We start from the raw sequence: 57228 nt of genomic DNA on the forward strand, positions 1-57228 counted from the left end.
GCGATCGAGGCGGGAGGGCACGCGCTGCAGCTCTCCATCACCGACCTTGGTTGGGGCTCGGTCATCGGCAACTCGATGGACAACGGCGTCACCTACCAGCCCTACGGCTCCGACTTCCAGCTGTTGTGCGGCCTCGAGGTCGTCCTGCCGACCGGGGAACTCGTGCGCACCGGTATGGGTGCCATCCCGGACAACAAGGCGTGGCACCTCTATCGCCGCGGCCTCGGGCCCTCCTTTGGCGAGATGTTCGCGCAGAGCAACTACGGCATCGTCGTGAGGGCTGGCGTCTGGCTCCAGCCCAAGCCCGAGGCATACGCGCCCCTCCTGCTGACGGTGCCGAACGAGGAGGACCTCGAGGTGCTCATCGACAGCCTCCGGCAGCTGCTTCTTGAGCGCACGGTCACCGGCGTTCCGGCGATCATGTCGACGTTCACGACGCTCACCACGATCTTCGAGGCTCCGGCTCCACCGCCGGAGCTCATCGACGATGAAGGCGTGCGGGCGCTCGCCGAGCAGTACGGGATCGGTGCCTGGTCGGTCCGCACCGCGCTGTGGGGACGCAGGGCTGTCGTCGATGCGAACCTCGCGCGCATCCGCGAGGTGTGGGAGGCCATCCCGGGCGCGAAGGTCATCAGCCATCGGATCTTCGCCCCAGAGGAGTACGGCGAGATCGACCGGGAGACCGACAAGGTGCAAGCCGGCATCCCGACGATGAAGCTCATCGAGTCCGGCCAGTGGCCGGCAAACCTCGGGCACGCCGCCTTCGCCCCGATCGTTCCCCTCTCCGGCTCCGAGGTGCGGTACGTCATGGAGCAGCTCAAGCAGCGCTTCCGCGAGAACGGACTGAACTTCATCGGGGGCCTGTTCGCGCTCAACCAGCGCACGGCGTGCGTCGTCGCCGGCCTGACCTTCGACCTCAATGAGAAGGAGGGGGCCGAGAAGGCGTACGCCCTCGCCAAGCAACTCGTCCGGGAGGTCGGCGAGCTCGGCTACGGCGAGTTCCGGGCGCACGTTGACTTCATGGACGACGCGCAGAGCATCTACAACTGGAACGATGGCGCCTATCGCCGGCTCGCAGAGACGATCAAGGATGCGGTTGACCCGAACGGGATCCTCTCGCCCGGTCGCCACGGTATCTGGCCCGCGAAGCACCGCGAAGAGTAGGCATCGGCGGGGAGGCAGGCACCTCTTCCCTGCACGAAAACGGGGTGTGCGGTCCGACCGCACACCCCGTTTCGTCTGTCGTCAGATCATCGACGTCGCAGCACGCAGGGATACGGCGTCGCGAAGCAGGCGGGCGACGCCGTATTCCTCGATGTAGCCATAGCCGCCGTGCGACTGGAGGGCGTCGGCGGCGACCTCGATGGCGCGGCCCAGGTTCTGCGCGAGGGCGCCCGTGGCGCGGTCGAGGGATTCGCCGTCGTCGCACACCGCCGCCGAGAGCGAGAGGACCGCGCGACGGCGCTGCTGGTCGAGCGAGCGGCGCACGGTTGGCAGGGCCGTCAGCGGCCCACCGAACTGCACGCGCGAGGATGCGTAGTCTGCAGCGAGCGCTGCGGCGTCGAGCGCGACCCCGGCCGCGATTGCGGCGCCGGCGAGCCGAAGCCGTGCTCGGACGCCGCTCACGGCCACGTCGGAGATGCGAGTGACCGTGCCGTCGATCACGGCAGACGAGGTGCGCGCGCCAGCGAAGCCGGTTCGCCGGTGCGCCTCGCGCGCACGGATGGCCGAAGGCTCGAGCAGCCATGCTGTGTCGTCGCCGTCGAGGATCACGAGTGCGGGCTCGGCTCCGCCGGCGTCGATACGGGCGATGGTGCCGGATGCCCGGCCGCCGTCGATCGTGAGCTGAACGCCGACCGAGCCGAGGTCGACGACCGCGACGGCCTGCTTCCCAGCGACGATGTGGGGCAGCAACTCGCCCCGGACCCGGGCACCCGCGAGCACTTCGGCGGCGGCGTGCGCCTGAGCACAGGCCCAGGCGAGTGCCGCGAATCGGCCGCCGAGGGCCGCCAGTGCCGCCACCCGGAGATCGATGGCAGCGTCGTCGCCGCCCACGGTCTCAGGCATCCCCATTGACCACACGCCAAGCTCGACGATGCCTGCGCGGGCGGTCTCGGCGGCCGCATCGTCGTCAGTGTCGAGTGGCGCGAGCGGTTCGCGCCACTCGAGCACCATGTCGCTGACGGCGCGTTGGTCCTCGCTCAGGTTCACGCCGGCCCAGGTCATTGCCAGAACTGGTCCGGGTCGGGAGCGCGACGCTCATTGAAGGCGGTGCTGACCTCGTGGGCCTCACGCGTCTGCAGGTAAAGCGTCAGGTACTGGTCGTGCGCGAGACGCGCCTGGCCCGAGACGCCGTTGTGGCGTGCCGAGAACGCGGACTTGAGCGCGCCGATCGCAATGGGGCTGCGTGAGGCGATCTCGGTGCCGACCTCGACGGCGCGCGCGACCGCCTCGCCCGCCGGGACGACCTCGTTGACGAGCCCCAGGCCGAGCGCCTGCTCTGCCGTGTACTTGCGGTTGATGTACCAGAGTTCCTTCGCGCGCTTGCGGCCGATCGAGTCCTCGAGGTACCAGGTGCCGTAGCCGGCATCGAAGCTACCGACCATCGGGCCGACCTGGCGGAACACCGCGTTCTCCGACGCAATCGTGAGGTCGCACACGTTCGCCAGCACGTTTCCTCCGCCGACCGCGAAGCCGTTCACGGCTGCGATGACGGGCTTCGGCACCGTGTCGATCGCCTGGTAGACGTCGACGATGGGAATCACCTGGGACGGGTCGACGGATGTGGTTTCGTCGTGCTCGCCGCCGATGCAGAAGAACTTGTCACCGCTGCCCGTCAGCACCGCGGCGCGCAGGGAAGGGTCGAGCCGCAGCATCCGAATTGCGTCGACGAGTTCCAGACACGTCTGCACACGGAGCTTGTTGCCCGCCTCCGGCCGGTTGATGGTGATGGTCAGGACCGCGCCCTCGCGATCGACGATGATGTCTTCGAATGTGCTCACTTGGATACCCCCGCTCGGAAACCGTGCCCGGACTTGTTGCCGAGGCGGCCGGCGGCCACCATCGTCTGCAGCAGCGGCGGTGGCGCGAAGGCCGGGTCGAGCGTCGCGTCGTAGGCGCTGCGGGTGGCGTGCTCGTGCACATCGAGCCCGATGAGGTCGAGCAATTCGAAGGGGCCCAGCTTGTAGCCGAGGCCGAGCCGGATGGCGACATCGATGTCCTCGGCAGACGCGAGCTCGTCGTCGAACTCCTGGATCACGTCGTTGAGGTACGGCATGAGGAGCTTGTTCACGAGGAACCCGGGACGGTCCTTCACAGGCACCGCGTCCTTGCCGATCTCACCGACAAACGCGATGAGGCGCTCGTTCACCTCGGAGGAGGTCGCGAGGCCGCGCACAACCTCGACGACCTTCATGAGCTGGGCGGGGTTGAAGAAGTGCAGCCCAGCGAACCGCTCGGGGTGCGAGGCGGAGGTCGCGAGATCCGACACCGAGAGGGCGGAGGTGTTGGTGGCGAGCACGGTCGTCGCCGAGACGACGGCCGCCACCTCGGCGAACAGCGCGGCCTTCACCTCGCGTCGTTCGGTGACCGCCTCGATGACGAGGTCGACATCCGCCAGGTCTGCGATCGAGGTCGTGCCGCGGATGCGACCCAAGACCTCATCACGCTGCTCCGGCGTGGTCTTGCCCCGCTCGATGCCGGCGGCGAGGAAGCGCTCGATCCCGGCGCGTCCGGCGTCGAGTCGCGACTGTTCGCTCTCCAGCACGAGGACGTCCCGCCCCGACTGGGCGACCACCTGGGCGATGCCGCCGCCCATCGTGCCGAAGCCGAGCACCGCGACCTTCTCAAACATTGTCATTGCTGCTCCCGTTCTCACGCGCCGAAGAGGGCGGTGTCGTCGTAGGTGTAGAAGCCGCGGCCCGTCTTGCGACCGAGATCGCCAGCCGCGATCATCCGCTCGACCATCGGGGGCGGGGCGAAGCGGGGGTCGCGCAGCTGCTCGTACAGGCGCATTGCGACCTGCCAGTGCACGTCCATGCCGACGATGTCGAGCAGGCGGAACGGGCCCATCGGGTGGCCGAGGGCACCGGTGACGGCGGCATCGATCGACTCGACCGTGCCGAGACCCGATTCGAGCGCGCGGATGCAGCTGTTCTCCCACGGGATGAGGAAGCGGTTGAGGATGAACCCCGGGCGGTCCTTCGTGACGACCGAGGTCTTGCCGATGGTGCGGAGGAAGTCGAGGGTGGCGTCGTGCGCCCACGACGCCGTGTGGCGACCGTCGGCCAGTTCGACGAGCTTCATCAGCGGGGCGGGGTTGCAGTAGTGCGTGCCGACGACCCGCTCCGGCAGCCGCGAACCCGCCGCGATCGCGGTCACGGAGAGCGTCGAGGTGTTCGTGTGCAGAAGCGTGCGGTCGGAGACGATGTCATCAAGCTGGGCGAAGAGGTCCTTCTTCACCTGAAGGTCCTCGAACACCGCCTCGACGACGACGTCCGCACTCGCGAGTTCACCCAGGTCGGTCACGCCGACGAGCGACGACTTCACGGCCTCGGCCTGATCCGCTGTGCGCTTGCCGAGGCGCACGCTCTTGTCGACGAATCCGTGCACAAAGTCGATGCCGCGCTGCACGCGGTCCTCGGTGAGGTCATACAGGATGGTTCGCTGGCCGGCACCGGCCATGACGGCGGCGATGCCCGAGCCCATCGTGCCTGCGCCGATCACGGCGACGGTGCGGGGTGTGTCAGTCAAGAAACGCTCCTTTGCGTGGGGATGAGATCGCCGAGCGCGCGCGAGGTGTCGCGCGCGATGAGTAGGCGTTGCACTTCGTTCGTGCCGTCGTAGACCTGGGTCACCTTCGCGTCACGGAGGCTGCGCTCGACACCCACCCCGGCGAGGTCGCCGTAGGGACCGAGGAGCGCCGTCGCGGCGACGGCGGTTCGCCAGCCGAGGTCGGTACAGGCCTGCTTCATGATCCCGATGTGCGCCGTGGAGGGGTTCTCGGCATGGTCGACCTCGCGGGCGGTCGCGAGCAGGAGCAGTCGTCCCTGCAGGATCTCACCGCGCAGCTCCGCGAGCTGGAAGGAAAGCTCGTCGGGCAGGCGCCTGCCGTGAATCTCCCGCAGCGCCAACAGCGTGCGCACGTATGCGTTGCGTGCAAGGCCCACGCCCTGCGCCGCCGCGCTGATGCGCGACTTGATGACGGATGACATGACGATGCGCCATCCGGAGCCCTCCTCGCCGAGGCGATTGCCGGTGGGGACCTCGACATCGCGCAGGAAGAGTTCGGCGGTCGAGGAGCCGTGCATGCCCATCTTGTGGAATGGGATGCCGCCCTCGACTCCCGGCAGGTCGCCGTCGATGACCACCGCGGTGACGCCGTCCCGCCCGAGGCCCGGGTCCACGGTCACGAAGCACACGATGGTGTCGGCCCGGTCGCCCGTCGTGATGAAGGTCTTCGACCCCCGCACGGTGTACGCGCTGCCATCGGCGTTGCGCGTTGCACGTGTGCGGATGCTCGACACATCGCTGCCCGCATCCGGCTCGGTGATCGCCATCGCCCCGTAGGCCGAACCGTTCAGCAGTGACGGGATGCTGCGCTCGGCGAGCTCCCGGCTGCCGGCGAGCAGGATCGGGTATGCGGCGTGCGTCTGGGTCATGTAGACGAGGCTTGTGGCGGCGCATCCGGCCGTGATCTCCTCCATTGCGGCCGCGTAGGCCACATGGCTGTCGCCGGAGCCGCCGAGGTCCTCCGGGAACACCAGCCCGGCCAGGCCTGCCCCCGCCAGCGCATGGTAGCTGTCATGCGCGAACGCGTGCGTGCGATCCAGTTCGGTGGCACGCGGAGCGACCTCGCGGGCGACGACCTCGCGGGTGCGGTCACGGATGTCGCGCTCGCGCCCGGTGAGAAGCGCATCGCTGACCGACTCGTCGACGAGAGCGTGCGCACTCAGGTAGGCATCGGCATCCGCATCGATGTCCAGCATGCCCGGCAGCACGGATGCGGTCATCGGGACACCTGATCGAAGTCCGGGCTGCGCTTCTCGAGGAATGCGGCGATGCCCTCTGCGGCTTCGGCGCTGCCGGTGGCGATCGCGCCGAGATTCGCCTCCAGTGCGAGGCCGTGCGCGTCGGCGGTAGCCGTGCGCATGGCGCTCAGGATGGCGGACTGGGCCCGCGGGCCCTTGCTTGCGATCGTCTCCGCGACACCAAGCGCCGTGGGGAGGAGCTCCTCGGGGGCGACGGGTGGCAGCGGGGTGAGGCCGAGTTCGTAGGCGCGCTCAGCCAGGATGCGATCGCCGGTGAGCATCGCGTAGGCGGCGGACGCGCGTCCGATCGCACGGGGGAGGCGCTGCGTGCCGCCGTAGCCCGGGATCAGGCCGAGCCCGGATTCGGGCAGGCCGAGTGACGCGTTGGTGGCGAGCACGGGAAACGTCGACGCGAGCACGAGTTCGAAGCCGCCGCCAAGCGCCAAGCCATTCACCGCCGCGATGACCGGGATCGGGCAGGACTCGACCGTGTTCATCACGCGCTGCCCGGCGCTCAGTCGTTCCTGGGCAGTGACGGCGTCGAGCCCCGCGAACTCGTCGAGGTCCGCCCCCGCGCTGAAGGCGCGGGGGCCCGAGCCCGTCAGGACGACGGCGCGCATGCCGTCGCCGACCGCCTCCGTCGTGAGCTCGGAGAGCCGTGCGAGCACGGAGCTGTTGAGCGCGTTGTAGACGTTCGGGCGGTTGATTGTCAGCACCCTGACTGCGCCTCGCGTCTCAGCAAGGACGACCTCTTCATTGGCCATCTGTGGCATTTCCTCTCGAGTCGACGGGCGGCGCGCCCACGGTGCCGGCCTCGGTGAGCGAGCCGATCTCATCGGGGCTCAGGCCCAGCTCGGCGAGCACGTCGACCGAGTCTGCGCCGAGCTGCGGGAAGCGCTCATTGCGCGGTTGGGGGATGGAACGGAGACGGAACGGACTGCGCACCCCATTGAGCCCGGGCGTCCCGGGTACTGGCAGCACGCTGTCGCGGGCGACGACCTGCGGGTCGGCCACCACTTCACCGAGCGACTGCACGAGGGATGTTGGCACGCCGGCGCCAGCGAGCAGCGACGTCCATTCCAGCGCTGGGCGGGTCACGAGCACGGTTGCAATCTGTTCCGTGATGCGTGCCCGATCACGGCGTCGCCCGTCGTTGGTCGCGAGCGCGGGATCCGCTGCGAGTTGATCGAGCCCGATGGCGGTGCAGAACCGTCGCCACATTGCATCGTTGCCGATTGCGACGACGATCTCCCGGTCGGCCGTGGGAAAGGTCTGGTAGACCGCGAGCACCGAGTCCGTGCCACCGCTGGGCGCAGGCTCCGGGTCGCCGGCGAGGAACGACGCGATGCGGGGCGCCATGAGCGCGAGATCGGAGTCGAGCAGCGATACGTCAATGATCTCGCCGACGCCCTCCGCCCGCTGGCGAACGACCGCGGCGCTGATGGCGAGGGCTGCGCACATCCCCGTGACGATGTCAGACAGGGCCGTCGACACCCGCTGGGGCGAGCCACCTTTCGCGCCCGTGACCGACATGAGTCCGGAGCGCGCCTGCGCGGCGAGATCATACCCGGGCTGGTCGCGCGCTGGTCCGTCGATTCCGAATCCCGACATCGCGCAGTAGATCAGGTGTGGGTGGCGATCGAGCACGGCCTCAGGGACGAGACCCAGACGCTCGAGCTTGGACGGCAGCACGTTCTGGATGAAGACGTCGGCCGACGCGAGCAGCCGATCCAGCACGTCGCGGCCAGCGGGGGAAGCCACGTCGAGGGCGATCGAGCGCTTATTCCGGTTAGCGGATGCGAACCATGCGGATTCCCCATCGACGAACGGCGGTCCCCAGGTGCGGGCGTCGTCGCCCGTGCGGGGGCGCTCCACCTTGACGACATCCGCGCCGAGGTCGGCGAGGTACATCGCGGCGGTCGGGCCCGCATACGACGTCGACATGTCGATCACGCGCAGCCCGGCGAGCGGGCCTGGGTGGCCGCCCCGAGGCGTGCCAGCCGGAGGGGTCGAGGTCATCTTCCGCTACTCCCGGTCACTCGGGGTCGGGCGGGATGACGGAGCCGTCTCCGAAGACCTCGATCGCCACCCGGTAAGCGGCATTCGCGTTCGGCACGCCGGCGTAGATTGCCGACTGCAGGATGATCTCGCGGATCTCTTCGACGCTGAGGCCGTTGCGGTATGCGGCGACGAGATGCATCTTCAGCTCGGCGTGGTGCCCACCCGTGATAAGTGACGACAGCACCACGACCGAGCGGGTACGACGGTCGAGCTGCGGCCGCGACCAGACCTCGCCCCACGCGACGCGGGTGATGAAGTCCTGAAAGTCCTCGGTGAGCCAGGTCGTCTTCTCGATCGCGCGGTCGACGTGACCGTCTGAGAGCACGCTGCGCCGCACGGCGAAGCCCTGGGCGCGCCGCTCATCGTCGCTGAGGTGAGGCTCGTTGGGGCCGTGGGAGTCGGGACTCGTCATCTGCTTCTCCAGTCAGTTGAGGCGTTCGAGGATGACCGCCATGCCCTGGCCGCCGCCGACGCAGAGCGTGGCAAGACCGAGGGTCTGGTCGCGGGTGCGCAGGCCGTTGAGCATGGTCGACAGCAGGCGGATGCCGGTCGCACCGTAGGGGTGGCCGAGCGCGATTGAGCCGCCGAAGGGGTTGAGCTGCGTGTCGATATCGATGCCGAGCTGCGCCGCAGAGGGCAGCACCTGGGCGGCGAAGGCCTCATTGATCTCGACGATGTCCATGTCGCCGATCGTCATGCCGGCACGCTGGAGCGCGCGGCGGGACGACTCCACGGGGCCGAGCCCCATGATCTCCGGCGACAGCCCGCTCACGGCGGTTGAGACGATCCGCGCGAGCGGGGTCAGCCCACGCTCCCGCGCGAAGTCCGCCGAGACGACCACGGCGGCCGAGGCGCCGTCGTTGAACGGGCTGCAGTTGCCCGCGGTCACGGTGCCCTTCGGGCTGAATGCGGGGGCCAGCGCGGCGAGTCCTTCGGCGGTCGTGCCGGGACGGATGCAGTCGTCGGCGTCGAACACCGTTCCATCCGGGCGGGTAATCGGGATGATCTCCCGGTCGAAGAAACCACTGCGCGCCGACTCTGCTGCGAGGGTTTGGGAACGGAGGGCGTAGGCATCCTGCATTTCCCGCGTCGTGCCGGTGAGGCGCGCGACATGTTCTGCGGTCAGCCCCATGCCGAATCCGAGGGTCATCGAACCGTCGGGGGCCAAGCCCTCATCACGGGGATCGGACCAGGTGCGACCCTCGGCGATGAGTGCCGCGGTGCGGTCAGTGCCGCCCAGACGCTCGCCAGGCTGGGGGTCGAGGGAGGGAAAACGGGTGGTGGACTCGACCCCACCGATGAGGAAGGCGTCGCCCTCGCCGGCGGCGATCGCGTGGAAGGCCATCCGTGTGGCCTGGAGGGATGACGCGCAGAAGCGGGTGACCGTCGCCCCCGGCAGGTGGTCCATGCCGAGCGAGACGGCGATCACCCGGGCGAGGTTGAAGCCCTGCTCACCGCTGGGCTCGGAGCATCCGAGGATAAAGTCCTCGAGGTCGCCGTGGTCAATGCCCGGGACGCGCTCAAGCACACCCGATACGACCTGCCCCGCGAGTTCATCCGCCCGCACATCGACGAGTCCGCCCTTGCGGGCGCGCGCAATCGGGGAACGCCCGATCGCGACGATGACAGCTTCGGTCATGTCAGTTCCTCCTGGGTCGCGATCAGCGAGTGGTCGGGGCGAAGCCGTACTGGAGCATCTCGGGAATCTGGCCGTCCCACTGGTTGATCCAGCTCAGGTCCTCGGGGTCCCAGTACTTCACGCCGCGCTCGGGGTCGTAGATCTGCTCCATGTCGGCGTAGACCTCGACAATCCCGCCCGCAGGCTCGAGGTAGTAGGCGGCGATATTGTGGCCAGCGCCGTGACGTACGGGGCCCCACACGAGGCGCGATCCAGCACGGATGAGGCGGTCGCCGAGGCGGCCAAGATCGGCGATGCTCTGCACCTGCCAGGCGTGGTGGTGCAGGGCCACATCATCGCGCTTCATGATCGCGATGCCGTGGTGGTCGGCGTTGCAGCGCAGGAAGAACGCGATGTCTTCACCGATCTGGTCTGACACCTTGAGGTCGAACACGTCGATCAGGAAGTCGCGGTAGGTGATCGAGTCGCGCACCTTGAGGTTGATGTGCCCGAAGCGGTCGACATTCGTGAAGCCGACGCGAATGTCGTAGCGGTCGGCCTCCTGGTAGACGTTCCAGGTGTAGCCCTCGTGGTCGACGAACGCGAAGCCAGCCTCGGCATGGGTTTCGAACGGGTTCTCGGTGATGACCTTGAAACCGCGCCGTGCAACCTTCTCCCGGACGGCTGCGAGCTCCTCACCGTTTGGAACCAGGACCCCCATGTGGTCGGTGCCGTTCTCATCCGACTGGGTGTAGACGATTTCGTGGTGCGTCTCCTGGGCGGCGAGATACGCCTTGGTGCTCGTGGCCTCCGTTACCCGCAGGCCGAGAAAATTCTCCGCGTACTCGATGGACGCCTTGAGGTCCGTCGTTCGCAGCGACACATACCCGAGCTCTGAAACCGTTCCCTTAGCAACCATGGAAGGCCCACCTCCTTGTAGGACTATTCGAATGAAGTCTAATGTCCGACAATCTAGCAGAGTGCTTCTGGTGACGCGACATTCGTCTCACGGCGGCTGTCAGTCGCGGCGTTCGGCGCCGAGTCGTGCGAACAGGTCCAACGCATCGGGGTCATCGACGGCATCCCGGCTCACGACCTCCTCAGGGCGGGCGCCCTGCAGGATCCGCTTGATCGGCACCTCGAGCTTCTTGCCGGTGCGCGTGTGAGGGATGGCAGGCACCGCGATGATCTCGTCGGGCACATGGCGAGGCGAGGTTGCGGTGCGAATCGCAGATGCGAGTTGCGCGCGCCGGGCGTCGTCGAGCTCGACTCCGTGCGACAGCACGACGAAGAGCGGCATCCAATACCCGCCGTCGGGCTGCTCGACGCCAACGATCAGCGACTCGACGATCCCGGGCTGGCGCTCGACCACGTCGTAGATGTCTCCGCTGCCAAGGCGCACGCCGTAGCGGTTCAGCGTGGCATCCGACCTGCCGTGGATCACCACCGAACCCCGATCGGTGATGGTGGCCCAGTCGCCGTGCCGCCACACGCCGGGAAACCGGTCGAAGTAGGCGTTGTGGTACTTCGCGCCGTCGGGATCGTTCCAGAGGTGCAGCGGCATGCTCGGCATCGGCTTGGTCACGACGAGCTCGCCAACCTCGCCCGTGACCGGGTTGCCGTCTGGATCCCACGTCGCCACAGCCATCCCCAGCGCGCGTGCCGGAAGCTCGCCGGGCCAGATCGGTTTGTTCGCCGCTCCGCTCGCCAGCGCGGAGCAGATGTCCGTGCCACCCGACATCGAGACGAGCGGCACCTCGGAGCCGAGTTGCGAGGCCAGCCAGGCGAACGCGCTCGGCGGCACCGGCGACCCGGTGGCCCCCACCATGCGCAGGTGCGGGACCGGGGGGATGGTGTAGCCGGCGCGCTCACTCGCCTGCAGATACCCGGGGCTCGTGCCGAGGATCGTCACGTCGTGCTCGGCCGCGATGTCCCACAGGCGGCCGGCCTCGGGGAAGGTCGGGTTTCCGTCGTACGTCACGATCGATGCGCCCAGCAGCAGCGCGTTGGCGACGAAGTTCCACATCATCCAGTTGGGCGAGGTGTACCAGAACATGCGGTCGTCTGCTGTCATGTCCATCTGGAGCCCGAGGTTCTTCTGCGCGTCGAGCGTGATGCCACCGTGACCATGCACGATGCCCTTGGGGATGCCGGTGGTGCCTGATGAGAACAGCACCCACAGCGGGTGATCGAAGGGCACCTGCAGGGGCGCGAGCGGCGCGGCATCCATCGGGGTGAGCGCCTCCGACCAGGTCGTTGTGGAGCGGCCGTAGTCGAGCCGCTCCAGGCCGGCGTGCTCGATGTGCACGACCTCCTGCACGCTGGGCAGCAGGCGAGCGAGTTCCACGGCCTGATCGCGGCGGTCGAACGAGCGACCGTTGAACGAGTATCCGTCGCAGGCGACGAGCAGCACCGGCTCGAGCTGTGCCAGGCGCTTCGCCGCAGCATCCGCCGCGTAGTCGGGCGCGCAGCACGACCAGACCGCCCCGAGGGAGGCCGCCGCGAGAAAGGCGATGATTCCGGCGGAGCAGTGGGGGATGTAGCCCGCCACCCGGTCACCCGCGGAGACCCCGAGTCGGCGGAAGGTCGCGGCGACCGCGGCGACCCGGCGCTCGAGTTCGCCCCAGGAGACGTGCTCGGTGCGCCCGTCCTCGACGATCTCGATGATCGCGATTCGCTCGGGATCACGGTCGCGGAAGACGTTGTCGACGTAGTTGAGCTCGGCGCCGGCGAACCACCGCGCTCCCGGCATCCGCACCGAGTCGAGGATGGTGTGCGCCGGCATTGACGCGCGCACCTCGAAGAAGTCCCAGACCTCGGCCCAGAATTCTGGAAGGTTGTCGACCGACCACTGCCACAGCGCGTCGTAGTCCGGCAGGCGCACCTCGTGTCGCTCCTCAACCTGTCGCGTGAAGGCGGCAATCCGGCTGCGCGCTGCGGTCGACGCGTCCGGTGTCCATGCGGGCACAGGTCGGGAATCGGGTTCAGTCATGGAGGCTCTCCGCTTCTTTGCTCTTCGGGCGCCGATGCCCGCGTGCCGGTGGCTTGACATTCGGTGTCTCAAATGTCGAAACTAGCGCAATAGGAAAATATCCGACCATAGCCCACGTGTCAGCGCTGACATGTGACCAAAAGGAGGCGCGGATGCGCAACACCACCGCGGACGGTTCACTCAACGGAAAGGTCGCCCTCGTCACCGGCGCCGGTCGGGGACTCGGACTTGCCATCACTCGCGCCCTGCTGGACGCCGGGGCCGACGTCGTCGTAGCTGGCCGTAACGGGGCCGCTCTCGATGCCGTCGTCAAGGAAGCGAGCTCACGAGCACAGCGCGCGTTCGCCCAGGTCGTAGATGTCGCCTCAGAGGAATCGGTCGACGCTCTCGTCTCCGCGGCGCTCGCCGAGTTCGGTCGCATCGACATCCTCGTGAACAACGCGGGAGTGCTCAGCACCGTGCCGTTCCTCGAGCAGGACGCGGGGGACTGGGATCGGATCATCTCCACCAACCTCGGCGGCACCTTCCTGGTGACGCGTGCAGTCGGCCGCCACATGGTCGAGCAGGGCGGCGGCAAGGTGATCAACATGGCCTCCAACTTCGCGCTCAATGGCGTGCCGCATCACGCCGCATACTCGGCGTCGAAGGCCGGCGTCATCGCCCTCACGAAGTCGCTCGCGGTCGAATGGGCGCGGTACGGCATCCAGGTCAACGCCCTCGCGCCCGGGTACTTCACGAGCGACATCAACGCGGAACTCCGCGCGGATGACGAAACTCTCGCCAAGGTCCTGAAGACCGTGCCGTCTCGCCGGATGGGCGACCCCGACATCGAGCTGGCACCCTGGGTGCTCGCCCTGGCCGGCCCGCAGTCCGGATACATGACCGGCGAGGTCATCGTCCTCGACGGTGGCATGACCGCCCAGTGATCCGCGAACCCAACAGGAGCCCGAACATGCCCGAAGACAGCGTTGCAATGCTGGCGGCCGACCCCGCTACCGAGCTACCGCTCAAGACCGCCCTTGACAGTGCCGAACGGCTCCGCCCCGAGCTGGTGCGCGACCAGGCCGACGTCGAGGTGCGCACGACCTACTCGCCGGAGCGTCACCGGCAGTTCCAGGAGGCCGGTTTCTACCGGCTTCTCATCCCGCGCATGTACGGCGGCTACGCCTACGACATGCCCAGCTTCCTGAAGGTCATGGGCTCGGTCGCCCGCGGCTGCATGTCGACGGGATGGTGCCTCACGCTTGGCGCCAGTCACGCGCTGCTCGTGAGCTCGCTGTGGGGCAAGGAGGCGCAGGACGAGATCTTCGCCGACGGCCACGTCGTCATCCCCTCCACCGCACGACCGGGCGGCCCGGCCACGCGCAACGGGGACGGCACCTGGACCCTCAACACGACGCATCCGTATTCCTCGGGCAGCCCGTATTCGACCCACTACCTCGGGCAGGCGTTCGAGTACGACGAGCAGGGCAAGCCCAAGCAGCAGATGTTCTTCATCGCGCCGCGCGACCGCTACGAGATCCTCGATGACTGGGGGCGCACGCTCGGGCTGAAGGGCAGCGGCTCGAACACGATCGTGTTCAAGGATGCGGTCATTCCCGAGCGCTATGTGCTCGAGCAGACCATGCAGGTCGACCTGCGCACCGCCAACACCTCACCGGGATTCGAGCTGCACGGCAACCCGATGCACCTGGCCCCAGGCCAAGGCTTCTTCGGGCTGGACCTCGCGACGGTCTTTCTCGGCGGAGCCTTCGGCGCGCTCGATGAGTACGAGCGGCTACTGCACGACCGCAAGACCGCGGGAGACGCGGGTCGCCCGCCCGCAGCGCGGCTCTACGACCAGGACTACCAGCGCTGGTACGGCCTGGCGACCGTGAAGCTCAACGCTGCGCAGGGCATCGTGAACGACGCTGCCGAGCGCTGGATGGAGATCTGCCACCGCGCCGCGGCCGGCGGGGAGCCATTCACCACGGCCGAGGACATGATGATCAACATGATGTGCCGCGAAGCAACGCGCCTTGCCTGGGACACGGTCCAGGAGACGATCTACCGCACCGCAGGCTCCAGTGCTGCCGTGAATGGTGAACGGCTCGAGCGGTCCTACCGCGACCTCTCCCAAGCCTGGGGCCACGTCACCATGGTCATCGAAGACACCATGGCGCGTGCGTGGACCAAGCTGCACCTCGGCGTCTCATGAGCCGAGCCGACTGAGGCTGCACATACGAAAGCGGGGTCCCGGAGCAATCCAGGACCCCGCTTTCGTGCTGGGATCAGAGCGCCGCGGGCTCTCCGATGAACTCGACCGGAGTGGGCTCCGCCACGATCCGGTTCTCGATGGCACCGATGCCGTCGATCTCGACGCGCACCAGGTCGCCGGCCGCGAGGTAGCGGTTCTCCATGACACCGACGCCACCCGGCGTGCCGGTCGCGATGAGGTCGCCCGGCTCGAGCGTCATGGCACCTGACAGGTGAGCGATCAGGCGCTCGACGGTGAAGATCAGGTTCTTCGTGTTCGATGACTGACGGGTCTCGCCATTGACAATCGTGCGGATCGGCAGGTTATGCGGGTCGAGCTCGTCGGGCGTGACGATCCACGGTCCAACCACACCGTGACCGTCGAACGACTTGCCGAGCACCCACTGGCCGCCCATCATCTGGTAATCGCGCACGCTGTAGTCGTTGATGCACACGTAGCCAGCGATCACGAGCGGCGCGTTCGCCTCTGAGACGTGGCGCGCACGGCGACCGATCACGACGCCGAGCTCGCATTCGAAGTCGAGGCGGTCTGACACCGCCGGCACCTGCACATCGGCGTAGGGTGCGGCGATCGTGTTGTTCCACTTCGAGAACACGGTCGGGTCCTTCGGCAGCTCCTCGCCGATCTCCTTCACGTGCTCGAGGTAGTTGCGGCCGACCGCGATGAACTTCTGCGGGTTCTGCACGGGCGACTCGAGTTCGCTGAGGTTGAGCGGGCGACGCCCCTTACCACTGGCGATCGCGCGGGCCACTGCCTCGGCCCCGGCCTCGCCGGAGATCAGGATGGCGACGGCGTCGTTCGGCAGTTCGGGCGCCGCAACGCTCAGGTCGACGACCTCGTCGTCCACGACCGCGGCGGCGACGATGCCGGCGTCGGTGCGCAGGGATGCAAGCTTCATGGAGCTACTCCGTTTCCTAGTGTTGGATTAATCCGACATTAGTCTACGGAACGTGAAAGATAAAAAACCAGACAATTAGCGTCTGGAAGCCTCAGCTGGTGGGAGCGCTGGTCGTCTCGTCGATCGTGAGCAGCGAGGTCATCGTTGCCTCTGCGGCATCGGCATCACCGGCGGCGATCGCCTCAACCAGCACGCTCGTGAGCGCTCGCGCCTTCTCGGCCTCTCCCGCGCGCAGCTCCTGCAGGTAGACGCCGATCGCGACCCGACTGACAGCCGATACGAAGGAGCCGAGGAGGCGGTTGCCGGTGGCCTCACCGATGAGGTTGTAGATCGAGGGGCCGATGTCGAACAGCTCGGGGTCTCCATCGCCGCGCTCGGGGTCATCGACCAGCTCGTTCTGGCGCGTGATCAGGGCGCGCATCTCCGCGGCCTGCTCGTCGGTGCGGTTCTCTGCCGCAAGGCGTGCCGCCGGGATCTCGAGTGTGCGACGCACTGCGGTGACCTCGTCGATCGTCAGGGCACCGATCTTGAGAATGGTCTCCAGCGAGCCCGTGATGACGTTGCGCAGCGACTCGTGGTCGATGTTCTGCACGAAGCTGCCGCCGCCCACGCCCGGGGTCTTCGTCACCAGGCCATCCGCGGCGAGGGATTGCAGCGCCTCCCTAACCGTGGAGCGCGCGACCTGGAACTCCTGGGCAAGTGTCGCCTCGCTCGGCAGGCGGTCGCCCCGCTTGAACACTCCCGTCACGATCGCGTCGCGAAGCTGCTTCTCGACTTGCTCGCGCGGACGACGGACCGGGTCTGGTGTGAACATGGGGTCGATCATAGCCATCAGGGTCCCTGTTCGTCCGTTGAATAATGAGTTGACCGCCAAAAAGGCCGATCTGTCAATTATCGGACTATTAGCAGGCACACCGCTACACTGACACGCATGCGCGCGTTAATACTCGATGGCGAGTGGAAGCCCCGTCACGGGTACCGACTCACAGCGGAGGAGACAGAGGGGCGCTGGGCGCGTGAGGCCCGCCAGGTCTGGCGCGAGCCGAAATGGGAGCTGCGGGATGTCGCGGCGCCCGAGCCTCGAGGTGCGCAGGATGTCCTGATCCGCGTACGGGCCGCCGGCATTGCGGTCTCCACCCTGCGGATGACGTCGACCGACGACGAGGGCTATGTGCTCCTCCCATACCGCATGGCATTGCCGGTGATCCCCGGACACGAGTTTGCCGGTGAGGTGGTCGAGGTGGGCGCCGCAGTGACGGGATTCTCCATCGGAGACCCTGTCGCGGTGGAGTCGCTGCGCCCGTGCGGGCGTTGTGCCGCGTGCGTGGCGGGGCATCCGAACTCCTGCCAGGTCGGTGGCTTCGCCGGATTCACGCAGGATGGCGGCCTCGCCGAGTACGCCGTGGTGCCCGCCGCCCGCCTGCGCTCGCTCGTCGACCTGGCCGCGTCCGGCGGGTATGCCGATGTCCATCACCTGGGTGTGCTGTCCGAACCCGCCGCGATCGCCTACGTCGGAATGTTTCAGACCGACCGCCACCTGCGGCCGGGCATGCGCGTCGCCGTCTTCGGGGCGGGCCCCATCGGTCAGGCCGCCGTCGCGCTCGCGCGCTGCGCGGGAGCCGCGGTCGTCTGTGCCTTCGACCCGAGTCCCGTGCGGCGTGACCTGGCGGTGGCGCTCGGCGCGGATGTCGTGGCGCCAGGGGCAGCGGATGGTGAGCGGTCCGAGGAGGTGATCGCTGAGGCGACGCGCGGGCGGGGTGCGGATCTCATCGTCGACGCCACGGGCGATGCATCCGCTGTACTGCCCAGCATCCAGGCGTCGCTCGCTGTTGGCGGCCACACGCTGCAGCTCGGGGTCGGCGGCCCGGCTGCGCAGCTTTCGACCATGAGCACGATGGTGCGCGGTGCCGTGCACTCCTTCAGCATGGGTCATCTCGGCGGCTTCGAGCCCGTCATCGAACTGCAGGCGCGCGGCAGGCTCGACCTGCGCCCCATGATCAGACGCACGTGGGCTCTGGATGACGCGCTCGACGCGCTCGCCGACCCAGAGACGCGACAGGGCGGCAAGAGCCTCATCGTCATGCCCGACCGCAGGGCAGAGTAAGCGTTTCTACGCGAACATCGGGCGCGTCCAGACATCGGTCGCGTTCCAGGTGTCCCCGTCGACAGCGCGCAGTTCGGATTCGATGGCGGCGGCGGCCGCGCGCAGCCCGTCGATCCACTTCGTCACCTGAGCGCCCGTGACGCCCTGTGGCAGCTGTGACAAGCGCAGCAGCATGACGATCTCCCCGTCGGGGTTGAGCACCGGCACCATGACGCCGCCCATGTTGTAACTACGATCTGGCGCGAAGCCCGTGGTGTCGAAGAAGTGCATGAGCCGAGCCATCTGCTCGAGCAGCGTGCGCTCGCGCGCGGGCGTGAGATCGCCTGCCGTGTACTGCGCCATCAGCGTGATCAACTGCTCGCGGTCGTGGCTATCCTCCGCCCCGATCTGGGACGCCGCGTAGCCCTGCTCGCGGAGCGTCTGCAGGCGGCGGCGGTAGCTCTCGATCACCTCGGGGTCCTTCGACGACGTGGTGAGCCAGCGCTCGATGGCCGGCTCGGGCGCCCAGGCGACGTACGCCTCTCCGAGCGGTGGCTTCATCGGCAGCCGCTCACCGAGGCGCTCGGTCATCTGCGCCGAGCCACCGTAGGCGGTCGCCGCGGTCGTCAGTTCCTGCTCGTTGACCGCGACGAGCACTGCGGCCTCGCACTGCTGCTCGCGTGCAAGCTTCTCGATCTGCGGCCGTGCGATCGCGGCGAGGTGGATGCCCGCAATGAGATCCTTGTCGCCGCTCGCGGTCATCCCGTGCGGCGAGAAGCCGCCGTAGCCGCCCTGGAAGAACAGCAGCGGGGTGACCTGGCGGTTCGCTTGGAGCGCGTCCACGGCGCACAGTTGGATGAAGTGATCGCCGGCGTCGTCGAGGCGCTCAGGGCGGCAGTGGATGTACGCAACCGCGCCCTCGAGTTGTGGTGCGCCGGTCGGTGAGGGCGTCCAAGCGACGTGGTCGAACTTATCCGGCCCGCCCGCCGCCATCAGGCGGCAGAGGTCGACCTGGTCGTGAGCGAGCACGTTGATGCAGAACGAGGATGCGCGACGCAGCTGCGAAAATGTGCTGGATGTCGATGTCGGCAGGAAGGCGACCAGCGGCGGGTCGAGCGACACCGACGTGAAGGTGCCGACCACCATTCCGAGGGGGGAGCCATCAACAATCCCGGTGACGACCGTGACGCCGGTGGGATAGTTCCCCATGACCTCGCGGAACTTGAGAGGGTCGATCGTTGACATGCCGAACTCCTTCGTTCGTGACCGAGTAAACAGAACGCCATACTGTCAGACAATTAGCGGAGAATGCAATGGCCGTGCCGCGAAGTGGGGTCTCATTCGCGTAACCCCAAGAACTATAGGCTTGACGGGGCGAAGAGCCGCCGCCTACTGTCTCAATTACTCAGACAATGCTGTCTGAAGCAAACATTCAGACAATAGCGCCCATGCAGGGCCAGAGGGGTACGCAATGATGCGCACGAGGAGAATCCGGCGGTCACTTACCGTCGCAGCCGCCGCCACCCTGATTCTCGGGCTCGCCGCCTGCAGCGGCGGCGACCCAAATTCGAGCGCACCCAATGGGGCCGGCGAGTCGGATGGCGTGCTCACCATCGCGCTTTACGGCGACGCGCTCGACCTCGACACTGCCAACTGCGTTCCAGCGGTCTTCTGCAACGTCGCATACGACACACTCGTGCGGCTTTCACCCGAGGATGGCTCGATCGAGCCCGGCCTCGCGGAATCGTGGGAATGGGTCGATGAGACCCACACGGCGCTGCGGCTGACATTGCGCGACGACGCGAAATTCAACGATGGCTCGCCGCTCACAGGCGACGCAGCTGCTGCCTCATTCATGTCGTACCTCACGGCGCCCGGGCCGTTCGCTGCGCTCAGTTACCCGATCGCAGCCGCGGAGTCTGCAGGCGACAATCAGGTCGACATCATCTTTGCCGAGCCGGTCACCGAACGGTACGCGCTCTACTCGCTCACCGGTCAGAGCGGCATCGGATACATCGTCAGCCCGGCGGCGGCTGCAGACCGCAAGCTCATGGTCGACAAGACGGACGGCATCGGACCATACAAGCTCGACCCAGCGCAGACCCAGAAGGGCGTGCGCTACGTCTACGTGCCGAACCCGGAGTACTACAGCCAGGAGGCCATCGCCTACGAGCGGGTCGTGCTGCAGCCCATGCTCGACCCGGCGGCACGATTGAACGCCGTACGCGCCGGGCAGATCGACTGGGCGTCGAACATCGCGCCAGCCGACCAGGTGACGGCGGAAGATGCCGGTCTCACGATTTCGAAGGGTGTCCACGGCGCGTTCGCTGCGCTCGCCCTTCAGGCGCGCGACTCCGGTCCGCTCGCGGATGTGCGCGTGCGGCAGGCGCTCGCGTACGCAACACCGCGCGAGGAGATCACCACGGCGTTCTACGGTCCGCATGCAACGGCGACCAGCTCCATGGTGCCGCAGGGTGCCGAGGGATATGCGGAAGGCGACGTGGATGCGTACGCGACCGACATCAAGAAGGCGAAGGCGCTGCTTGCTGACGCCGGATATGCCGATGGGCTCAGCATCACCGTCTTCGACCCCGCGTTCTTCGACCCCGGAAACGTCGTTGGCCAGGCGCTCGCGAATGCCTACGCGGAGATCGGCGTCACCGTCGAACTCGTGCCTTTCGAAGGCAATCCGGGCGAGGTGGCAATGCAGCAGGGCCAGTATGACGCCATGGTCATCACCAATGGTGGCAACGGTATCTCTGCGGCCATCTACACGATGTTCCGCCCTGGCGGTGGCCTCGTGAACCCGAAGCAGCTCCCGCTGGACGATGAGTTGAGTTCGCTCATGAAAGCTGCCGCCGCGGCGGATTCGGCCGAGCAGGAAGAGCTGGCAGTGCGGGTCACCGAGCGACTCAACGAGCTGGTGTACGCGGTGCCGATCGCGCAGATCCCAACCGTGCAGGCGATCGTTCCCGGCGTGGAGAACGTTCCCGCCGAGTTCTGGTCGATTACGTCAAACCCGTTCAGCCCGGTCCCCGACCAGGCGTGGCGGGGATGAGCGTCTGACCGAGACGTGACGTCGGCGGGTGCATCCGATTGAAGCGCCGCCGACGTCACGGGTGGTGGGGAGAGGTTCGAATGGATTTGAGTGCGCAGGTCGTGCTAATCGCCGGTGCGGCGACGCCCGTAGGACGATCGGTCGCGGAGTCGCTTGCCGACGAGGGCGCACAGCTAGTGCTCACGGATGTCGTCGATGTCCACCTCGCCGAGGTGGTCGACAGCATCGCCCTCCGCACGGGCAGGCGCCCCGAGCAGTGTCTACTCCGCGTGACGGATCCTGAAGCGTGGTGCATCGCCATCGATGATGCTGAGACCCGGTTCGGACGCCTCGACATCATCGTGAATGCGGCTGAGTGGGACCCGGGGGTGTCGTGGCGGGAGGCTGCTCCGGAGCACTGGTCGCGTGCGGTTGACATCAATCTCATGGGAGTTGTCAACGGGTTCGCCGCCGCGCTGCCCGCGCTTCGCAGGTCCGAGGGAAGCCTCGTTATTGTGGCGCGGGACGCCGCGCTCACAGGGGTGATGGGCGCGTCGGCGAGGTCCGCCGCGCTGGCCTTCGCCCGTTCCGTCCGCCGCGACGTTGCGCCCGAGGTGACCATCGTGACGACGGTCGTTCGGGGCGATTCTGCTCGCCTCGCGGGGAGCGGCATCGTCGCTGGTCTGCGCGCTAGCGATGAGGAGATCACGGTCGGCATCGCATAATGTAATCTGTCCTACAGTTGAACCGGGACGAAAAGGTCCCACAGACTACGGCACCGACATCGAAGTCGGGGAGTGGAGCAATGGTGCTCGAAGTTGAGTCGCAGCGTCGACGACCGCGCGGTCGGGCGGGGGCGGCGCCGTGCTGAAGATCATCGGCTATCGGCTGGGTCTCGCGGTCGTGCTCTTGTTCGTCGTTTCCGTCCTTACATTCGGGTTGACCGCGATCGCGCCGGGGGACCCCGTCGCCACGATCCTCGGCAGTGGCGCGACCCCCGAGGCGGTGGCTGCCATGCGCGCCAGCCTGGGGCTCGATGACCCGATCGCGACGCAGTACTGGCGATGGCTGCAGGGCGCCATCGTCGGCGACTTCGGCGAGTCGATGGTCACCGCGCAGCCCGTTGCGGATGCGATCGGCGACCGCCTGCCCACCACCCTCTCCCTCGTGCTGCTGGCGACCGCCGTCGCCGCGGTGGCCGGTATCACACTCGGCATGACGAGCGCGATTCGTGGCGGCATCCTCGGGCGCGTCACCGACGTGCTCGCCGTCGCCGGCTACGTCATCCCCAACTTCTGGCTCGGTCTGATCCTCGTGCTCGTCTTCGCGGTCCAGCTCGGCGTGCTCCCCGCGACCGGCTACGTGGGACTCACGCAGGATCCGGCCGGATGGCTACGATCCCTCATCCTGCCCGTCATCGCGGTGTCGCTCATGGGAGTCACCGCGATCGCCAAGCAGACCCGCGATGCCATGCGTCAGGTCATGGGGGCGGAGTTCGTCACGGTGCTGCGCGCCGACGGCTTCTCTGAGCGGCGGATCATCTTCTCCCACGCCCTGCGCAATGCGGCGATCCCGATTGTGACGGGCACGGGTGTCCTCTTCATCGGCATGTTCGGTGCCACCGTGCTCGTCGAGTCTGTCTTCGTCCTCCCGGGGATCGGGACCCTCGCCGTCTCTGCGGCTCGAAGCGGTGACATCACGACGCTCCAGGGCGTCGCCGTCGTCTTCTGCATCGTGGTGATCGTGGCGAACGTTCTTGTCGATCTGATCTATGGCTGGCTCAACCCGAAGGTGCGTGCGCATTGACTCTTACCTCGACAATGGCGGTGCCTGCACCGCCGCCGCGCACGTGGGCCAACGTCGTCCGGGCGTTCCTCCGGAACAAGCTCGCCACCTCGGCTCTGACACTGCTCGTCGCCATCGTCGCCGCCTGCCTGGCAGCGCCCCTCATTTTTCCCGAGGGGCCGAATGCGGGATCGCTCGTTGACTCATTGACCGGCCCGAGCGCCGCTCACTGGCTCGGCACCGATCAGCTGGGACGAGACCTGCTCGCCCGGGCCCTTTACGGTGGCCAGGCAACGCTTTTCAACGCGCTGCTCGTCACGCTCGTCGCGCTGCTCGTTGCGGTGCCGCTCGGAATGGCAGCCGGGTACGCCGGACGCGTGGTGGACCGCGCGATCATGTTCGTCACCGACATCGGTCTGGCGATCCCAGCCATGGTCGTGATGCTCGTCGTGATGTCGCTCTTCAAGGGTTACGTCTGGGTGGCCATGCTCGTGCTGGGCTTCCTGCTGGCGCCACCCATTGTGCGCAACATCCGTGGTCCGGCCATGGCGGTGCGCAACGAGCTCTTCATCGATGCGGCTCGACTCGCGGGCCTCTCCGCCGCGCGGATCGTGGTCAAGCATGTACTTCCACGGATTATCGGGCCGGTGCTCGTGCAGACCGCGCTGGCTGCCGCCATCGCGCTGCAGTTCGCTGTCGGCCTGTCGTTCCTCGGGTTCGGCGCCGAGCCGCCGAATCCCGACTGGGGCAAGATCATCGCTGAAGGTTCCCAGGTGCTCAACAAGAGCCCGTGGCCGGTGCTGGTCGGCGGTCTGTCGCTGGGGCTCACGACCCTCTCCCTGGTGCTGATCGGCGACGGCGTGCGGGATGTGGCCGTGGACATGTGGGCCGGCGCTCCCGTCCGCAAGCGACGTGCGCGCCGACGTGCGCGTCGACGTGCGCGGGCGAACCGCGAGGCGCGCGAGGCGGTCGAGCTCGTTTCGCAGGATGCCGCCCCGAGCGCATCCTCCTTCGCTGCGGCATCTGCGTCGACGACCGCGGAGACCCTGTTGGAGGTGCGCGGCCTGTCTGTCTCGTTCGAGGTCGAGGGCGCGCCACGTCGCGTCGTCAGTGACGTGGACCTCGATATCGCGCCGGGAGAGACGCTTGCGATCGTCGGTGAGTCTGGTTGCGGCAAGACGTCGGTGGCGCGTGCGATCGCACGGCTGCTGCCGCAGGGTGGAGAGATCGCCGCGGGTACGGTGCGGTTCGGAGATCTGGATGTTGCGGGGCTGCGCGGCAAACGACTCTACGACTATCGCCGGAGTGCTGTGAGCTACATTGCGCAGGACCCGATGACCGCTCTCGATCCGACGCTGCGCGTCGGTGTGCTGCTGCGCCGCATCGTTCAGGCGAGCGACGGTGGGTCGCGCAAGCAGGCCGACCGCCGTGTGCGGGAGTTGCTCGAGCAGGTGCAGTTGCCCGACCCGGAGTCGGTTGCGCACCGTTATCCGCATGAGCTCTCGGGTGGGATGGCGCAGCGCATTGGCATCGCTCGGGCCATCGCCACGCGGCCTCAGTTGCTGATTGCTGACGAGCCGACGACGGCACTTGACGTCACGGTGCAGTCGGAGATCCTCGCGCTGCTGCGTTCAATCCAGGATGTCTACGGCATGGCGATCCTGCTCGTCAGCCACGACTGGGGTGTGGTCACCGAGATGTGCGATCGCGCCGTGGTGATGTACGCGGGGGAGGTCGTCGAGCGTGGCGAGATCGCCGAAGTCGTCAACCGGGCGGCGCATCCCTACACCGCCGCGCTGCTCGCGTGCCGCCCGTCCCAGATTGTGGATGATGCGGCGTTGCTGCCGACCATCCGCGGCACGGTCGCCGCCCCGGGCAGCTGGCCCATCGGATGTCGTTTCGCGGCGCGCTGCGACTTCCGCACTGAGGCCTGCGTTGCGCAGCCGATCGCGATCGCACCGGGCACCCTGGGCCATGCGGCGCGCTGTATACATCCGACCGCTGACCTTCGTATGGGTCTGAAGGAAGAAGAGGTGTCGGCATATGTCGGCTGAGGCGCTGCTTGAGGTGAAGGATCTGACGGTCGAGTACCGACGCGGGGGGAAGCGTGTTCTCGGCGTTTCGAACGTGACGTTCTCGGTCGCACCGGGCCAGGCCGTGGGGCTCGTCGGCGAGTCAGGCTCGGGCAAGACGACGATCGGCCGGGCAATCCTTGGCCTCGTGCCGCTCAGCGGCGGCACGATCACATTCGACGGGGTCGACGTCACGAGCGAGGCGCATCGCCGACGGCGAAGCGAGCCCGGGCAGGTGCGCGCTATCTTCCAAGATCCGTACAGCTCGCTGAATCCGTCGCTGCCGGTGGGTGTCAGCGTCGCCGAGGAGGTGAAAGGGGGCCGCAGGGTGCGTGCGGAGACCTTCGCCCGCATCGCGGATCTCTTCGAACGGGTCGGTCTGCCCTACGCCATCGCCGCGAGCTACCCGGCCAAGCTCTCAGGCGGCCAGCGGCAGCGCATAGCAATCGCGCGTGCCCTGATGAGCGAGCCGCGGCTGATTGTCTGTGACGAGCCGGTCAGCGCCCTCGACGTCTCCGTGCAGGCGCAGGTGTTGAACGTGCTGAGGGGAATGCGCGCCGAGCGCAACCTGAGTACCTGCTTCATCGGCCATGATCTCGATGTCGTTCGGTATATGTCCGACTGGATCATCGTGCTCTATCGGGGGCAGATCCTTGAGGACGGGCCGGCGAAGACCGTGGCGCAGACGCCGCGGCATCCGTACACGCAGGCGCTGGTTGCCTCCGCCCCGAAAGCCGCTGTCACAGGCGCTCGCCAGCAGCAAGCCACGCGTACGCGCGACCCGAGGCCCGAGCCCAGGGCAGGCGAGGGCTGCCCGTTTGCGCCGCGCTGCCCGATTGTTTCGGCGCAGTGCTGGACCGAGCAGCCGCCCGTCTACGTCGAGGCGGATGGTGGGCGAATCGCGTGCCACAACTATGTCCCTGAGGCGGCTAGGGCCGGTGCGATCGGTCTGACTGCCGCGCCTAAACTGGCGAGTTGACAAATGTCAGTCATTTCACCTAGCCTCGGTTCATGGCGCGAGGCGCCGAATCGTGAATGAGCGGAAGCAGCCGGTGCGCGAAGATGCGTCCTCCGGCGCCGCGAGACCCAGAGAAGGGCGCATGCAAATGAGCATTGCCGAAACGACGCGCACCGCCCCGGTGGAGCCGGCATCGTATGGAGCCGGGGACCCGGAGTTCGATGCGACGACGGACCGATTCATCGAGCGAGCCAAGGTGCTCATCCCGACCCTCCGCGCGCGAGCGCAGGAAGCGGAGGCGCTGCGCTACCAGCCCCCGCAGACCATCAAGGACGCCGAGTTCCTGATGGACATGCTCACGCCCAAGGTGTGGGGCGGACACGGCCTGGGTTCACGCGCCCTCGCCGAGGTCTCCCGAGTGCTGGCACACGGCGACACGTCGGCCGCATGGGCCCTCGGATTCCTGATCGAGCACAGCTGGATGGCCGCGCACCTGCCGCTCAAGGCGCAGGAGGAGATCTTCAAGGACACGACGTTCGTGCTCGCGTCGGCGCCCCTGACCCCCGCGGGCAAGGCCGAGAAGGTCGACGGAGGATTTCGTCTGACCGGCACGTTCAAGTACGCGTCGGGCCTCTGGAACTCGACGCACACCTTCGCGTCGTCGATGGTCACGCTCGACGGCGTGATGACGGCGATGACCTTCTTCGTTCCGCTCGACCAGCCCGGCGTCACGGTCAACGACGACTGGTTCATGTCGGGGATGGCCGCCACGGGCAGCGCGAGTGTAAGCATGGACGAAGTGTTCGTGCCGGAGCACTTCGGCATCCCGCTCGAGGAGATGCTCTCGATCGAGAAGCACCCGGGCACCGTGCACGCGGAGAAGTTCCTGCGGTACCCCCCGTACGCCAGCCTCGGGATGATGATCACGGGCATCGCGCTCGGCTCGGCCGAGGCCGTCGTCGACATCGTCAAGCAGCGCCTTGGCACCACCCGCGCGTTCGGTGGGGCCACGCGTCAGGATCTGCCGCAGTCGCGCATGCGCTTCGCGACAGCGTGGGAGAAGCTGCGGATGGCGCAGCTCCTGTACTACAAGATCCTCGACGACTCGATCGAGAAGTGTGATGCGCTCGAGGCGTGGACCCAGCAGGAGATCGGGCAGATCGAGCTCGACCAGACCACGATCGTGCACGCGGCGCAGGAGATCATCGGCCTCCTCTGCGACGGCATGGGCTCGAGCCCGTACCAGACGAAGGACCCCCTGCAGCGCTACCGTCGCGACATCGACGTCATCGCGAATCACGCCTTCATGGACTGGGACCTCGTCGGTGAGCGGTCCATCCGCTACGTGCTTGGTCTCGGCTCCCGCTCGACCGATATGTTCCGCAACCAGATCACTTCGCAGGGTGGCGTGTCGAAAGACCGCCTCGGCGAGGGAAACGTCAAGGAGAAGACCACCATGAAGGCAGCTGTACTGAAGGAGGTGGCCGGTGTCCCGGTCATCGACGAGTTCGCGGCACCGAACCCGGAGCCCGGTGAGCAGATCGTCGACGTCGTCGTCGCCGCGCTCAACCCGATCGACCTTCGCCTGGCAGCTGGCGGCCCGTTCGGCCCGCCCATCGTGCCGTCGGTCGTCGGCTCGGAGGGTGTCGGGCGTCTCGCCGACGGCACCCGCGTCTACTTCAGCGATGTCAAGGCCCCATACGGTGCTCTCGCCGAGCAGGCACTGCTCGGCGACCGCTCGCGCTACTACCCGATCCCCGAGGGCCTCGACGACGGTCTCGCGGCGGCGCTCGGAACGTCGGGCGTCACCGCCCTGACCGCCCTGCAGTGGCGTGCCCAGCTTCGCGCGGGCGATGAGGTCCTCGTGCTCGGCGCAACGGGTGCCGTGGGTCAGATCGGCGCACAGGCCGCCAAGCTGCTCGGCGCGAGCCGCGTCGTCGGCGCGGGCCGCAGCGTCGAGACCCTCGAGAAGCTCAAGGCCGACGGCAAGATCGACGACTACGTCGTGCTGACCGGCGAGGAAGGCGACGCCGAGGCGATCAAGTCGGCCGCGCACGTTGGCTATGACGTCGTGCTCGACACGGTCATGGGCCCGGCATTCGCCGCGGCGCTGCCCGCCACCAAGATCGGCGCCCGCTACGTCGTGGTCGGCATGTCCGGTGGACAGCCCGCGACGACGATCGCCTACCCGTTCCTGACCGGCCGCAGTGTCTTCGGTCACCTCAAGCCGATCGTCCCGCTCGACGAGTGGGAGGCTGCCTACCAGCAGCTCGTTGGCTGGGCCAACGCCGGCCAGCTGACTCTCGAGGTCGAGCGCGTGCCCCTGAGCAGCCTCGGCGACGTGTGGCCCAACATCGCCAAGGGCCAGCACCGGAAGCTCGTCGTCGAAATCTGACGCACGATCGACACGGGAGGGGGCGCCGGCACAGTGCCCCCTCTCGCGTCTCCGGTTTCGTGAGTGGAACATGACCCACCACACTCAAAGCACGGCGCCCCCGGGAGTCGCGACGATGACCGGCGGAGGCGCCACCTACCAACGAAGGAGTGCCCCATGAACGCTGTAAGGACAGACCAATGACGGTATTTGACGATGGGATCGCGGCGACCGAGCTCGGAAAGCACGGCATGGTCGAGACGGATGTGCTCGTGGTGGGCTCCGGCCCGAGCGGCGCGGCGATGTCGCTCGCGCTGTCGACGTACGGCATCCCGAACATCAACGTCACCAAGTACCGGTGGACGGCGAACACTCCCCGTGCCCACATCACCAACCAGCGTGCCATGGAGTTCTTCCGCGACATGGGCGTGCTCGCCGATGTTGAGCGCGAGGCGACCCCGCACGAGCTGGTCGGCGACACGGTCTTCTGCTCGGCCATCGCCGGCGAGGAGTTCGGCCGCATCCGGGCTTGGGGCACGAGCCCTCGTCGCCACGCCGACTACGAGTCCGCGTCGCCGGTGCTCAACTCCGACATGCCGCAGCACCTCCTCGAGCCGATCCTGGTCAAGCACGCCGCTGCGCGTGGCTCGCAGGTGCGCTTCTCGGCCGAGTACGTGCGGCACGAGCAGGACGCCACGGGCGTCACCACGACCGTGCTCGACCGCACCACGGGTCTCGAGTACACGGTGCGCTCGAAGTATCTCTATGGGGCAGACGGTGCCCGCTCGAAGGTCGCCGCAGACATTGGCCTCGACTTCGAGGGCCAGATGGACATCGCAGGCTCGATGAACATCACCTTCAAGGCAGACCTGGAGCACCTCGTCGGCCACCGCCCCTCAGTGCTCTACTGGGTGGTCAAGCCAGGCGCGAACGTTGGCGGCATCGGTGCGGGTCTTGTGCGCATGGTTCGTCCGTGGAACGAGTGGCTGATCGTCTGGGGTTATGACATCAACCAGCCGGCGCCCTCGATCGACTTCGAGGCTGCGAAGGAGATCGTGTTTGACCTGCTGGGCACGCGCGAGATCGACGTCGAGATCACCGGCACGAGCCTCTGGGGCAACAACGAGATGTACGCCACGACGGTGTCGAACGGGCGCGTGTTCTGTGGCGGCGACGCGATCCACCGCCACCCACCGTCGAACGGCCTCGGCTCGAACACCTCCATCCAGGACTCCTACAACCTCGCCTGGAAGCTCGCGGCGGTGCTGAGGGGCTACGCCGGCGCGAACCTACTCGAGAGCTACCAGGCTGAGCGCGCGCCGGTCGCGAAGCAGATCGTGACGCGCGCGAACCAGTCGTCGCGCGAGTTCGGCGGGTTCTTCGACGCGCTGGGCGTGACGAGCGCCGAGGACCAGCAGGGGATGCTCGACGCCATCGCCGAGCGCACGTTGGACACGGATGCCGGACGCGCCCGTCGAGCTGCCCTGATTGGGGCGATGGAGCTGAAGAACTACGAGTTCAACGCGCACGGCGTCGAGCTTGGGCAGTTCTACGAGTCGAATGCGGTCGTCTCGGACGGTAGCCCAAAGCCGTCGACCGAGGGCCTGGACCCGGAGCTGTACTACACGCCCGGCACTGCCCCCGGCGCCCCACTGCCGCACGCGTGGGTGGGTGACAGCACACAGCGGCTGTCGACCCTCGACCTGGCGCCTTCCACCCAGTTCACGGTCTTCACCGGCATCGCGGGTGACCCGTGGGCCGAGGCGGCCGAGCGCATCGCGGCGCGCACCGGCATCCCTGTCAAGGCCGTCGTGATCGGCCCCGGCCGCCAGGTCACCGACCTGTACTACGACTGGGCGAAGCTGCGCGGCGTCGAGGAGGACGGAGTTCTGCTCGTGCGCCCCGACAAGATCGTCGCGTTCCGCTCGATCTCGAGGGTGGATGATCCTGAGGCGGCCCTTGAGGCGGCGCTCAATGCTGTGCTCAGCCGGGAGAACGCACACTGATGAGTATCGCCTTTGACCACACCACGCTCGGGCAGCGGGTGCTGTTCGGCACCGGGCGTGCGCGCGAGAACGCCGTGGCCGCGATCGAGGGCCTCGGCGCCAGCCGCGTGCTGCTCATCGCCGACGCGTTCGCGATGGAGGTCTCTGACGAGATCGCCGCCGCTGCTCCCGTTGTCGCGCGCATCCATGACATCGTCCAGCATGTTCCCGTCGAGAACGCGCGGGCCGCGGTGGCGCTGGCTGAGGAGGAGCGGATCGACGCGATCGTCACGATCGGAGGTGGATCGTCCACCGGCCTGGCAAAGGTGGTCGCACGCGATACCGGGCTGCCGATCATCGCGATTCCGTCGACCTTTGCTGGATCCGAGGCAACGAACGTCTGGGGGCAGACCGAGGGATCGCGCAAGACCACCGGCGTCGACGACCGCGTGCTTCCAAGAGTCATCGTGTACGACGCCGCCCTGTCCGCGTCCCTGCCGGCCCATCTCGCCACCGCGAGCGGACTGAACGCGGTGGCGCACGCCGTCGATGGGTTCTGGGCGCCACGGGCAGACCCGATCAACGCCGCTCTCGGCACCGAGGGCATCCGTGCACTGTTCCCTGGACTGCGAGCGCTTCACGCCGACCCGGACGACATCAATGCGCGCGAGCAGACCCTCTACGGTGCCTACCTCGCGGCGGTCGCGTTCGCGTCGGCTGGCAGCGGCATGCATCACAAGATCTGCCATGTGCTCGGCGGCGCATACGCACTGTCACATGCCGAGATGCACGCAATCGTGCTCGCCTATGTGACCGCGTTCAATGCCCCGGCCGCTCCGGATGCTGCGGACCGCGTCTCTTCCGCTCTCGGGGGAGCATCCGCGGCGGCCGGCCTGTATGACCTGCGGGCCTCGCTCGGTGTCGTCGGCTCACTCGCCGAACTCGGGCTGAAGGAGGAGGACATCCCCGAGGCCGCGCGCCTTGCGGCTGAGGCGATCCCGGCATCCAATCCCCGCAAGGTTGAGTTGTCCGACGTCGAGGGAATCATCCGCGCGGCGTGGGCTGGCGAGCCCGTGGAGGGGTGACGCGCCCCGGCCCCTAACCAGGACTGAAGGCCCCGAATCCCAGTGAGTCATTGGGAGTCGGGGCCTTTGTCGTTCATCCGTTGCTCGCCTGCGGGAGGGCCCGTTCAGGTGTTCTTCGACGGCAGCGAGTGAGGGATCGTAAACACCAACGGGCAGGCCCGACCGTGAGGTCGACCTGCCCGTCGGTGTGCGCCGGATGCGTCAGAGGGTGCGGAGGATGTCCTCCACGCGCTCCTTGGCGTCTCCGAAGAGCATCTGCGCGTTCTCGCGGAAGAACAGCGGGTTCTGTACGCCCGCGTAGCCGGAGGCCATCGACCGCTTGAACACGACGACGTTACGCGCCTCCCATGCCCGCAGCACCGGCATGCCCGCGATGGGCGAGCTGGGGTCCTCTGCAGCGGCGGGGTTGACGGTGTCGTTCGCGCCGATGACGAGCACGACGTCGGTTTCCGCGAGCTCGTCGTTGATCTCATCCATCTCGAGGACGATGTCGTAGGGCACCTTCGCCTCTGCCAGCAGCACGTTCATGTGCCCGGGCAGGCGGCCAGCGACGGGATGGATGCCGAAGCGCACCTCGACACCACGCTCACGTAGGCGGCTCGCGAGTTCCGCGACCGGGTACTGCGCCTGCGCGACGGCCATGCCGTAGCCGGGGGTGATGACGACGCTCGAGGCGCCAGCCAGCAGCTCGGCCGTGGCCTCGGCGTCGATCTCGCGGTGCTCGCCCTGGTCTTCGTCCCCGCCCTTGGCGGGTGCTTCGATGCCGAAGCCTCCCGCGATGACGGAGATGAAGGAGCGGTTCATCGCCTTGCACATGATGTACGACAGGTAGGCACCCGAGGAGCCGACGAGCGCACCCGTGACGATGAGCAGGTCGTTCGAGAGCAGGAAGCCCGCGGCGGCCGCAGCCCAACCCGAGTAGCTGTTCAGCATCGAGACGACGACGGGCATGTCGCCGCCGCCGATCGAGGCGACCAGGTGCCATCCGAGGAGCAGTGCCAGCACCGTGACCGTGACGAGGAGCCACATTTCGGGGGTGATGACGTACCAGACCGTCAGTGCGACGAACGCGACGAGGGCCCCCAGGTTGAGGAAGTTCTTGCCCGGCAGCACGAGCGGCTTCGACGACATGCGTGCCGACAGCTTGAGGAACGCCACGATGGAACCGGTCAGCGTCACACCACCGATGAACACACCGATGAAGACTTCCGCGTGATGGATATCCTTCAGTGCGCCCTCAAGGTGCGGCGCGTCGAGGGCGCCGTTCCAGCCGACGAGCACGGCAGCGGCACCCACGAAGGAGTGCAGCAGGGCGATGAGCTCGGGCATGCCCGTCATCTCGACGACGCGTGCGCGCCAGAGGCCGATCACGGCGCCGACGATCATCACGACGACGAGGATGCCGAGGCCGAGCATGCCGGCTGGGCTGTCCCAGGCGTTCTGCACGGCGATGACACCGGTTGCGATGAGCGCGATCGCCATACCGGCGATGCCGAACGTGACGCCGCGGCGGGCCGTCTCGTGCTTGCTCAGCCCAGCGAGGCTGAGGATGAACAACAGTGCGGCGATCAGGTACGCCGCCCCCGCGATTGTGGTGGCGCTCACTGCTGGGCTCCCTTCGAGAACATGCTGAGCATTCGACGGGTCACCGCGAAGCCACCGAACACGTTGATGCTGGCCACGAGCACGGCGATGCCGGCGAGGATCTGCACGACGAGGTTCTCGGAACCGAGCTGCAGGATCGCGCCGACAATGATGATGCCCGAGATCGCATTCGTCACGCTCATGAGCGGGGTGTGGAGGGCGTGTGCGACCTTACCGATGACGTAGAAGCCGACGACGACCGAGAGCGCCAGCACCGTGAAGTGCTGTGGCAGCGGCTCGGGCGCGACCGCGACCACGAAGAACAAGAGGGCGATGCCGAGGCCGTAGAGCGTGTACTTCGCTCCCGCCGACATCTTCTTCTTTTCCTTGGCGGGCTCGACGGATGCCTCGGGCGCCTTCGCGGGCGCGGCCGAGACCTGCGCGGGGGGCGGAGGCCAGGTGCCCTCGCCGTTGCGCACCACCGTGACGGAGCGCTGCACGATGTCGTCGAAGTCGATCGTGAGCTGCCCGTCCTTGCCGGGGGTGAGGAGTTTCAGCAGGTTGAGCAGGTTGGTGCCGTAGAGCTGCGAGGCCTGGGCGGGAAGACGCCCGGCCAGGTCGGTGTAGCCCAGGATGATCACGCCGTTGTCGGTGACGACGCGCTCGCCGGCGACCGAGCCCTCGACGTTGCCGCCGGAACCCGCCGCCATGTCGACGATCACGCTGCCCGGCTTCATGGTTGCGACATCCGCCGCCGTGATCAGCCGCGGCGCAGGCCGCCCGGGGATCTGGGCGGTCGTGATGATGATGTCGACCTCAGCCGCCTGCTCGGAGTAGATCTCGGCAGCTCGCCGGTCGTAGTCCTCGCTCGTGGCCTTGGCGTAGCCGTCGGTGGACTGCTCCACCTCGACCTCGACCTTGAGGTACTCGCCACCGATGGACTTGACCTGGTCGGCGACCTCGGGGCGCGGGTCGGTCGCGCGCACGATCGCGCCGAGGCTCGATGCGGCGCCGATCGCGGCAAGTCCGGCGACACCGGCGCCCGCGACGAGCACCTTGGCGGGCGGAACCTTGCCCGCCGCCGTCACCTGTCCCGTGAAGAACCAACCGAACTCGTGGGCCGCCTCGACGACGGCACGGTAGCCGGAGATGTTCGCCATCGATGACAGCACGTCCATCGACTGGGCGCGCGAGATGCGGGGCACGGCGTCCATGGCGAGGGCGGTGATGCCGCGGGTCTCGAGCGACTCGCGAATCTCGGGGCGGAGCCCGGGCGCAAGCAGGCCGATGAGCGTGGCTCCGTCGGCGAGCAGTGCGACCTCATCCGGCGTCGGCGCCTCGACCTTCAACACGATGTCTGAGGCCCAGGCGGTGGCGCGGTCGACGACCTGCGCTCCTGCCGCGACGTATGCCGGATCTGCGAATGACGCTGACGCGCCAGCTCCCGATTCCACGACGACCTCGTACCCGAGCTGGATCAGCTTGGGGACTGTCTGCGGCGTCGCCGAGACTCTCGTCTCCTTGTCGCGCTCGGTGACAATACCGATGCGTGCCATGCAACTTCCTCTCTGAAATCACCGCGGCGCCCGATCCTTCCGGCACCCTAGAAGAACCTAGTGGTGGATGAATTCCGTTCTGGGCATACGCAACACGGGTGCGTGCGCAACCTCGGTGGCGCCTCTGGTTGGTGGTTGGTGGAGTCCAATGCCCCTGAAGGTCTCGGCGGGACTGGCCCCGGAGAGTCAGTGTGGCGTACTCGCGAGCGCGAGATGATCATCTGACGCCCGAAAAGGTCTCAAAGTCGGCCGCGGTTGCCGAAAATCAAAAGAATTGCGGTTCTTCTCGGGCCATGCGGACTCTCGGCGGCGAAGGCTTGACGTCCAGATGAGCTTTCGGTTCGTCAGGGTGCGGCTTTTCTCGCGCCTCTGTGTGCGCCGAGGGTCTCAACGTCGGTGTCGGTGTCGATCGGCAGGCCTCGACCTGTGAACGTCGTGCAAATCGTTGAATGCTCAGGCGCGCGGTGGCACGGTGGCGGCATGAAGATCCAGGCACTTGTCGTTGAAGAGCAGGACGCGGCATTCGAGCAGCAGGAGGTCGAGCTTGAGGCACCAGGCAGGGGTGAGGCGCTCGTGCGCATCGCCGCGGTGGGGGTGTGCCACACCGACCTGATCTCCCGCGAGGGCGACATGGGAGTCACCTTCCCCGCGATCCTCGGCCATGAGGGCGCCGGCGTCGTGGAGCAGGTCGGCGAGGGGGTCACGCAGGTCTCCGTCGGCGACAAGGTCATCATCGGGTGGCCGTCGTGTGGCGAGTGCCGCAACTGCCTCGACGGGGAACCCCGCTACTGCCTGCGCACGGGCGACGCGCTCGTGTCAGGGCGACGCTTCAAGGGCGAGCAGTCGGGCACGAGTGCGTACAGCCGCGATGGCGAGACGATCAGTGGTCACTTCTTCGGCCAGTCGTCGTTCGCCACCTATTCGCTGACGAGGGCGGATGCGCTGGTCAAGGTGCCAGGCGACACCCCCGTCGAGCTGGTGGGGCCACTCGCGTGCGGCCTCGGCACGGGCGCCGGTGCCGTGCTGAATGAAGCGCGGCCCAGGCTCGGCGACTCAGTGCTCATCGTGGGCGTCGGGGCGGTCGGCCTCGCCGCGATCATGGCAGCGACGAACACGGGCGCCACGACGATCATCGCCGCCGACGTGCACGACAACCGTCTCGAGATGGCCCGCGAGTTCGGCGCGACTCACACGATCAACTCCCGCGACAACGACCTCGTCGAGGAGGTCGCGAAGATCACTGGGTCAACCGTCGACTTCGCCTACGACTGCACGGGCGTCATCCCCGTCATCGAGAAGATGGCCGAGACGGTCGGCATGCTTGGAACCCTTGTGCTCATCGGCGGTGCCCCCGCCGGGGCGCGGTTCTCACTCGACCACCTCAGCACGCTGTGGGGCAAGCGGGTCGTCGGTGTGCTCGGCGGTGGAGGGCGCTCCGGCCAGCTCATCCCGGCGCTCGTCGAGCTCTACAAGCAGGGCCGCTTCCCCTTCGACAAACTGGTCAAGTTCTACGAGTTCGACCAGATCGAGCAGGCGCTCGCCGACTCCAAGTCGGGCGAGGTGATCAAGCCGATCCTGCGCCTGCCGCAGTAGGGGCGCAGCAACAAGGAGGGGCCCGGCTCGCGCGAGCCGGGCCTCTCCTGTGTCGCGGTTAGACCAGGTTGGCGGCCTTCTTGCGGCGACGCAGCTCGTGCAGGATCGGTTCCGTGTAGCCGCTCGGCTGAGCGGCGCCCTCGACGATGAGCCGACGTGCGGCCTCCCGCGCGATGTTGTTGGCCGAGTTCTTCGTCAGTTGCTCATAGAAGGGGTCGCCCGCGTTCTGCTCGTCGACGACGATCGAGTACTTGTCGATCGCCTCATCGATCTGGGCTTCCGTGATCACGCCGTGCGCGAGCCAGTTGGCGAGCAGCTGGCTCGAGATGCGGAGGGTCGCGCGGTCTTCCATGAGGGCGACGCCGTGGATGTCGGGCACCTTCGAGCATCCGACGCCCTGGTCGATCCAACGCACGACGTAACCGAGGATCGATTGCACGTTGTTGTTCACCTCGTTCTGCACGACCTCGGGCGTGAGTTCGTCGTCACCGGCGAGCGGTACCTGCAGCAGAACGTCGAGACTGTCGCCGCCGACCTTTGGCAGCGCCGCCCGCGCGGCGAAGGCGTCGCGGCGGTGGTAGTGCGTCGCATGCAGGGTCGCGGCGGTGGGGGAGGGAACCCAGGCGGTGGATGCCCCGGCCTCGACATGCGCGCCCTTCTGTTCGAGCATGTCGGCCATGAGGTCGGGCATCGCCCACATGCCCTTGCCGATCTGGCCGCGGCCGTCGAGCCCGGTGTCGACACCGATGCCGACATTGCGCGCCTCGTAGACCTTCATGAACGGCTGCGCGCGCATGGTGCTCTTGGGTGCGAGCGGCCCCGCCTGCATGGAGGTGTGGATCTCGTCGCCCGTGCGGTCGAGGAAGCCCGTGTTGATGAAGACGACACGATCGGATGCCGCGGCGATGCAGGCCGCCAGGTTGGCCGAGGTGCGGCGCTCCTCATCCATGATGCCGACCTTGAGCGTGCGGGCCGGCAGGCCGAGCAGCTCCTCGACGGCACCGAAGAGGCGCACGGCGAAGGCGACCTCGTCGGGCCCGTGCATCTTGGGCTTCACGATGTACATCGATCCCGTGCGGGAGTTGCCGCCCGCCCCGTCGCCCTCAAGGTCGGCGAGCGAGCCGAGCGCCGTCATGATGGCGTCGAGGATGCCCTCGAAGACCTCATTGCCCGCGGCATCCTTCACCGCATCGGTGCGCATGAGGTGGCCGACGTTGCGGATGAAGAGCGTCGAACGGCCCGGAAGGGTGAGCGTCGAACCGTCGGCGGCGGTGTAGTCGCGGTCCTCCGCAAGCACGCGGGTGAAGGAGCTGCCGCCCTTGCTGACCTCCTCCGAGAGACTTCGGTCCATGAGGCCGCGCCAGTTGCGGTAGCCGAGCGACTTGTCCTCGGCGTCGACCGCGGCGACGGAATCCTCGAGGTCCATGATCGTCGTGATGGCGGATTCGAGCACGATGTCCTGCACGCCCGCGGCATCCGTTGATCCGATGGCGCCGTCGCGGTCGATGACGATCTCGACGTGCAGCCCGTTGTGCTTCAGTAGCACGCGGGAGGGGGCGGATGCTTCGCCCACGTAGCCGGCGAAGGCATCCGTCGTCGAGGTGGTGCCGTCGAGCTCGACCACCAGACGGCCGCCCTCGACGCGGTAGGCGGTCGCCTGGGCGTGCGAACCCTCCGTGAGGGGGGCGACGAGGTCGAGCAGCTCGCGGCCGCGGGCGATCACCTGGGCGCCGCGGGCCTCGTTGTAGCCCTTGCCGGGGGCCAGCTCGCCCTCCGTGCTGATCGCATCCGTGCCGTAGAGCGCATCGTAGTAGGAGCCCCAGCGTGCGTTCGCGGCGTTGATCGCGAAGCGGGCGTTGAGCAGGGGCACGACCAGCTGCGGCCCGGCGATGCTCGCGATCTCGGCGTCGACGTTCTCGGTCGTGACCTGCGCCGAGGCGGGCTCGGGCTGCAGGTAGCCGATCTTCTCCAGGAAGGCGCGGTATTCGGCCGGGTTTGGCCGCCCGGGGTTCGCCCGGTGGTACTCGTCGATCTGCGCCTGCAGTTCGTCGCGCACACGCAGCAGCTGCTCGTTGACAGGGGTCAGGTCCCGGATGATTCGGCTCACGCCCTGCCAGAACGCCCCGCTGTCCCGGCCGAACGACGCGAGCGTCTCCTCGGCGAACTCGGCGATCTGCGGCGCAACCGAAAGGTCGCTCCTCGTGACGTAGGCGCTCATGCGTCTCCCCTTCGTGGCTCGGTGGTGGTGCTGGTTACCCTAGGCTTCGAGTCGCAGGAATGGGGCATCCATTCCATGATGTGGAATGGGGTGAATCGTGCCGCAGGAGCCCAGCGGAGTCCAGTCGGTCGTACGGGCGTTCAGGGTGCTCGAGGCGCTCGCCGATGCACCCGGCGATGCGACGGTGGCGGATGTCGCATCCCGAGCCGAGCTCGCCCCCTCGACGACGCACCGGCTCCTCGCCACGCTCACCTCGCTCGGCTATGCCCGCCAGACGGACGACCGTCGCTACGCCCTCGGCCCCGCCCTCATCACGCTGGGAAGCCGGGCGACGCCACAGGCCGCCGTCATCGCGGGGCCCGTGCTCGAGGAGCTCGAGCGGGCAACCGAGGAGACCGCGAACCTCGCCGTGCTCGACGGCGACCTGGTGGCATACGTGGCGCAGCGGGCATCCCGCCACCACATGCGCATGTTCACCGAGGCGGGACGGCGGGTGCTGCCGCACGCGAGCGGGGTCGGCAAGGCGATCCTCGCGACGCTGCCGCAACAGCGGGTGACCGATCTTGTGCGGCGCACGGGAATGCCGCGCTTCACCGACTCGACCCTGACAAGCGAGACGGCGCTGCTGGACGATCTCCGCGAGTCGCGGCGTCGGGGCTTCACGATCGACGATGGGGAGCAGGAGGTCGGCGTGCGGTGCATCGCGATGGCCGTGCCAGGCGCGCCCGTGCCGACGGCCGTCTCGATCTCGGGGCCCGCGGCGCGCATCAGCGACGCCTCGCTCCCTGCCGCCGTCGAAGCGCTGACGGATGCCGCGGCTCGCCTTGGTGCGCTGCTGGGCGCCTCGCGACCCTGACTACTTCGCACCAGCGAGCAGCTGCCGCGCGATCACGAGCTTCTGCACCTCGCTCGTGCCCTCGTAGATGCGGAACAGCCGCGCCGCGCGGTAGAACCGCTCGACCGGCACGCTGCGCATGTAGCCGAGCCCGCCGTGCACCTGCACGCCGCGGTCGGCGACGCGGCCGAGCATCTCGCTCGCGAAGAGTTTGGCCGAGGAGGGGCCGAGCTTGCGGTCCTCGCCCGTGTCGTAGCGGCGCGCGACGCCGAGCACCATCTCGCGTGCGGCGAGCAGCTCGGCGTAGGACTCGGCGAGCATGGCCTGCACGAGCTGGAACGTTCCGATCGCCTTCCCGCCCTGCTTGGCCTCGGCGGCATAGGCAACGGACTCGTCGAGGATGCGCTGCGCCTGTCCAACGCAGATCGCCGCGATGTGCAGGCGGCCCTTCGCGAGGGATGCCATGGCCGCCTTGAAGCCGACCTCCTCGGCGCCGCCGACGAGTCGGTCGAGCCCGACGCGCACACCGTCGAAGAAGAGCTCCGAGGTCCAGGTGCCCTCCTGCCCCATCTTCTTGTCGTGCGGTCCGATCGTCACGCCTGCGGCATCCGCGTCGACAAGGAAGGCGGAGATGCCGGCGGAGCCCTTGGCGGATGCGTCGGTGCGGGCGAACACGACGAGCACCTGCGAGAGGTCCGCGTTGGTGATGAAGCGCTTCGACCCGGTGATGACGTACTCGTCACCGTCGCGGACCGCCGTCGTGCGCATGCCGCTCGGGTCGGACCCCGCCTCGGCCTCGGTCAGGGCGAAGCACGCGATCGTCTCACCGCACGCGAGCCTCGGCAGCCACTCGGCCTTCTGTTCCTCGGTGCCGTAGTTCACGAGCACTTGGCCGGCGATGCCGTTGTTGGTGCCGAACATCGATCGGAAGGCGGGCGTCGTGTATCCGAGCTCGAAGGCGAGCTGCACCTCCTCGTGCATGCTGAGACCCAAGCCGCCGTACTCCTCGGGGAGCGAGAAGCCGAAGAGCCCCATTGCTGCCGCCTGCCGGCGCAACTCATCGGGGATCGCGTCGAGCTCCTCGATCTCCTCCTCCCGCGGAACCACCTGCTCGCGGATGAATTCGCGCACGGTCTGGAGGATGTCGGTGAGTTCGTCGCTCTGCATGGGGACCCTTTCGCTTGGCGAAAAACATACCGCTCGGTCGGTACTGGCTGATCCCGATTCTACGAAGAAGGCCCCGGGGCCGATGGTCCCGGGGCCTTGTGAGGCGGGATGCTGACCCGAACAGCACCCTGCCGGAGAAGCGGTGGAGTCCCGAATCTCCACCGCGGTGAGACTAGGCGTCTGCCAAGGCCCCCCTGAACTCACGCGCACGAAGGGCCCGCAGTGCCCGCTGCTCGATCTGGCGAACCCGCTCGCGCGAGATGCCGAAGACCGCGCCCACCTGGTCGAAGGTCATCGGTGCGTCACCGTCGATGCCGAAGCGAAGCTTCAGTACCTTGGCGTCGCGCTCCGGCAGGGTCGCGATGCACTTGTGAAGAAGTTCGTGCCGGATGCCCGTGCTGACGATGTCGACGACCGGCGCGTGCTGGTCATCCTCGATGAGGTCGCCGAGCACGGTGTCCTGCTCGTCGCCGACGGGGGTGTGGATGCTCACGGGGTCGCGGTCGACGTCGAGGTACATCTGCACCTTCTCCGGTGCGAATCCGGTCTCGGCGGCGATCTCCTCGATCGTGGGGCGGCGCCCCGACTCGGCTTCGAGCTCGCGATAGAGCTTGCGCACCGTCACGACCTTCTCCGCCGCGTGCACGGGGATGCGGATGAGGCGCGACGAGTCGGCGATGCACCGGCTGATCGACTGCCGGATCCACCATGTGGCGTAGGTGGAGAACTTGTAGCCCTTCGCGTAGTCGAACTTCTTGACCGCGCGGTCGAGACCGATGTTGCCCTCCTGGATCAGGTCCATGAATGGCACCCCGTGACCCAAGTAGTTCTTCGCGACGCTGACCACGAGGCGCAGGTTCGCCCGCACGAAACGGCGGTAGGCGGCTTCGCCGTCCTGCACGAGCTGGCGGTATTCGCGAGCCAGCTTTGCGTCGTCGACGCCTGCGTCGAGTTGTTCGCGGGCGAGCACGCCCGCTTCGATGGTGCGGGCCAGCTCCGGCTCCTCCTCCGGGAGGAGCAGCGGGATGGCGGCGATGCCCTGCAGGTAGTCCCGCACGGCGTCATCTGAGACCCGCGCGTCAATGGTGGCGGGCCGGCTCACTGCTTCGGCGCGCGGGATCGGTGCGGCGGCTGGCACAGCAGTCTTGTTCACGTTGTCCCTCTCCTGTCGATGCAATCTGCGAGAGAACGATTCCTCTCATGAGAACGTTCGCTCTATACCTATATAGGGGGGAGAGAGAGCGTTCTGTCAAGTCCCCCATTCGTAGAGAACGTTCACTATGATGAGAACGGATCCTCTTCCCTCGTTCGTGGGGCAGTGGACAGACCGGTACACGAGTAGAGGGATCGTTCTTATGTGGCTAGGATGGTGCGCGCCATGACAGATACACCGAAGCAGGGCGCACGCGAGCGCATCCTCGAAGCCGCGTACGACCTGTTCTCTCGTCGCGGCATCCGCGATGTGAGTGTCGACGAGATCATCAGTCGTTCCAAGGTCGCGATCGCGACCTTCTACCGTCATTTCAGCTCGAAAGACCAACTGGCAGAAGCGTTCCTCAATCGGCGTGAGCAGGTATGGACCTCCGAACTCATCGTTGCTGAGGCGGCCAAACGCTCAGACAACCCCGTCGACCAGCTCCTCGCAATCTTCGACATCTTCGACGAGTGGTTCGCGAGCAAGGACTTCGAGGGTGACTCCTTCGTCAAGGTGCTGCTCGAGATGGGGCCGGAGCATCCGCTCGGCAAGGCCAGCATCGCGCACCTCAATACGGTGCGATCGACCATCCGCGGGATCGCGGAACGTGCCGGGCTCACCGACCTCGATGAGTTCGCTCACTCACTCCAGATCCTCATGAAGGGCTGCATCATCACGGCCACGATGGGTGACCGCGGCGCTGGTGCGCGGGCCAAGCTCATGGCCGAGGGGCTCATCAGGGATCACACCCCGGCGGCCGAATAGCCCTAGGCGTCAGACGCGCCCCAGGCGCCGCGCGCCGCTTCGCGCGCATCGCTTGATCCCCGCTCCGCGAGCGCGGCAGCACGCTCGGCGAGGCGGCGCTGCACCTCGTGCTCGGCATCCGCGGCCAACGCCGGGTCGAGCGGCGCGCTCGTGTGCGCGCTCGTGCCGTGCCACTTCTCGATGTAGGCGTCGAGCTGGGCGCCCGACTCCCAGGAGGTGATGAGGCAGTAGCGGTTCGCCGGCCCCGGATGCCACACGGCGTGCCAGAAGCGCTGCGTGTCGACGATGATCTGGGCGCCAGCCGGCAGGGGAATCCGCACCTCGGTGTCGGGGTCGTAGCGTTCCTCACGCAGGATCAGGCAGGAATCCGCGTCGTCGCTCAGGTTGAAGAAGCCGCGCACGATCCAGCCGTTGCCGTCGGGATTGAGTCGGTTGTTGTCGTCCTGGTGGAGGTTGTAGAGGGCCTCCGCGTATTCGGTCGGCTTGAGCTCGATCACTCGGCAGCGCCCCACGTTCGCACCGGGCTCCTGCGCGCGACGGGCGAGCGTCGGGGCCTTCTCGACCTGCGATGCGATCCAGACGCCGTCCTTGTCGGTGCGCGGAGGCGTGTGGTTCCAGAAGCCGTTGACCTCGATCTCGCCCTTCGCGCTCGTGAGGGGCGCGAAGCGGGTGTCGCCCGATGACTTCCACTCGACGTACTCGAGGTCGAGCCATTCCTTCGGGTCGTTCGCCTGCTCGTAGCGGTCGAGGATCACGAAGCCCGTCTCCTCCAACGCCGCGGACTTGATGTAACTCATGCAGGGGCGCCTTTCGCGAGAGGGTCTGGGGCACGGCGTGCGACGCCGTTTTCCACGCCACACTAACACCGGCGCTTGCCCGTCCAGGACTCAGCGCAGCCCGGTTCAGCGCTGGCAGTTGGGGCACCAGTGGCTCCGGCGCGTGTGCTCGCCGGGCGACTCGAAATCGGCGCTGCGGATAGGGGTGCCGCAGCGCAGGCAGGGGCGTCCCGTGCGTCCGTAGACCCAGGCCTTCGCCCCTCGCATCCGCCCGGTGGTGATGCGTTCCGTGCGGTCCTTGTTGGCGTGGATCAGCCGGTGCGACAGGTCGATCAGCTTCCCCGGCTGCCGAACCTCCCTCACCGGGGTCGTCGGCAGGATTCCCCGCAGGAAGCAGATCTCGTTGACGTACTCATTGCCGAGGCCCGCGAGGTTCCTCTGGTCGAGCAGGGCGTAGAACACGGGCCGATCGGGTCGCTCCAGCACGCGGCGAAGCGCCTCCTCGGCGTCCCAGTCGGGCCCGAGCAGGTCTGGCCCGAGAAAGGCGAGCGTCGCTTCCTCCTCGTCGCGCCGGATGACCTCGACGAGACCCAGCTCGAAGCCGATAGCGAGACGCTCCTCAGTGCCCAGGATGACCCGTGCCTGGTACGCGGGGCGTTTCCACTTGGTGCCGTGGTTGTAGAGGTGCCAGGCGCCCTCCATCTTGAGGTGGGTGTGGATGCTGTGGTCCCCGATGCGGGTCAGCAGGTGCTTGCCGCGAGGGATGACCGAGTCGATCACGCTGCCGCTCAGGTCGACCGTCGCGAAGGCGGGGACGCGGATGTCACAGGTCTCGAGCATCCGACCGGCGAGTGCCTCGTTGAGGTTCTTGGCGGTCAGATAGACGGTGTCTCCCTCAGGCACGCAGGCTCAACCCCTGCGGCGTGACGCCGAACCCCGCGGTCGTGAGGGCATCGCCGAGCGGGGTTCCCACGACGAAGTCGCCGTTGACCCGTTCGACGCGTGTGCGCCGGCCGCTTGCCCGCACGGCCGCGACGAGGCCCGCGGCCGCTGCTTCGACGACGGCGGGTTCGTCGTCGAAGAGGAGGGTGCTCTTGCCGCCCTTCTCGACGTAGAGCACGAGTGCCCCGTCGACCAGCACGACGAGCGCGCCGGCTTTGCGCCCCGGTCGATGCGATCCCTCATGCGTGGGCCAGGGCAGCGCGGCGCCGTAGGGGTTGACCGGGTCCGTCGCCGCGAGGGCGACCGCTCGGAGTCGCGGCGCGGCATCCGGGTCGACGGCGAAGCTGCGCAGGCGGTCGATTGTCGGCCCTGTCGCGAACTGGGCCGCGCCGAGACCCTCGACGAAGTAGCCGCGGCGTGCCCGGCCGCTCTCCTCGAAGCGGCTGAGCACCTTGTAGGCGAGCGAGAACCCGCCACGGATGCCCTCGCTCATGACTGCGCCGCGGGTCACAATCCCGTGCCGCTCGAGGAGCCCCTCCGCGACGGCGACGCCGCGCACGGTCGTGTCGTCACCCCCGGACCGGCGCACGAGCGACCAGCGGCCCGAGACGTTGGGGCCACCGGACTGGCTCGGCATCGTGAGTCGCGCACGACCGCGGAACGACCGCGTGCGCGGGGCGGGCCGGCGCGCGGGGCCGCCCGCGTAGGAGCGGAGTGGGGCGAGCGTGTCGTTCGTCACGAGTCCCGCCCACACGAGGTCCCAGAGCGCCGTCGACATCGCCTTGTCGTCGGCGACGGCCGACCCCAGGGAGGCGCCGACGGCATCCGTGAGCTGGCGGAAGAAGTAGGCGCCACCACCGGCGAGCGCATCGAGGATGCCCGCGTGCAGTTCGCTCTCGTCGTGCGTTCCCGCCTCGGCAACAGTGAAGGGCATGGTGTCGGCGAGGTGCAGGGCGACCCAGCCGTCGGAGGAGCCGAGGGAGCCGACGCCCGTCCACGCGACCTCGCCCGTCGCGGTCAGTTGGTCGAGCATGGCGGGGGAGTAGTCGCGCACCCGGGCGGGCAGCACGAGGGTCTCGAGGGCTGAGGCGGGGATGGGCACGCCCGCGAGCTGTTCGATCACCTGTGCGACGCCGTCGACGCCCTTGAGTGGTTCGTCGACGTGCTGCCAGGACGTGAGGAAGCGCGCGAGCGTGGGCCCGTCGACGGGCTCGACCTCCTGTCGCAGCGCGGCGAGTGAGCGGCTACGCAGGCGCCGCAGCACCTCGGCGTCGCACCACTCCGCGCCGCTGCTGCCGGGGCGGAACTCGCCCTCGACGACCCGGCGCTGCAGCTCAAGGCGGCGAAGCGCATCCCCGACGACGGCTGTGCCGAGGCCGAGCCGAGCGGTGCATTCGGCCGCGGTGAAAGGCGCGTGGGTGCGGGCGTAGCGGCTCACGAGGTCACCGACCGGGTCTTCGACCGGTTCGAGGAACGCCTCGGGGATGCCGACGGGCAGCGGCGTGCCGAGCGCATCCCTGAGCCGAGCGGCATCTTCGACGACGGCCCACCGCGGGGCTCCCGCCATCGAGACAGCGAGGAGACGGTTGCTGCGCTCGAGGTCCCGAAGCTCCGTCTCCTTTATGGATGTGCTCGTGCGGTCCTGCAACTCTTCGAGGGTCATTGGTCCGAGCATCCGGAGCAGGTCGACCGCGCCCTCGAGATCCTTCGCCTGCCGCTCGGGGGCGAGCCGCTGCAGTTCGCGCTCCGTCTGCTCGATGACGTCGGCGTCAAGCAGCTCGCGCAGTTCAGCGCGGCCCAGCAGTTCGCCCAGCAGGGCCGAGTCGAGCGAGAGCGCGGCGGCCCGTCGCTCGGCGAGCGGCGCATCCCCCTCGTACATGAACGCGCCCACATAGCCGAAGAGGAGCGAGCGCGCGAAGGGTGACGCTGAGTCCGTCTCCACCTCGACGATGCGGATGCTGCGTGCCTCGACCTCGGTGACGAGCTCCGTGAGGGCGGGCAGGTCGTAGACGTCCTGCAGCACCTCTCGCACCGTCTCGAGCACGATGGGGAAGGTCGGATACTTCGCCGCGACCGAGAGCAGCTGCGCGGCGCGCTGCCGCTGCTGCCACAGGGGCGAGCGCCGGGCGGGGTTGTAGCGGGGCAGGAGCAGGGCGCGGGCGGCGCACTCCCTGAAGCGTGACGCGAAGAGGGCGGAACCGCCCACCTCCCGCGTCACGATGTCGCCCAACTCGTGCGGGTCGAAGGCGAAGAGGTCGGCGCCGGGCGGGGGAGCATCCGTGTCGGGGATGCGCACGACGATGCCGTCGTCGGCCGCCATCGCGCCACCGTCGATGCCGAGGGTGTCACGGATGCGCGCGCTCACCGCGAGCGCCCACGGCGCGTGCACAGGCATGCCGAAGGGTGAGTGCAGCACGAGCCGCCAGTCGCCGAGTTCGTCGCGGAAGCGTTCGACGACGAGCGTGCGGTCGGTGGGCACGTGGCCCGTCGTCTCCTTCTGCTCTCGCACGAAGGCGATCAGGTTGTTGACGGCGCGCTCGTCGAGGCCGACCTCCGCGAGGCGCTCCCGCATGGACTCCTCGCGGCCGGCCGAGACCTGGCGCGTGAACTCGCCGATCGCGCGACCGAGTTCGGCGGGCCGTCCGAGCCCGTCGCCCTTCCAGAACGGCACCCGGCCCGGTTGCCCGAAGGCGGGGGAGACGACGACGCGGTCGTGCGTGATGTCCTCGATGCGCCAGCTCGTCGCGCCGAGCGCGAAGACATCGCCGACGCGCGATTCGTAGACCATCTCCTCGTCGAGCTCGCCGACGCGCCTGCCGCCGCCCTCGTCGCCCACCATGAAGACGCCGAAGAGGCCGCGGTCGGGAATCGTGCCGCCCGACATGACCGCGAGGCGTTGCGCGCCCGGTCGGCCCGTGATGGTGCCCTTGACGCGGTCCCAGACAATGCGGGGTCGCAGCTCCGCGAACTCGTCGGATGGGTAGCGGCCGCTCAGCAGGTCGAGGGTCGCGTCGTAGGCGCTTCGGGGCAGCGAGGCGAAGGGGGCGCTGCGCCGCACCGTGTCGAACCACTCCTCCACATCGAGCTGCTCGAGGGCCACGGCGGCGACGGTCTGCTGCGCGAGGATGTCGAGCGGGTTCTGCGGCACCGCGATCTGTTCGATCAGGCCCTGCGTCATCCGCTCGGTCGCCACCGCGGAGTGCAGCAGGTCGGCCCTGTGTTTGGGGAACAGGATGCCGCGAGACACCTCGCCGACGCCGTGACCGGCGCGCCCGATGCGCTGCAGGCCGGATGCAACGGAGGGAGGTGCCTCGACCTGGACCACGAGATCGACCGCCCCCATGTCGATGCCGAGCTCGAGCGAGGAGGTCGCGACGACGCAGCGCAGCCGCCCCGACTTGAGCTCGTCTTCGATCATGGCTCGGCGTTCCTTCGACACGGAACCGTGGTGCGCCATCGCGAGCAGGCCCTGCGAACCACCCGTCTGTCCCGAAGCCCCCATCATTTGCGCCGGCACGCCCGCGGGTTGAGTAGCACGGGCGCTTGCGGCCGTGCCTAAGTCAGGTCGCGAAGCGTCTCCTCCAGGAGAAGCGACCGTATCGAAACCCCCAGCCTCACCCCCAAGCCGCTCCTCATAGATCTCGTTCAACCGCGCGGTCAGGCGCTCTGCGAGCCGCCGCGAGTTCGCGAACACGATGGTCGACCGGCACTCCAGAATGCGGTCGACGATCTGCTCCTCCACATGCGGCCAGATGGATGCTTGGGGCGCCGCGCTCGCCGTCGCACCCTCTCGCACGGGTGCCGAGCCGAGCTCGGTCATGTCCTCGACGGGCACGCTCACCGCGAGGTCGAAACGCTTCGCCGACTCGGGCGCAATGATCGAGACGGGTGCCGAGCCCGCGAGGAAGCGCGCGATCTCCTCGCGGGGGCGCACGGTCGCCGAGAGCCCGATGCGCTGCGCCGGCTTCTCCAACAGTGCGTCGAGTCGTTCGAGCGAGACCGCGAGGTGCGCACCGCGTTTGGTCGCCGCGACGGCATGGATCTCATCGACGATCACGGTGTCGACCGTGCGCAGCGCGTCCCGTGCCGAGGAAGTGAGCATCAGGTACAACGATTCCGGCGTCGTGATGAGGATCTCGGGCGGCGACTTCTGCAGGGCACGCCGTTCCGCGGGCAGCGTGTCTCCGGACCGCACGCCGACGCTCACTGACGGCGCAGGCATCCCGAGCATGGTCGCCGTGCGCGTGATGCCGACGAGCGGCGAACGCAGGTTGCGCTCCACATCGACGCCAAGCGCCTTGAGCGGGGAGATATAGAGCACGCGAGTGCCCGGCGCGCGGTCTGCGGATGCCTCGGCCGCGAGTCGATCGATCGCCCACAGGAACGCGGCCAGCGTCTTGCCCGAGCCCGTCGGCGCGACCACGAGCGCGTGTCCGCCGCCCGAGATGGCCCGCCACGCGCCATCCTGCACCGCGGTCGGCCCCGTGAAGGCACCCTCGAACCAGCCGCGCGTGGCAGCGCTGAAGAGGTCGAGGGCGGAACCCATGTCATTCATCCTCGCCGACACCACTGACAGTTTCGCCCCTTGCGGTGGGACAGAATGAAGCATGAGCTCAACCGGAACCCCCGACCCTGGCAATGCGTGGCTCTCCGACGTCGAGTTGCTCGAACTGCGACGGCGGATGCCCATCCTCTATGTCGAGGCGGTGCCCGTGAGAGTCGACCCGCTCGGGATCGTGACGCAGGTCGGCGTGCTGCTGCGGGCATCCGTCACGGGGGAGATGACGCGCACGCTCGTCTCCGGCCGTGTCCTGTACGGGGAGACCGTGCGGGAGGCACTGTTCCGCCACCTCGAGAAGGACCTCGGGCCGATGGCGTTCCCGCAGCTGCCCGCGAGCCCCGTGCCCTTCACGGTTGCCGAGTACTTTCCCATGCCGGGCATCAGCCCGTACACGGATGACCGGCAGCACGCCGTCTCCCTCGCCTACGTTGTGCCCATCACGGGCACGTGTGAGCCCCGGCAGGATGCGCTGGAGATCACCTGGATGACCCCGGAGGAGGCGACGAGCTACATCGTCGCCGACGAGATGGAGGGCGGCCGCGCGACGCTCATGCGCGCGGCGCTCGCCCACGTCGGCGTGCTGCCCTGACGGCGCGGGGCAGACTGCCCGCAGGGGTTGAGCCCGCCGAGACCTTTAGCGAACGAAACGAACCTCGGTGATCTCTTCGGCGAAGCCTCAGTCGCTCGATGCACCCGAGAGCTGATCGGCCAGTGCCGCCAGCGCGTCGCCGCCGGCGAGGTCGCCGGGGAGCAGCGGGATCTGTGTGATCGGGACGCCAGCGGCGGCGGCGCGCAGCACGGCGAGGTGCTCCTCCTCGCGCGCGCGGCGCTCGGCGAGCACCGGCCCCGCATCGCTCGGCGAACGCCGGTTCACGACGATAGCCGCCGGGGCGATGCCGAGCGCATCGAGCTGGCGCACAACGTCGATCGACTCGGCGACCGGAAGCCGCTCGGCGATGCCCACGACGATGAACGACGTCTGCTCGGGGTCGGTGATGCTGGCGCGCATGTGCGCGAAGCGGTCGCGCCTGGCGATCAGGGTGCGGCGAAGCTCGGTGTCGGCGGTGGGCTCCGGATCCTTCGTGCCGACAACGCTGCGTGCGGCGGCGGCGAAGCGCTCCGAGCGATCGCGGCTGGCGAGCAGCGTCTCGGTCCACCCCGTCAGCTGCTGCGGCAGCGCCAGCAGCCGCAGGGTGTGGCCGGATGGCGCGGTGTCGAAGATGATGAGATCGTGCGTGTCGGCGCTGCTCTCGATCAGCTGGGCGATGCGCTCGAGCACGGCTGACTCGTGGCTGCCCGGCGCGGATCGCGCCTGGTCCAAGTGCTGTTGGGCAGACCGGTGCAGGCGGTCGGGCAGCAACCGCATCATGGTGTCCGCAACCGTCGCGAAGTGCCGATCGATCGTCGCCTGCGGGTCGATCTCGACCGCATCGACGACACCGGCGCCGGCATCGTAGACCCGCGTGGGCGCATCCGAGAGCCTGTGATCCCAGGCCTCGCCGAGGCTATGGGCCGGGTCGGTCGAGACCACCAGCACCCGCGCCCCGTCTCGTGCGCGAGCCAGGGCCAACGCGGCAGCGACCGAGGTCTTGCCGACGCCGCCCTTGCCGCCGACGAACAGGATGCGGCGCGAGCGCGCGATCTCTAGCAGCATGCGACGTGGTCCAGGGGAGAGGCGGGGATGCCGATGCGGCGGTGCCAGGCGTGGAAGTCCTGCCACACTGCGGGCATCAGCTCGGCGGAGTAGTACGCGGCGGGGTCGGGCACGCCGAGCGCCTCCCCCAGCACGACGATCATGAACAGGTCGTCCTCATCGCGCTTCTCGCGCAGGAACGTGTCGCGGTATGGGCCGACGTAGAACTCGTGCAGCCCGTCGCGCAGCGCGGCCCAGCGCCGGGAGAGCTCCCCCCGGCGCTGAGCCACGACGCTGTTCTTCACCCGTCAGACGTTCTCACGAACGCCCTCCAGCTTGGCGTCCTCGTCCTCGGCCTCCGGCGGATCCTTGAGGGCCCGCCGCATTGCACCGATCGCCTCGACGGCGACCCAGACGCTCGCCACGATGATGACGATGTCGAGCGCGAACAGCAGCCAGTCTTCGTTGCCAGGCGCCGTGAAGCTGAACAGCTGCTCGATCGCTGCCCAGAATGACAGCACGAACACCAGCACGAGCGGGATGAGCGCCGGCCACGGATTGCGCCGCTTGCGGATGAGCATCACGGCAACGATCGACAGCGTCAGTGACGCCATGATCTGGTTGGTGGTGCCGAACAGTGGCCAGATGCGCAGGCCGCCCTCGCCGCCGAGGCCCTGCGAGAACGTCAGGCCGAGGCCGACCACCACGACGACGAGCGTCGCGGGGATCTTGCTGATCTTGACTTTCACTGCGTCGCCGATCTCCTGCACGATGAAGCGCAGCAGTCGCATGCCGGTGTCCATCGTCGTGGCTGCGAACAGCACGGCCATCGTGGCGAGCACGGTGGCGCTGAGCGAGGCCGGCAGTCCGAGGCCGTTCTCCATCAGGGCTCCGCCGCCCTGGACGAACGCGGTCACGCCGCCGGCGCCGAACGAGCTGTAGATCTCTTCCCACTCGGCGACCGAGCCGATTCCGCCGATCACGGCCAGGATGGTGCCGAGCGAGAGCATGCCCTCGCCGACGGCGCCGAAGTAGCCGACGAAGCGGGCATCCGTCTCCTTGTCGATCTGCTTCGAGGTCGTGCCCGAGGAGACCATGCCATGGAAGCCCGAGATCGCGCCGCACGCAATGGTGACGAACAGCAGCGGCACCATGCTCGGCGTGCCCTCCGGCAGGTTGCCGTTGATCATCGGGGCGACGATGTCGGGCGGGTTCGCCGAGAAGAGCGCACCGATGAGCACTGCGCCGAAGAGCAGTATCAGGCCGATGAACAGCTGCACGCCGTTGATGTAGTCGCGCGGCTGCAGCAGCACCCAGACCGGCAGCAGCGAGGCGATCGCGCCATAGATGAACAGCGCCAGGATCCAGAACGTGGCCGGCGTCATGCCGAGGAAGGACTCGGGCAGCACGACCGGCACGCTGTCACCCAGAAGGATCAGCGCATACAGCGCGACGACGCCGACGATGGTGACGGGGATCAGCGGCCACTTCATCCGGTAGACGGCGACGCCGACGAGCAGCGCCACGATGATCGCCCCCCAGGCGGGGATGACGGCGCTCGGGGTGCTGATGAGCAGGTTCTTGATCACGACCGCGAAGGCGGCGATCACCATGAGCAGCAGCAGGAAGATGACGACCAGGAACAGGTTCGCGCCGCGCTTGCCGATGTAGCGCCCGGAGAGGGCACCGATCGACTTGCCCTTGTTGCGCAGCGATGCCCAGAGCGCGCCGAGGTCGTGCATACCGGCGAAGAAGACCGTACCGATCGTCACCCAGAGCAGCGCGGGGAGCCAGCCCCAGATGACGGCGATTGCCGGGCCGACGATCGGGGCGGCGCCCGCGACCGAGGTGAAGTGGTGGCCCCAGAGGATGAACTTGTTCGTCGGCACGTAGTCGACGCCGTCATTGAGCTCGTGCGCCGGGGTCTTGAAGCCGGCGTTCAGCCGGTAGACCCGTTTGGCGAGGTATTTCGAGTAGAAAAGGTATCCGCCGGCGAACATCGCCAGGCCAATGATCATGAGCACAAGGGAACCCATTGAGTTCTCCCTTCCCTTTCGCGGCGTGCGCCTTTGCATGTCGTGAAATGCACCTGGTGGTGCTTCCTGCGGATGAGACTAGCCGTATTCAGGCGTTGCCCATACGGTCTCTCATACCGGCCACCTCGTGTCCCGTACAAAGTGCAGCGCAGCGGGTGGCATGCCCGGATGGCACTGATCGTGGAGCCTGTCGCGACCTCTAACGTACGAAGCGCACCTCGACGAGGTCTTCGCCGAGCAGCTGGTGCACCTCTTCGGCGCCGTCGAGCACCATGCCGTTGCGCTTGTAGAAGGCGTGCGCGCGCGGGTTGTCCTTCGCGACCCAGAGGTAGCCGGGGTTGGGGCCGCAGGCGGCGTCGAAGAGCTTCTGCCCGATGCCAGTGCCCTGGTACTTCGCGAGCAGGTAGATGAAGTAGAGCTCACGCTCGCGGGGCGGGTTCTCGTCGCGGGCCGGACCCGAGCCGACGAAGCCCACGATCTCGCCGTCGACGAGGGCGGCGAACTGGTTGTACTCCTCGCCCCTCGTCGCCATGCGCGACCACAACTCGGCCATGCGGCGCGGCGAGAGATTCTCGAGCGCGGCCTTGCTGATGAGGGTGTCGTAGGTCTCGTGCCAGCAGGTGGCGTGCACGCGTCCGAGGTCTTCGACATCGGAATCGCGAACGGGACGGATCAGTACTTCGGCAACTTCCTTGGTGCTCATGACCGAGAGCCTAGAACGAGCGGCGTCCGGCGCGAAATCGGCCGGTTTCTGATGCACTTTCGTCGCGGCATCCGGTGTGTCCTCACCCTCCGGCGTGTGTCGCAGCCCAAAGTGCATCAGAAACCGCAGCCAGCGTACGCAAAAGGGGCGGATGCCACGGTTTCCCGTCGCATCCGCCCCTCCAGTCAAGCGGTGTTAGCCCTGTGCGCGGCGTCCGGCGCGGCGCTGGCCCGCCGGCGCGGCGGACGGCGTCGAGGTGCTGTAGCTCGTGGTGCTCCGGGTGCGCGGCGCGTGCGACGCGGAGCCCGAGCCGGCGCGGGCCGGGCGACCCTGGCCGCTGCGAGCACCGCTGCGTGCGGCATCCGTCGAGCCGGCGCGGGCGGGGCGTCCCGAACGCGTCGAGTCGCTGCCGCTGGCGGCGGCGGGGCGTCCCGAACGGTCGCGGCGGGGTGCGCCGGTGCCCTCGGAGCGAGCGGCACGCTTGCGCTGCGCATTGGCACCCTGCGAGCGTCCGCCACCCTGCTGCTGCACCTGGCGCGGCGCGGGCTTGACGTAGGGGGCGACCTCGCCGACGAGTGTGACGACGGCGGGGGACTCGGATGTCACGCGCTGCGCCTGCACGTCGATGGCCGCCTTGCGCAGCAGCGCGAGCGTGTCCTTCTTCTGCGCGGGCGTCATGATCGTGACGACGTCACCGGACTCGCCGGCGCGGGCGGTGCGGCCGCTGCGGTGCAGGTAGGCCTTGTGCTCGGCGGGCGGGTCGACGTGGATCACGAGTTCGACGTTGTCGACGTGCACGCCGCGGGCCGCGACATCCGTCGCCACCAGCACCTTGGCGCTGCCGTCGCTGAACGCCGCGAGGTTGCGGTCACGCGCGGGCTGCGAGAGGTTGCCGTGCAGGTCGACGGCCGGGATGCCCGACTCGGTGAGCTGCTTGGCGAGCTTCTTGGCGTGGTGCTTGGTACGCATGAACAGGATGCGGCGGCCGGTGCCCGAGGCGAGGGTGCGCACGAGGGCGGTCTTCGCTTCGGCGCTGTCGACCTCGTAGAGGTGGTGGGTCATGTCGGCGACGTGCGAGGTGGCCTCGTCGACCGAGTGCAGCACCTCGTTGTGGAGGAAGCGCTTGACGAGCTTGTCCACGCCGTTGTCGAGGGTTGCGCTGAAGAGCAGGCGCTGGCCGTTGTTCGGTGTCTTGTCGAGGATGCGCGTGACGACGGGCAGGAAGCCCAGGTCGGCCATGTGGTCGGCCTCGTCGAGCACTGTGATCTCGACGGCGTCGAGGGAGACGAAGCCCTGCTTCATGAGGTCTTCGAGGCGGCCGGGGCAGGCGACGACGATGTCGACGCCCGCGTTCAGGGCCTGCTCCTGGCGCTTCTGCGAGACGCCACCGAAGATCGTGGTCGTCTTGAGCCCGTAGGCCTCGGCCAGCGGGTCGATGACGGCGCTGATCTGCGTCGCGAGCTCACGCGTCGGGGCGAGCACGAGGCCGAGCGGGCGGCCGGGGCGGCGCTTGCCGCCGGCGAGCTTGCCGCCGAGGCGGGCGACCATGGGGATCGAGAACGCGAGGGTCTTGCCCGAGCCGGTCTTGCCGCGGCCGAGCACGTCGCGGCCGTTCAGGGTGTCGGGGAGGGTGTCGACCTGGATGGGGAACGCCGTCGTCTTGCCGACCTTCTCGAGGGCGGTGACGAGGGCTGCGGGCACGCCGAGCGCGCCGAAGGTGATGTCAGTCAAAGTGTTTCTTTCATGCAGGCCCGAGTGTGGCCAGCGCGCTGCGCTGAGGAGACCGGGACAAGTGGGCGAAGGTGGCGATGGCCACATCCGTTCGCCGTAAGAAGATGTCAACCTGGTGTGGTGAGTGATGCGTTCTACGACGCAGGGAACACGAGAAACGTATTCGCAAGTAACACCACCATAGCAGTGCGAGCCTGGGCGATACGATTCCCGGGTGAATGACGCCGCCTCCCGCCCCGATTCCCAGCACTCCTACCAGGTCCGGTTCGACTGGGGCCACGCGGGCGCAGCGGCGATCGTGGATGGTGCGGATGCGATCGTCTGGGTCGACGAGCTCGGCGAGAGCGAGGTTCCGGATGTCGCGGCCGCCGTCGTCGCGGGCGGCATCGCCAACGCGGCCGCCGTCGCCGACTGGGTCATCGCGAAGCAGGCGGAGCGGGGCGACCGCTTCCGCATCGCGGTGGTCGCCGCCGGCGCCTCGCGCGACGGGGAACTCCGCTTCGCCGTCGAGGATCTCCTCGGCGCGGGCGCGGTCATCGACGCCCTGACCGCCGTCGGCATCGACCACAACTCGCCTGAGGCGGCCGCCGCATCCGCCGCCTATGAGGGGCTGCGCCGCGCCGTGAAGCACCTCGTCGGAGCGTCGGTGTCGGCGCGCGAGTTGGGTGGCGTGCACCCCGACTTCACGCCGTCGACGGATGTCCCGGTGCTCCGCGACTTCGCCGGTTAGACCCGCTCGCGCCGCTCCCACGCGATCGCATGCCTGGGGTTGAATCCCCGCCCGCACTTGCCGCACGACTGCACGCGCTTGGGTTCACGGTGTCGGTAGTACACGTGACCGCCGGGGCACTGCCCCACCCAGGGCGCGAGGTGGTCGGCGGTCGGGCCGTCGTGCGTGGTCTTGCCGACGTAGCCGAGTTCGGCGGCGACCTTCTTCCACTTCGGTCCGTGGCCAGTGCCGGGCCCCGCGATCGCGTGGGCCACCTCGTGCAGCAGCACCTGGTGGATGTCGTCGTCCTCGAACAACCCCGCGAGGTGGCGTGACACCGTGATGCGCTTGTCGCTGTAGTTGCACAGCCCGGCCCGGCGCCGCGCGTGGTCGAAGTCGAAGGTCCACGAGGGGTCGAGGTGCAGGGCGATGAGGGCGTTCGCCCACACGCGCACTCGAGCCAGGTCTGCCACGGGATGCTGCGGTTCAGTGATTCGGCTCGGTGCCCTGGCTGCGCTGCACGGCCGGGTCGTCGACATACGACTCCGCGATCGCGGTCGCCATCATGGCGTTGTCGACGTCGGCGGCACTCGCGCCGATGCGCACGCGGATCGTGACGGCGCCGCGGAAGTCGATCAGCGCCGCCTTGTACTCGCGGAGTTCGAACTGCACACGGCCTCGCTCGAGGAGCGCCTGCGCCTCGATCTCGGCCCATTCGTGCGCTCGCGCCTCGTCGACGCAGGAGTTCAGCTCAACGAGGGCCGGCTCGAGCTTGCCGAGGTCGCGCTGCACCATGGCACGACGGATGCGCGCCATGCAGATCTCGTCGCGGGTGGTCGAGAAGCGGGCGGTGCGGAGGGTCTGGTTCGCCAGCTCCCAGGCCTCGTCGAGCCGGCCGACGAGGCGCAACAGTTCCACCTTCTCGTTGAGCGCGAAGGAACTGCGCAGTTCGCCGAGTTCTTCAAGGCGCGCGGCGGCGCCGTTCAGGTCGACCTTCTCGCGAAGGGTGGTTGGGTCGTAGCCCAGGATGATGCTCACGTGCTGCCCCGATCGGTTTCGTCTCAGGTTATCCCGGCTGCTGGCCAGCAAGCTGGATCTGCAGCAGCTTGTCATCGCCTTCGCGGGGAGAGCCGCGCCCGTCGGTGTTGTTGGTGAGCACCCAGAGCGTGCCGTCGGGTCCGGCGATGGCGTCGCGAAGGCGACCATATTCTCCCGCGAAGTAGGGCGCGGCATCCACGGATTCGAGTCCGACGACGATGCTCCACAGGGTCTCGCCGCGGAGGGCGGCCATGAAGAGGGTGTCGTGCGTGTGGGCGAGTCCCGAGGGGCTCGCCTCGTCGGTCGACCAGTGGTGGATCGGGTTCACGAAGCCCTCGGCGTTGGCGATGCCCTCGACGACGGGCCAGCCATAGTCCTGGCCAGCGACGATGATGTTGAGCTCGTCCCAGGTGTTCTGTCCGAACTCGCTCGCGTACATGGTGCCGTCATCGCCCCACGCGATGCCCTGCGGGTTTCGATGGCCGATGCTGTGCACGACGGAGCCCCACGGTGCATCCGGTGGCGTGCCGCCCTCCGGGGTCATGCGCAAGATCTTGCCGCCGAGCGAAGAGGGATCGCGCGCCAGGTTGGGGCGGCCCGCGTCGCCCGCGGTCGCGTAGAGCATGCCGTCGGGCCCGAATGCGATGCGCCCGCCGTTGTGGTTGCCGGCCTTCGGGATGCCCGCGAGCACCACCTCCGCCGCGCCCAGCTCGAGTGAGCCTGCCGAGCCGAGGAGTGGCATCCGCACGATCCGGTTGTCGGATGCCGCGGTCAGGTAGGCATAGAGCCAGGCTGTGTCGGCCTCCCGCAGTGTGGCGAGGCCGAGCAGCCCGCCCTCACCGCCGGGTGACACCCCCGGCACGGTGCCCGCATCGCGGAGTTCCCCTCCGGCGGTCAGCTCACGCACCTTCGCCGTGTCGCGCTCGCTGATGAGCGCCGAGCCGCCCGGCAT

Annotated in this window: 47 protein-coding genes (2 of these 47 running past the window's edge); 17 read left to right on the forward strand and 30 right to left on the reverse strand. The window is 68.0% G+C overall.

Going from position 1 to position 57228, the window contains the following annotated elements:
- Positions 1–1164 carry the 3' portion of an FAD-binding oxidoreductase gene (locus ACIQK7_RS07240; RefSeq protein ID WP_403022723.1) on the forward strand. 384 nt of this gene lie to the left of the window's left edge, so 1164 of the gene's 1548 nt are visible here — the last part of the coding sequence; the start codon falls outside the window, past its left edge; it ends in the stop codon at positions 1162–1164.
- Positions 1165–1245: 81 nt separating this feature from the next.
- Here the strand turns inward: ACIQK7_RS07240 and ACIQK7_RS07245 are convergent, their stop codons facing one another.
- From ACIQK7_RS07245 to ACIQK7_RS07295, 11 genes are all read right to left on the reverse strand, one after another.
- Positions 1246–2226, reverse strand: a complete 981-nt coding sequence (locus ACIQK7_RS07245; RefSeq protein ID WP_403022726.1) for an acyl-CoA dehydrogenase family protein — start codon at positions 2224–2226, stop codon at positions 1246–1248.
- Positions 2223–3002, reverse strand: coding sequence for an enoyl-CoA hydratase-related protein (locus ACIQK7_RS07250; RefSeq protein WP_403022727.1), 780 nt, complete (start codon positions 3000–3002; stop codon positions 2223–2225). Before ACIQK7_RS07250 ends, ACIQK7_RS07245 begins: the two co-directional genes overlap by 4 nt.
- Positions 2999–3859, reverse strand: a complete 861-nt coding sequence (locus ACIQK7_RS07255) for a 3-hydroxyacyl-CoA dehydrogenase family protein (RefSeq protein WP_403022730.1) — start codon at positions 3857–3859, stop codon at positions 2999–3001. The genes ACIQK7_RS07250 and ACIQK7_RS07255 overlap by 4 nt, the downstream gene beginning before the upstream one ends.
- 14 nt (positions 3860–3873) lie before the next feature.
- A complete protein-coding gene (locus ACIQK7_RS07260) occupies positions 3874–4752 on the reverse strand; it encodes a 3-hydroxyacyl-CoA dehydrogenase family protein (RefSeq protein WP_403022733.1) in 879 nt (292 codons plus the stop codon).
- On the reverse strand, positions 4749–6011 hold the full coding sequence (locus ACIQK7_RS07265; RefSeq protein WP_403022735.1) for an acyl-CoA dehydrogenase family protein: 1263 nt from the start codon (positions 6009–6011) through the stop codon (positions 4749–4751). The genes ACIQK7_RS07260 and ACIQK7_RS07265 overlap by 4 nt, the downstream gene beginning before the upstream one ends.
- Positions 6008–6793 carry an enoyl-CoA hydratase/isomerase family protein gene (locus ACIQK7_RS07270; RefSeq protein WP_403022738.1) on the reverse strand — a complete coding sequence of 262 codons (786 nt, stop codon included), beginning with the start codon at positions 6791–6793 and terminating at the stop codon, positions 6008–6010. Before ACIQK7_RS07270 ends, ACIQK7_RS07265 begins: the two co-directional genes overlap by 4 nt.
- A complete protein-coding gene (locus ACIQK7_RS07275) occupies positions 6783–8048 on the reverse strand; it encodes a CaiB/BaiF CoA transferase family protein (protein WP_403022741.1) in 1266 nt (421 codons plus the stop codon). The genes ACIQK7_RS07270 and ACIQK7_RS07275 overlap by 11 nt, the downstream gene beginning before the upstream one ends.
- Positions 8049–8064: 16 nt before the next feature.
- Entirely contained in the window at positions 8065–8502 is a 438-nt protein-coding gene (locus ACIQK7_RS07280) for a carboxymuconolactone decarboxylase family protein (RefSeq protein ID WP_403022744.1), read from the reverse strand.
- Between the two features lie 12 nt (positions 8503–8514).
- Positions 8515–9729, reverse strand: coding sequence for an acetyl-CoA C-acyltransferase (locus ACIQK7_RS07285; RefSeq protein ID WP_403022747.1), 1215 nt, complete (start codon positions 9727–9729; stop codon positions 8515–8517).
- A 22-nt stretch (positions 9730–9751) separates the two neighbouring features.
- Positions 9752–10627, reverse strand: a complete 876-nt coding sequence (locus ACIQK7_RS07290) for a VOC family protein (RefSeq protein WP_403022750.1) — start codon at positions 10625–10627, stop codon at positions 9752–9754.
- 99 nt (positions 10628–10726) lie between these two features.
- Complete coding sequence (locus ACIQK7_RS07295; RefSeq protein WP_403022753.1) at positions 10727–12700, reverse strand: acetoacetate--CoA ligase; 1974 nt, start codon at positions 12698–12700, stop codon at positions 10727–10729.
- A 152-nt stretch (positions 12701–12852) separates the two neighbouring features.
- On the opposite strand from ACIQK7_RS07295, the gene ACIQK7_RS07300 reads away from it, so the two are divergent.
- Together ACIQK7_RS07300 and ACIQK7_RS07305 are read left to right on the forward strand one after the other, a co-directional pair.
- Positions 12853–13626 carry an SDR family NAD(P)-dependent oxidoreductase gene (locus ACIQK7_RS07300; RefSeq protein WP_403022756.1) on the forward strand — a complete coding sequence of 258 codons (774 nt, stop codon included), beginning with the start codon at positions 12853–12855 and terminating at the stop codon, positions 13624–13626.
- A 26-nt stretch (positions 13627–13652) separates the two neighbouring features.
- Positions 13653–14897, forward strand: coding sequence for an acyl-CoA dehydrogenase family protein (locus ACIQK7_RS07305; RefSeq protein WP_403022759.1), 1245 nt, complete (start codon positions 13653–13655; stop codon positions 14895–14897).
- Positions 14898–14970: 73 nt separating this feature from the next.
- Here ACIQK7_RS07305 and ACIQK7_RS07310 read toward each other — a convergent pair whose 3' ends face one another.
- Together ACIQK7_RS07310 and ACIQK7_RS07315 are read right to left on the reverse strand one after the other, a co-directional pair.
- The gene (locus ACIQK7_RS07310; RefSeq protein WP_403022761.1) at positions 14971–15855 is read right to left on the reverse strand and encodes a fumarylacetoacetate hydrolase family protein; all 885 of its coding nucleotides are present in this window, start codon (positions 15853–15855) and stop codon (positions 14971–14973) included.
- A 91-nt stretch (positions 15856–15946) separates the two neighbouring features.
- A complete protein-coding gene (locus ACIQK7_RS07315) occupies positions 15947–16669 on the reverse strand; it encodes a FadR/GntR family transcriptional regulator (RefSeq protein ID WP_403022763.1) in 723 nt (240 codons plus the stop codon).
- 117 nt (positions 16670–16786) lie between these two features.
- Between ACIQK7_RS07315 and ACIQK7_RS07320 the strand changes: the two genes are divergently transcribed.
- Entirely contained in the window at positions 16787–17959 is a 1173-nt protein-coding gene (locus ACIQK7_RS07320) for an alcohol dehydrogenase catalytic domain-containing protein (RefSeq protein ID WP_403022765.1), read from the forward strand.
- Between the two features lie 6 nt (positions 17960–17965).
- On the opposite strand, the gene ACIQK7_RS07325 is transcribed toward ACIQK7_RS07320, so the two are convergent.
- The gene (locus ACIQK7_RS07325) at positions 17966–19183 is read right to left on the reverse strand and encodes a flavin reductase (RefSeq protein WP_403022767.1); all 1218 of its coding nucleotides are present in this window, start codon (positions 19181–19183) and stop codon (positions 17966–17968) included.
- A 226-nt stretch (positions 19184–19409) separates the two neighbouring features.
- Between ACIQK7_RS07325 and ACIQK7_RS07330 the strand changes: the two genes are divergently transcribed.
- The 8 genes from ACIQK7_RS07330 (at position 19410) to ACIQK7_RS07365 (ending at position 31234) form a co-directional block, all read left to right on the forward strand.
- Positions 19410–20996 (forward strand): ABC transporter substrate-binding protein, encoded by a 1587-nt coding sequence (locus tag ACIQK7_RS07330; RefSeq protein WP_403022770.1) that lies wholly within the window; start codon positions 19410–19412, stop codon positions 20994–20996.
- An 80-nt stretch (positions 20997–21076) separates the two neighbouring features.
- Positions 21077–21700 carry an SDR family oxidoreductase gene (locus tag ACIQK7_RS07335; RefSeq protein WP_403022773.1) on the forward strand — a complete coding sequence of 208 codons (624 nt, stop codon included), beginning with the start codon at positions 21077–21079 and terminating at the stop codon, positions 21698–21700.
- Positions 21701–21839: 139 nt separating this feature from the next.
- Positions 21840–22781 carry an ABC transporter permease gene (locus ACIQK7_RS07340; RefSeq protein ID WP_403022776.1) on the forward strand — a complete coding sequence of 314 codons (942 nt, stop codon included), beginning with the start codon at positions 21840–21842 and terminating at the stop codon, positions 22779–22781.
- 20 nt (positions 22782–22801) lie between these two features.
- Positions 22802–24814, forward strand: coding sequence for a dipeptide/oligopeptide/nickel ABC transporter permease/ATP-binding protein (locus tag ACIQK7_RS07345; protein ID WP_403022779.1), 2013 nt, complete (start codon positions 22802–22804; stop codon positions 24812–24814).
- A complete protein-coding gene (locus ACIQK7_RS07350; protein ID WP_403022780.1) occupies positions 24804–25811 on the forward strand; it encodes an ABC transporter ATP-binding protein in 1008 nt (335 codons plus the stop codon). Before ACIQK7_RS07345 ends, ACIQK7_RS07350 begins: the two co-directional genes overlap by 11 nt.
- 127 nt (positions 25812–25938) lie before the next feature.
- Positions 25939–28185: a zinc-binding dehydrogenase gene (locus ACIQK7_RS07355; RefSeq protein ID WP_403022783.1), complete on the forward strand. Its 2247-nt coding sequence runs from the start codon at positions 25939–25941 to the stop codon at positions 28183–28185.
- Between the two features lie 179 nt (positions 28186–28364).
- Entirely contained in the window at positions 28365–30170 is a 1806-nt protein-coding gene (locus ACIQK7_RS07360) for an FAD-dependent oxidoreductase (RefSeq protein ID WP_403022785.1), read from the forward strand.
- Positions 30170–31234, forward strand: coding sequence for a maleylacetate reductase (locus ACIQK7_RS07365; RefSeq protein ID WP_403022789.1), 1065 nt, complete (start codon positions 30170–30172; stop codon positions 31232–31234). The genes ACIQK7_RS07360 and ACIQK7_RS07365 overlap by 1 nt, the downstream gene beginning before the upstream one ends.
- 201 nt (positions 31235–31435) lie before the next feature.
- Here the strand turns inward: ACIQK7_RS07365 and pntB are convergent, their stop codons facing one another.
- Positions 31436–32839: a Re/Si-specific NAD(P)(+) transhydrogenase subunit beta gene (pntB, locus tag ACIQK7_RS07370; RefSeq protein ID WP_403022792.1), complete on the reverse strand. Its 1404-nt coding sequence runs from the start codon at positions 32837–32839 to the stop codon at positions 31436–31438.
- Positions 32836–34374 (reverse strand): Re/Si-specific NAD(P)(+) transhydrogenase subunit alpha, encoded by a 1539-nt coding sequence (locus ACIQK7_RS07375; protein WP_403022795.1) that lies wholly within the window; start codon positions 34372–34374, stop codon positions 32836–32838. The genes pntB and ACIQK7_RS07375 overlap by 4 nt, the downstream gene beginning before the upstream one ends.
- A 480-nt stretch (positions 34375–34854) precedes the next feature.
- Between ACIQK7_RS07375 and ACIQK7_RS07380 the strand changes: the two genes are divergently transcribed.
- On the forward strand, positions 34855–35967 hold the full coding sequence (locus ACIQK7_RS07380) for an NAD(P)-dependent alcohol dehydrogenase (RefSeq protein WP_403022798.1): 1113 nt from the start codon (positions 34855–34857) through the stop codon (positions 35965–35967).
- A gap of 58 nt (positions 35968–36025) precedes the next feature.
- Here ACIQK7_RS07380 and ACIQK7_RS07385 read toward each other — a convergent pair whose 3' ends face one another.
- Complete coding sequence (locus tag ACIQK7_RS07385; protein ID WP_403022801.1) at positions 36026–38185, reverse strand: malate synthase G; 2160 nt, start codon at positions 38183–38185, stop codon at positions 36026–36028.
- Positions 38186–38282: 97 nt separating this feature from the next.
- Here ACIQK7_RS07385 and ACIQK7_RS07390 point away from each other — a divergent pair, with 97 nt between their 5' ends.
- Positions 38283–39041 carry an IclR family transcriptional regulator gene (locus tag ACIQK7_RS07390; RefSeq protein ID WP_403022803.1) on the forward strand — a complete coding sequence of 253 codons (759 nt, stop codon included), beginning with the start codon at positions 38283–38285 and terminating at the stop codon, positions 39039–39041.
- On the opposite strand, the gene ACIQK7_RS07395 is transcribed toward ACIQK7_RS07390, so the two are convergent.
- The gene (locus tag ACIQK7_RS07395; RefSeq protein WP_403022806.1) at positions 39042–40187 is read right to left on the reverse strand and encodes an acyl-CoA dehydrogenase family protein; all 1146 of its coding nucleotides are present in this window, start codon (positions 40185–40187) and stop codon (positions 39042–39044) included.
- A 172-nt stretch (positions 40188–40359) separates the two neighbouring features.
- Positions 40360–41340, reverse strand: a complete 981-nt coding sequence (locus tag ACIQK7_RS07400) for an RNA polymerase sigma factor RpoD/SigA (protein WP_403022809.1) — start codon at positions 41338–41340, stop codon at positions 40360–40362.
- Between the two features lie 225 nt (positions 41341–41565).
- On the opposite strand from ACIQK7_RS07400, the gene ACIQK7_RS07405 reads away from it, so the two are divergent.
- The gene (locus ACIQK7_RS07405; protein ID WP_403022812.1) at positions 41566–42147 is read left to right on the forward strand and encodes a TetR/AcrR family transcriptional regulator; all 582 of its coding nucleotides are present in this window, start codon (positions 41566–41568) and stop codon (positions 42145–42147) included.
- A 2-nt stretch (positions 42148–42149) separates the two neighbouring features.
- On the opposite strand, the gene ACIQK7_RS07410 is transcribed toward ACIQK7_RS07405, so the two are convergent.
- From ACIQK7_RS07410 to ACIQK7_RS07420, 3 genes are all read right to left on the reverse strand, one after another.
- Positions 42150–42944, reverse strand: a complete 795-nt coding sequence (locus ACIQK7_RS07410; RefSeq protein WP_403022814.1) for a hypothetical protein — start codon at positions 42942–42944, stop codon at positions 42150–42152.
- A gap of 105 nt (positions 42945–43049) precedes the next feature.
- Entirely contained in the window at positions 43050–43826 is a 777-nt protein-coding gene (locus ACIQK7_RS07415) for a DNA-formamidopyrimidine glycosylase family protein (protein ID WP_403022816.1), read from the reverse strand.
- Complete coding sequence (locus ACIQK7_RS07420; protein ID WP_403022819.1) at positions 43819–48411, reverse strand: ATP-dependent helicase; 4593 nt, start codon at positions 48409–48411, stop codon at positions 43819–43821. Before ACIQK7_RS07420 ends, ACIQK7_RS07415 begins: the two co-directional genes overlap by 8 nt.
- 61 nt (positions 48412–48472) lie before the next feature.
- Here ACIQK7_RS07420 and ACIQK7_RS07425 point away from each other — a divergent pair, with 61 nt between their 5' ends.
- Positions 48473–49015, forward strand: coding sequence for an NUDIX hydrolase family protein (locus tag ACIQK7_RS07425; protein ID WP_403022822.1), 543 nt, complete (start codon positions 48473–48475; stop codon positions 49013–49015).
- A gap of 87 nt (positions 49016–49102) precedes the next feature.
- Here the strand turns inward: ACIQK7_RS07425 and ACIQK7_RS07430 are convergent, their stop codons facing one another.
- The 5 genes from ACIQK7_RS07430 to ACIQK7_RS07450 form a co-directional block, all read right to left on the reverse strand.
- Positions 49103–50080 carry an ArsA family ATPase gene (locus ACIQK7_RS07430; RefSeq protein ID WP_403022824.1) on the reverse strand — a complete coding sequence of 326 codons (978 nt, stop codon included), beginning with the start codon at positions 50078–50080 and terminating at the stop codon, positions 49103–49105.
- Entirely contained in the window at positions 50071–50349 is a 279-nt protein-coding gene (locus ACIQK7_RS07435; protein ID WP_403022827.1) for a cory-CC-star protein, read from the reverse strand. Before ACIQK7_RS07435 ends, ACIQK7_RS07430 begins: the two co-directional genes overlap by 10 nt.
- Positions 50350–50367: 18 nt before the next feature.
- Positions 50368–52095 carry a carbon starvation protein A gene (locus ACIQK7_RS07440; RefSeq protein WP_403022829.1) on the reverse strand — a complete coding sequence of 576 codons (1728 nt, stop codon included), beginning with the start codon at positions 52093–52095 and terminating at the stop codon, positions 50368–50370.
- 199 nt (positions 52096–52294) lie between these two features.
- A complete protein-coding gene (locus ACIQK7_RS07445) occupies positions 52295–52798 on the reverse strand; it encodes a GNAT family N-acetyltransferase (protein ID WP_403022832.1) in 504 nt (167 codons plus the stop codon).
- A 195-nt stretch (positions 52799–52993) separates the two neighbouring features.
- Positions 52994–54529 (reverse strand): DEAD/DEAH box helicase, encoded by a 1536-nt coding sequence (locus tag ACIQK7_RS07450; RefSeq protein WP_403022835.1) that lies wholly within the window; start codon positions 54527–54529, stop codon positions 52994–52996.
- Positions 54530–54743: 214 nt separating this feature from the next.
- Here ACIQK7_RS07450 and ACIQK7_RS07455 point away from each other — a divergent pair, with 214 nt between their 5' ends.
- Positions 54744–55259: a 2-phosphosulfolactate phosphatase gene (locus ACIQK7_RS07455; protein ID WP_403022838.1), complete on the forward strand. Its 516-nt coding sequence runs from the start codon at positions 54744–54746 to the stop codon at positions 55257–55259.
- Here ACIQK7_RS07455 and ACIQK7_RS07460 read toward each other — a convergent pair.
- The 3 genes in view from ACIQK7_RS07460 to ACIQK7_RS07470 are tightly spaced (at most 28 nt apart) and all read right to left on the reverse strand, a layout consistent with a single transcriptional unit that may run on beyond the window.
- A complete protein-coding gene (locus tag ACIQK7_RS07460; RefSeq protein ID WP_403022841.1) occupies positions 55256–55711 on the reverse strand; it encodes a SprT-like domain-containing protein in 456 nt (151 codons plus the stop codon). The two genes, ACIQK7_RS07455 and ACIQK7_RS07460, sit on opposite strands and share 4 nt — an antisense overlap.
- 13 nt (positions 55712–55724) lie before the next feature.
- A complete protein-coding gene (locus ACIQK7_RS07465; protein WP_403022844.1) occupies positions 55725–56276 on the reverse strand; it encodes a hypothetical protein in 552 nt (183 codons plus the stop codon).
- Between the two features lie 28 nt (positions 56277–56304).
- On the reverse strand, positions 56305–57228 hold the 3' portion of the coding sequence (locus tag ACIQK7_RS07470; RefSeq protein WP_403022846.1) for a PQQ-dependent sugar dehydrogenase. It continues 237 nt past the right edge of the window; 924 of the gene's 1161 nt are visible here — the last part of the coding sequence; its start codon lies off the right edge, out of view — the gene reads right to left on this strand; the stop codon is at positions 56305–56307.

The organism is Salinibacterium sp. GXW1014, assembly GCF_044769865.1.
Taxonomy (GTDB): Bacteria; Actinomycetota; Actinomycetes; order Actinomycetales; family Microbacteriaceae; genus Homoserinimonas.

Excerpts from the sequence above, each read along its gene's own strand:
- ACIQK7_RS07245 (WP_403022726.1), bottom strand. The coding sequence starts at position 2,226 with ATGACCTGGGCCGGCGTGAACCTGAGCGAGGACCAACGCGCCGTCAGC.
- ACIQK7_RS07255 (WP_403022730.1), bottom strand. The coding sequence starts at position 3,859 with ATGACAATGTTTGAGAAGGTCGCGGTGCTCGGCTTCGGCACGATGGGC.
- ACIQK7_RS07265 (WP_403022735.1), bottom strand. The coding sequence starts at position 6,011 with ATGACCGCATCCGTGCTGCCGGGCATGCTGGACATCGATGCGGATGCC.
- ACIQK7_RS07270 (WP_403022738.1), bottom strand. The coding sequence starts at position 6,793 with ATGGCCAATGAAGAGGTCGTCCTTGCTGAGACGCGAGGCGCAGTCAGG.
- ACIQK7_RS07275 (WP_403022741.1), bottom strand. The coding sequence starts at position 8,048 with ATGACCTCGACCCCTCCGGCTGGCACGCCTCGGGGCGGCCACCCAGGC.
- ACIQK7_RS07280 (WP_403022744.1), bottom strand. The coding sequence starts at position 8,502 with ATGACGAGTCCCGACTCCCACGGCCCCAACGAGCCTCACCTCAGCGAC.
- ACIQK7_RS07285 (WP_403022747.1), bottom strand. The coding sequence starts at position 9,729 with ATGACCGAAGCTGTCATCGTCGCGATCGGGCGTTCCCCGATTGCGCGC.
- ACIQK7_RS07290 (WP_403022750.1), bottom strand. The coding sequence starts at position 10,627 with ATGGTTGCTAAGGGAACGGTTTCAGAGCTCGGGTATGTGTCGCTGCGA.
- ACIQK7_RS07295 (WP_403022753.1), bottom strand. The coding sequence starts at position 12,700 with ATGACTGAACCCGATTCCCGACCTGTGCCCGCATGGACACCGGACGCG.
- ACIQK7_RS07300 (WP_403022756.1), top strand. The coding sequence starts at position 12,853 with ATGCGCAACACCACCGCGGACGGTTCACTCAACGGAAAGGTCGCCCTC.
- ACIQK7_RS07305 (WP_403022759.1), top strand. The coding sequence starts at position 13,653 with ATGCCCGAAGACAGCGTTGCAATGCTGGCGGCCGACCCCGCTACCGAG.
- ACIQK7_RS07310 (WP_403022761.1), bottom strand. The coding sequence starts at position 15,855 with ATGAAGCTTGCATCCCTGCGCACCGACGCCGGCATCGTCGCCGCCGCG.
- ACIQK7_RS07315 (WP_403022763.1), bottom strand. The coding sequence starts at position 16,669 with ATGTTCACACCAGACCCGGTCCGTCGTCCGCGCGAGCAAGTCGAGAAG.
- ACIQK7_RS07320 (WP_403022765.1), top strand. The coding sequence starts at position 16,787 with ATGCGCGCGTTAATACTCGATGGCGAGTGGAAGCCCCGTCACGGGTAC.
- ACIQK7_RS07325 (WP_403022767.1), bottom strand. The coding sequence starts at position 19,183 with ATGTCAACGATCGACCCTCTCAAGTTCCGCGAGGTCATGGGGAACTAT.
- ACIQK7_RS07330 (WP_403022770.1), top strand. The coding sequence starts at position 19,410 with ATGATGCGCACGAGGAGAATCCGGCGGTCACTTACCGTCGCAGCCGCC.
- ACIQK7_RS07335 (WP_403022773.1), top strand. The coding sequence starts at position 21,077 with ATGGATTTGAGTGCGCAGGTCGTGCTAATCGCCGGTGCGGCGACGCCC.
- ACIQK7_RS07350 (WP_403022780.1), top strand. The coding sequence starts at position 24,804 with ATGTCGGCTGAGGCGCTGCTTGAGGTGAAGGATCTGACGGTCGAGTAC.
- ACIQK7_RS07355 (WP_403022783.1), top strand. The coding sequence starts at position 25,939 with ATGAGCATTGCCGAAACGACGCGCACCGCCCCGGTGGAGCCGGCATCG.
- ACIQK7_RS07360 (WP_403022785.1), top strand. The coding sequence starts at position 28,365 with ATGACGGTATTTGACGATGGGATCGCGGCGACCGAGCTCGGAAAGCAC.
- ACIQK7_RS07365 (WP_403022789.1), top strand. The coding sequence starts at position 30,170 with ATGAGTATCGCCTTTGACCACACCACGCTCGGGCAGCGGGTGCTGTTC.
- ACIQK7_RS07375 (WP_403022795.1), bottom strand. The coding sequence starts at position 34,374 with ATGGCACGCATCGGTATTGTCACCGAGCGCGACAAGGAGACGAGAGTC.
- ACIQK7_RS07380 (WP_403022798.1), top strand. The coding sequence starts at position 34,855 with ATGAAGATCCAGGCACTTGTCGTTGAAGAGCAGGACGCGGCATTCGAG.
- ACIQK7_RS07385 (WP_403022801.1), bottom strand. The coding sequence starts at position 38,185 with ATGAGCGCCTACGTCACGAGGAGCGACCTTTCGGTTGCGCCGCAGATC.
- ACIQK7_RS07395 (WP_403022806.1), bottom strand. The coding sequence starts at position 40,187 with ATGCAGAGCGACGAACTCACCGACATCCTCCAGACCGTGCGCGAATTC.
- ACIQK7_RS07405 (WP_403022812.1), top strand. The coding sequence starts at position 41,566 with ATGACAGATACACCGAAGCAGGGCGCACGCGAGCGCATCCTCGAAGCC.
- ACIQK7_RS07410 (WP_403022814.1), bottom strand. The coding sequence starts at position 42,944 with ATGAGTTACATCAAGTCCGCGGCGTTGGAGGAGACGGGCTTCGTGATC.
- ACIQK7_RS07420 (WP_403022819.1), bottom strand. The coding sequence starts at position 48,411 with ATGGGTTCCGCCCTCGACCTCTTCAGCGCTGCCACGCGCGGCTGGTTC.
- ACIQK7_RS07425 (WP_403022822.1), top strand. The coding sequence starts at position 48,473 with ATGAGCTCAACCGGAACCCCCGACCCTGGCAATGCGTGGCTCTCCGAC.
- ACIQK7_RS07430 (WP_403022824.1), bottom strand. The coding sequence starts at position 50,080 with ATGCTGCTAGAGATCGCGCGCTCGCGCCGCATCCTGTTCGTCGGCGGC.
- ACIQK7_RS07440 (WP_403022829.1), bottom strand. The coding sequence starts at position 52,095 with ATGGGTTCCCTTGTGCTCATGATCATTGGCCTGGCGATGTTCGCCGGC.
- ACIQK7_RS07445 (WP_403022832.1), bottom strand. The coding sequence starts at position 52,798 with ATGAGCACCAAGGAAGTTGCCGAAGTACTGATCCGTCCCGTTCGCGAT.